The sequence below is a fragment of the Nocardioides szechwanensis genome (genome assembly GCF_900103935.1).
Classification (GTDB): Bacteria; Actinomycetota; Actinomycetes; order Propionibacteriales; family Nocardioidaceae; genus Nocardioides; species Nocardioides szechwanensis.
Genome location: NZ_FNIC01000002.1, coordinates 1 through 55,562, shown reverse-complemented (window position 1 = coordinate 55,562; position 55,562 = coordinate 1). Strand labels below are relative to the sequence as shown.

General features: G+C 72.0%; 52 protein-coding genes and 3 tRNA genes (1 of these 55 running past the window's edge). 22 read left to right on the top strand and 33 right to left on the bottom strand.

What is annotated here, in order from left to right; genetic code table 11:
- A protein-coding gene (hemL, locus tag BLR90_RS05475; protein WP_091023380.1) for a glutamate-1-semialdehyde 2,1-aminomutase crosses the window boundary here: on the bottom strand, positions 1-1,244 show its 5' portion. 88 nt of this gene lie to the left of the window's left edge; 1,244 of the gene's 1,332 nt are visible here — the first part of the coding sequence; the start codon lies at positions 1,242-1,244; the stop codon falls past the left edge of the window.
- A 259-nt stretch (positions 1,245-1,503) separates the two neighbouring features.
- Here hemL and BLR90_RS05470 point away from each other — a divergent pair, with 259 nt between their 5' ends.
- Positions 1,504-2,679 (top strand): lytic transglycosylase domain-containing protein, encoded by a 1,176-nt coding sequence (locus BLR90_RS05470; RefSeq protein WP_091023379.1) that lies wholly within the window; start codon positions 1,504-1,506, stop codon positions 2,677-2,679.
- A gap of 68 nt (positions 2,680-2,747) precedes the next feature.
- On the opposite strand, the gene BLR90_RS05465 is transcribed toward BLR90_RS05470, so the two are convergent.
- Positions 2,748-4,034, bottom strand: coding sequence for an acyl-CoA dehydrogenase family protein (locus BLR90_RS05465; protein WP_245715172.1), 1,287 nt, complete (start codon positions 4,032-4,034; stop codon positions 2,748-2,750).
- 102 nt (positions 4,035-4,136) lie between these two features.
- Between BLR90_RS05465 and BLR90_RS20910 the strand changes: the two genes are divergently transcribed.
- Positions 4,137-6,086: a hypothetical protein gene (locus BLR90_RS20910; RefSeq protein WP_091023375.1), complete on the top strand. Its 1,950-nt coding sequence runs from the start codon at positions 4,137-4,139 to the stop codon at positions 6,084-6,086.
- 69 nt (positions 6,087-6,155) lie between these two features.
- On the opposite strand, the gene BLR90_RS05455 is transcribed toward BLR90_RS20910, so the two are convergent.
- Both BLR90_RS05455 and BLR90_RS05450 read right to left on the bottom strand, forming a co-directional pair.
- Positions 6,156-7,382, bottom strand: a complete 1,227-nt coding sequence (locus BLR90_RS05455) for an HNH endonuclease signature motif containing protein (protein WP_091023374.1) — start codon at positions 7,380-7,382, stop codon at positions 6,156-6,158.
- A gap of 278 nt (positions 7,383-7,660) precedes the next feature.
- Positions 7,661-8,206, bottom strand: a complete 546-nt coding sequence (locus BLR90_RS05450; protein ID WP_218029370.1) for a GNAT family N-acetyltransferase — start codon at positions 8,204-8,206, stop codon at positions 7,661-7,663.
- A gap of 51 nt (positions 8,207-8,257) precedes the next feature.
- On the opposite strand from BLR90_RS05450, the gene BLR90_RS05445 reads away from it, so the two are divergent.
- On the top strand, positions 8,258-8,929 hold the full coding sequence (locus BLR90_RS05445) for a PaaI family thioesterase (RefSeq protein WP_091024459.1): 672 nt from the start codon (positions 8,258-8,260) through the stop codon (positions 8,927-8,929).
- 4 nt (positions 8,930-8,933) lie between these two features.
- On the opposite strand, the gene BLR90_RS05440 is transcribed toward BLR90_RS05445, so the two are convergent.
- Positions 8,934-10,406 (bottom strand): NAD(P)/FAD-dependent oxidoreductase, encoded by a 1,473-nt coding sequence (locus BLR90_RS05440; RefSeq protein WP_091023372.1) that lies wholly within the window; start codon positions 10,404-10,406, stop codon positions 8,934-8,936.
- A 244-nt stretch (positions 10,407-10,650) separates the two neighbouring features.
- Between BLR90_RS05440 and BLR90_RS05435 the strand changes: the two genes are divergently transcribed.
- Genes BLR90_RS05435 through BLR90_RS05425 form a run of 3 tightly spaced genes read left to right on the top strand, consistent with a single transcriptional unit; the run spans position 10,651 to position 12,277 of the window.
- Positions 10,651-11,544, top strand: coding sequence for an ATP-binding protein (locus BLR90_RS05435; protein ID WP_245715171.1), 894 nt, complete (start codon positions 10,651-10,653; stop codon positions 11,542-11,544).
- A complete protein-coding gene (locus BLR90_RS05430) occupies positions 11,541-11,954 on the top strand; it encodes a fluoride efflux transporter FluC (protein ID WP_091023368.1) in 414 nt (137 codons plus the stop codon). The genes BLR90_RS05435 and BLR90_RS05430 overlap by 4 nt, the downstream gene beginning before the upstream one ends.
- On the top strand, positions 11,951-12,277 hold the full coding sequence (locus BLR90_RS05425; RefSeq protein ID WP_091023366.1) for a fluoride efflux transporter FluC: 327 nt from the start codon (positions 11,951-11,953) through the stop codon (positions 12,275-12,277). Before BLR90_RS05430 ends, BLR90_RS05425 begins: the two co-directional genes overlap by 4 nt.
- Here BLR90_RS05425 and BLR90_RS05420 read toward each other — a convergent pair.
- Positions 12,274-12,624 carry a metallopeptidase family protein gene (locus tag BLR90_RS05420; protein ID WP_091023365.1) on the bottom strand — a complete coding sequence of 117 codons (351 nt, stop codon included), beginning with the start codon at positions 12,622-12,624 and terminating at the stop codon, positions 12,274-12,276. The genes BLR90_RS05425 and BLR90_RS05420 overlap by 4 nt on opposite strands.
- A gap of 67 nt (positions 12,625-12,691) precedes the next feature.
- Positions 12,692-12,765: transfer RNA gene (locus BLR90_RS05415), tRNA-Asp, on the bottom strand.
- Between the two features lie 169 nt (positions 12,766-12,934).
- Here BLR90_RS05415 and BLR90_RS05410 point away from each other — a divergent pair.
- A tRNA-Glu gene (locus BLR90_RS05410) sits at positions 12,935-13,007 on the top strand.
- On the opposite strand, the gene BLR90_RS05405 is transcribed toward BLR90_RS05410, so the two are convergent.
- Positions 13,008-14,483, bottom strand: coding sequence for an ABC transporter substrate-binding protein (locus BLR90_RS05405; RefSeq protein WP_091023363.1), 1,476 nt, complete (start codon positions 14,481-14,483; stop codon positions 13,008-13,010).
- Between the two features lie 60 nt (positions 14,484-14,543).
- On the opposite strand from BLR90_RS05405, the gene BLR90_RS05400 reads away from it, so the two are divergent.
- Positions 14,544-15,152 (top strand): TetR/AcrR family transcriptional regulator, encoded by a 609-nt coding sequence (locus tag BLR90_RS05400; protein WP_091023362.1) that lies wholly within the window; start codon positions 14,544-14,546, stop codon positions 15,150-15,152.
- Positions 15,153-15,172: 20 nt separating this feature from the next.
- On the opposite strand, the gene paaE is transcribed toward BLR90_RS05400, so the two are convergent.
- From paaE to paaA, 5 genes are read right to left on the bottom strand one after another with little or no spacing between them, the layout of a single operon-like run.
- The gene (gene paaE / locus BLR90_RS05395) at positions 15,173-16,276 is read right to left on the bottom strand and encodes a 1,2-phenylacetyl-CoA epoxidase subunit PaaE (RefSeq protein WP_091023360.1); all 1,104 of its coding nucleotides are present in this window, start codon (positions 16,274-16,276) and stop codon (positions 15,173-15,175) included.
- The gene (gene paaD, locus BLR90_RS05390; protein WP_091023359.1) at positions 16,276-16,773 is read right to left on the bottom strand and encodes a 1,2-phenylacetyl-CoA epoxidase subunit PaaD; all 498 of its coding nucleotides are present in this window, start codon (positions 16,771-16,773) and stop codon (positions 16,276-16,278) included. Before paaD ends, paaE begins: the two co-directional genes overlap by 1 nt.
- The gene (paaC, locus tag BLR90_RS05385; RefSeq protein ID WP_091023357.1) at positions 16,767-17,696 is read right to left on the bottom strand and encodes a 1,2-phenylacetyl-CoA epoxidase subunit PaaC; all 930 of its coding nucleotides are present in this window, start codon (positions 17,694-17,696) and stop codon (positions 16,767-16,769) included. The genes paaD and paaC overlap by 7 nt, the downstream gene beginning before the upstream one ends.
- A 7-nt stretch (positions 17,697-17,703) precedes the next feature.
- Positions 17,704-18,000 carry a 1,2-phenylacetyl-CoA epoxidase subunit PaaB gene (paaB, locus tag BLR90_RS05380; RefSeq protein WP_091023355.1) on the bottom strand — a complete coding sequence of 99 codons (297 nt, stop codon included), beginning with the start codon at positions 17,998-18,000 and terminating at the stop codon, positions 17,704-17,706.
- Positions 17,997-18,941 (bottom strand): 1,2-phenylacetyl-CoA epoxidase subunit PaaA, encoded by a 945-nt coding sequence (gene paaA, locus BLR90_RS05375; protein WP_245715170.1) that lies wholly within the window; start codon positions 18,939-18,941, stop codon positions 17,997-17,999. The genes paaB and paaA overlap by 4 nt, the downstream gene beginning before the upstream one ends.
- Before the next feature lie 85 nt (positions 18,942-19,026).
- Between paaA and paaZ the strand changes: the two genes are divergently transcribed.
- The 4 genes from paaZ to BLR90_RS05355 all read left to right on the top strand — a co-directional run bounded on the left by paaZ (position 19,027) and on the right by BLR90_RS05355 (position 22,529).
- Entirely contained in the window at positions 19,027-21,072 is a 2,046-nt protein-coding gene (gene paaZ / locus BLR90_RS05370; protein ID WP_091023352.1) for a phenylacetic acid degradation bifunctional protein PaaZ, read from the top strand.
- Positions 21,069-21,374 (top strand): EthD family reductase, encoded by a 306-nt coding sequence (locus BLR90_RS05365; RefSeq protein ID WP_091024457.1) that lies wholly within the window; start codon positions 21,069-21,071, stop codon positions 21,372-21,374. The genes paaZ and BLR90_RS05365 overlap by 4 nt, the downstream gene beginning before the upstream one ends.
- Positions 21,375-21,455: 81 nt before the next feature.
- Positions 21,456-21,532: transfer RNA gene (locus BLR90_RS05360), tRNA-Phe, on the top strand.
- Between the two features lie 127 nt (positions 21,533-21,659).
- Positions 21,660-22,529: an alpha/beta fold hydrolase gene (locus tag BLR90_RS05355; RefSeq protein WP_091024455.1), complete on the top strand. Its 870-nt coding sequence runs from the start codon at positions 21,660-21,662 to the stop codon at positions 22,527-22,529.
- Between the two features lie 14 nt (positions 22,530-22,543).
- On the opposite strand, the gene BLR90_RS05350 is transcribed toward BLR90_RS05355, so the two are convergent.
- Genes BLR90_RS05350 through BLR90_RS05340 form a run of 3 tightly spaced genes read right to left on the bottom strand, consistent with a single transcriptional unit; the run spans position 22,544 to position 25,661 of the window.
- Positions 22,544-23,647 carry a DNA glycosylase AlkZ-like family protein gene (locus BLR90_RS05350; protein WP_091023350.1) on the bottom strand — a complete coding sequence of 368 codons (1,104 nt, stop codon included), beginning with the start codon at positions 23,645-23,647 and terminating at the stop codon, positions 22,544-22,546.
- Between the two features lie 9 nt (positions 23,648-23,656).
- Entirely contained in the window at positions 23,657-24,871 is a 1,215-nt protein-coding gene (locus tag BLR90_RS05345; RefSeq protein ID WP_143016119.1) for a PP2C family protein-serine/threonine phosphatase, read from the bottom strand.
- A complete protein-coding gene (locus tag BLR90_RS05340; protein WP_091023346.1) occupies positions 24,855-25,661 on the bottom strand; it encodes an alpha/beta fold hydrolase in 807 nt (268 codons plus the stop codon). The genes BLR90_RS05345 and BLR90_RS05340 overlap by 17 nt, the downstream gene beginning before the upstream one ends.
- A 56-nt stretch (positions 25,662-25,717) precedes the next feature.
- Here BLR90_RS05340 and BLR90_RS05335 point away from each other — a divergent pair, with 56 nt between their 5' ends.
- From BLR90_RS05335 to BLR90_RS05325, 3 genes are read left to right on the top strand one after another with little or no spacing between them, the layout of a single operon-like run.
- The gene (locus BLR90_RS05335) at positions 25,718-28,018 is read left to right on the top strand and encodes an aminotransferase class III-fold pyridoxal phosphate-dependent enzyme (RefSeq protein ID WP_091023344.1); all 2,301 of its coding nucleotides are present in this window, start codon (positions 25,718-25,720) and stop codon (positions 28,016-28,018) included.
- 3 nt (positions 28,019-28,021) lie between these two features.
- A complete protein-coding gene (locus BLR90_RS05330; RefSeq protein WP_091023341.1) occupies positions 28,022-29,335 on the top strand; it encodes a hypothetical protein in 1,314 nt (437 codons plus the stop codon).
- A 55-nt stretch (positions 29,336-29,390) separates the two neighbouring features.
- Complete coding sequence (locus BLR90_RS05325) at positions 29,391-32,564, top strand: response regulator (RefSeq protein ID WP_170254264.1); 3,174 nt, start codon at positions 29,391-29,393, stop codon at positions 32,562-32,564.
- A 168-nt stretch (positions 32,565-32,732) separates the two neighbouring features.
- Here the strand turns inward: BLR90_RS05325 and BLR90_RS05320 are convergent, their stop codons facing one another.
- On the bottom strand, positions 32,733-33,392 hold the full coding sequence (locus tag BLR90_RS05320; protein WP_091023337.1) for a hypothetical protein: 660 nt from the start codon (positions 33,390-33,392) through the stop codon (positions 32,733-32,735).
- A gap of 94 nt (positions 33,393-33,486) precedes the next feature.
- Positions 33,487-34,044, bottom strand: a complete 558-nt coding sequence (locus BLR90_RS05315; RefSeq protein ID WP_218029369.1) for an RNA polymerase sigma factor — start codon at positions 34,042-34,044, stop codon at positions 33,487-33,489.
- 19 nt (positions 34,045-34,063) lie between these two features.
- Here BLR90_RS05315 and BLR90_RS05310 point away from each other — a divergent pair, with 19 nt between their 5' ends.
- Together BLR90_RS05310 and BLR90_RS05305 are read left to right on the top strand one after the other, a co-directional pair.
- Positions 34,064-35,050, top strand: coding sequence for a serine/threonine-protein kinase (locus BLR90_RS05310; protein ID WP_170254263.1), 987 nt, complete (start codon positions 34,064-34,066; stop codon positions 35,048-35,050).
- A 193-nt stretch (positions 35,051-35,243) separates the two neighbouring features.
- Positions 35,244-36,371 (top strand): Glu/Leu/Phe/Val family dehydrogenase, encoded by a 1,128-nt coding sequence (locus BLR90_RS05305; RefSeq protein ID WP_091023331.1) that lies wholly within the window; start codon positions 35,244-35,246, stop codon positions 36,369-36,371.
- A 39-nt stretch (positions 36,372-36,410) separates the two neighbouring features.
- Here BLR90_RS05305 and BLR90_RS05300 read toward each other — a convergent pair whose 3' ends face one another.
- The 3 genes from BLR90_RS05300 to purF all read right to left on the bottom strand — a co-directional run bounded on the left by BLR90_RS05300 (position 36,411) and on the right by purF (position 39,400).
- The gene (locus tag BLR90_RS05300) at positions 36,411-36,596 is read right to left on the bottom strand and encodes a DUF3073 domain-containing protein (protein ID WP_091023329.1); all 186 of its coding nucleotides are present in this window, start codon (positions 36,594-36,596) and stop codon (positions 36,411-36,413) included.
- 154 nt (positions 36,597-36,750) lie between these two features.
- A complete protein-coding gene (gene purM / locus BLR90_RS05295) occupies positions 36,751-37,833 on the bottom strand; it encodes a phosphoribosylformylglycinamidine cyclo-ligase (RefSeq protein WP_091023327.1) in 1,083 nt (360 codons plus the stop codon).
- Positions 37,834-37,849: 16 nt separating this feature from the next.
- On the bottom strand, positions 37,850-39,400 hold the full coding sequence (purF, locus tag BLR90_RS05290) for an amidophosphoribosyltransferase (RefSeq protein ID WP_091023326.1): 1,551 nt from the start codon (positions 39,398-39,400) through the stop codon (positions 37,850-37,852).
- 83 nt (positions 39,401-39,483) lie between these two features.
- Here purF and BLR90_RS05285 point away from each other — a divergent pair, with 83 nt between their 5' ends.
- Positions 39,484-41,265 (top strand): sensor histidine kinase, encoded by a 1,782-nt coding sequence (locus tag BLR90_RS05285; protein WP_091023324.1) that lies wholly within the window; start codon positions 39,484-39,486, stop codon positions 41,263-41,265.
- A gap of 5 nt (positions 41,266-41,270) precedes the next feature.
- Here BLR90_RS05285 and BLR90_RS05280 read toward each other — a convergent pair whose 3' ends face one another.
- The 4 genes from BLR90_RS05280 to BLR90_RS05265 all read right to left on the bottom strand — a co-directional run bounded on the left by BLR90_RS05280 (position 41,271) and on the right by BLR90_RS05265 (position 45,153).
- A complete protein-coding gene (locus BLR90_RS05280; protein ID WP_245715169.1) occupies positions 41,271-42,665 on the bottom strand; it encodes an FAD/NAD(P)-binding protein in 1,395 nt (464 codons plus the stop codon).
- 145 nt (positions 42,666-42,810) lie between these two features.
- Positions 42,811-44,169 carry a dipeptidase gene (locus BLR90_RS05275; RefSeq protein ID WP_091023322.1) on the bottom strand — a complete coding sequence of 453 codons (1,359 nt, stop codon included), beginning with the start codon at positions 44,167-44,169 and terminating at the stop codon, positions 42,811-42,813.
- A gap of 79 nt (positions 44,170-44,248) precedes the next feature.
- Entirely contained in the window at positions 44,249-44,584 is a 336-nt protein-coding gene (locus BLR90_RS05270; RefSeq protein WP_091023321.1) for a sterol carrier family protein, read from the bottom strand.
- A complete protein-coding gene (locus BLR90_RS05265) occupies positions 44,584-45,153 on the bottom strand; it encodes a winged helix-turn-helix domain-containing protein (RefSeq protein ID WP_091023319.1) in 570 nt (189 codons plus the stop codon). The genes BLR90_RS05270 and BLR90_RS05265 overlap by 1 nt, the downstream gene beginning before the upstream one ends.
- Before the next feature lie 67 nt (positions 45,154-45,220).
- On the opposite strand from BLR90_RS05265, the gene BLR90_RS05260 reads away from it, so the two are divergent.
- Both BLR90_RS05260 and BLR90_RS05255 read left to right on the top strand, forming a co-directional pair.
- Entirely contained in the window at positions 45,221-46,522 is a 1,302-nt protein-coding gene (locus BLR90_RS05260; protein WP_091023317.1) for an MFS transporter, read from the top strand.
- A gap of 391 nt (positions 46,523-46,913) precedes the next feature.
- Positions 46,914-47,630 (top strand): hypothetical protein, encoded by a 717-nt coding sequence (locus BLR90_RS05255; protein WP_245715168.1) that lies wholly within the window; start codon positions 46,914-46,916, stop codon positions 47,628-47,630.
- 13 nt (positions 47,631-47,643) lie between these two features.
- On the opposite strand, the gene BLR90_RS05250 is transcribed toward BLR90_RS05255, so the two are convergent.
- Entirely contained in the window at positions 47,644-48,468 is an 825-nt protein-coding gene (locus tag BLR90_RS05250; RefSeq protein WP_091023315.1) for an alpha/beta hydrolase, read from the bottom strand.
- Positions 48,469-48,504: 36 nt separating this feature from the next.
- Here BLR90_RS05250 and BLR90_RS05245 point away from each other — a divergent pair, with 36 nt between their 5' ends.
- The gene (locus BLR90_RS05245) at positions 48,505-48,843 is read left to right on the top strand and encodes a nuclear transport factor 2 family protein (protein ID WP_091023313.1); all 339 of its coding nucleotides are present in this window, start codon (positions 48,505-48,507) and stop codon (positions 48,841-48,843) included.
- 15 nt (positions 48,844-48,858) lie between these two features.
- On the opposite strand, the gene BLR90_RS05240 is transcribed toward BLR90_RS05245, so the two are convergent.
- The 4 genes from BLR90_RS05240 to BLR90_RS05225 are packed head-to-tail and all read right to left on the bottom strand — an operon-like array spanning position 48,859 to position 52,645.
- A complete protein-coding gene (locus BLR90_RS05240) occupies positions 48,859-49,356 on the bottom strand; it encodes a GNAT family N-acetyltransferase (protein ID WP_143016118.1) in 498 nt (165 codons plus the stop codon).
- Positions 49,357-49,387: 31 nt separating this feature from the next.
- Positions 49,388-49,813: an alternative ribosome rescue aminoacyl-tRNA hydrolase ArfB gene (gene arfB / locus BLR90_RS05235; RefSeq protein WP_091023309.1), complete on the bottom strand. Its 426-nt coding sequence runs from the start codon at positions 49,811-49,813 to the stop codon at positions 49,388-49,390.
- Positions 49,806-52,046 (bottom strand): phosphoribosylformylglycinamidine synthase subunit PurL, encoded by a 2,241-nt coding sequence (gene purL / locus BLR90_RS05230; protein ID WP_091024451.1) that lies wholly within the window; start codon positions 52,044-52,046, stop codon positions 49,806-49,808. The genes arfB and purL overlap by 8 nt, the downstream gene beginning before the upstream one ends.
- A 50-nt stretch (positions 52,047-52,096) precedes the next feature.
- Positions 52,097-52,645, bottom strand: a complete 549-nt coding sequence (locus tag BLR90_RS05225) for a TetR/AcrR family transcriptional regulator (RefSeq protein WP_091023307.1) — start codon at positions 52,643-52,645, stop codon at positions 52,097-52,099.
- A 121-nt stretch (positions 52,646-52,766) separates the two neighbouring features.
- Between BLR90_RS05225 and BLR90_RS05220 the strand changes: the two genes are divergently transcribed.
- The gene (locus tag BLR90_RS05220) at positions 52,767-54,224 is read left to right on the top strand and encodes an MFS transporter (protein WP_091023305.1); all 1,458 of its coding nucleotides are present in this window, start codon (positions 52,767-52,769) and stop codon (positions 54,222-54,224) included.
- On the opposite strand, the gene BLR90_RS20905 is transcribed toward BLR90_RS05220, so the two are convergent.
- The 3 genes from BLR90_RS20905 to BLR90_RS05210 all read right to left on the bottom strand — a co-directional run.
- Positions 54,195-54,356, bottom strand: a complete 162-nt coding sequence (locus BLR90_RS20905) for a hypothetical protein (RefSeq protein WP_170254261.1) — start codon at positions 54,354-54,356, stop codon at positions 54,195-54,197. The two genes, BLR90_RS05220 and BLR90_RS20905, sit on opposite strands and share 30 nt — an antisense overlap.
- Positions 54,357-54,494: 138 nt before the next feature.
- Positions 54,495-54,689 (bottom strand): DUF726 domain-containing protein, encoded by a 195-nt coding sequence (locus tag BLR90_RS05215; protein ID WP_091023303.1) that lies wholly within the window; start codon positions 54,687-54,689, stop codon positions 54,495-54,497.
- Between the two features lie 164 nt (positions 54,690-54,853).
- On the bottom strand, positions 54,854-55,562 hold a 709-nt coding region (locus BLR90_RS05210), incomplete at its 5' end, for an HNH endonuclease signature motif containing protein (RefSeq protein WP_143016117.1).

The window sequence follows — 55,562 nt, the reverse complement described above, 5'->3', positions numbered from 1 at the left end:
GAGGACAGGAACCACGCCTCGTAGGCGGACGGCGGCAGGTAGACCTGACGCTCGAGCAGGGCGTGGAAGAAGGCGGCGTACGCCGCGGTGTCGGTGCGCGATGCGTCGGCGAAGTCGCGCACGGGCCCGTCGGCGGGGTCGGTGAAGAAGACCGAGAACATCGTGCCGGCGCTCTGGACGACGTGGGGCACGCCGGCCGCGGTGAGGGCGTCGCTCGCGGCCGCCTTGATCGTGTCGCCGGCGGCGGTGATGTGGGCGTAGACGTCGTCGGTGGCCAGGCGCAGGGTGGCCAGCCCGGCGGTGGTGGCGATCGGGTTACCCGAGAGGGTGCCGGCCTGGTAGACGGGTCCTTCCGGCGAGAGTCGCGACATCACGTCGGCGCGGCCGCCGAACGCCGCGGCCGGGAACCCGCCGCCCATCACCTTGCCGAACGTCATCAGGTCGGGACGCCACCCCTCGACCGCGCCGTCGAGGCCCCACTGGCCCAGGCGGGACGCGCGGAAGCCGGTCATCACCTCGTCGCTGACGAACAGGGCACCGTGGCTCGCGCAGGTCTCGGCGAGGAACCGGTTGAAGCCGGGCTCGGGCGGGACCACGCCCATGTTGCCCGGCGCCGCCTCGGTCACCAGGCAGGCGATCCGCGGGCCGTGCTCCGCGAAGGCGGCCTCGACGGCGGCACGGTCGTTGTAGGGCAGCACCAGCGTCAGTGCGGTCGACGACTCGGGGACGCCGGGGGTGCCCGGGGTCGCGAAGGTGGCGAGGCCGGAACCCGCGGCGGCGAGTAGCGAGTCGACGTGGCCGTGGTAGCAGCCGGCGAACTTCACGATCACGTCGCGGCCGGTGAACCCGCGGGCCAGCCGGATCGCGGACATGGTGGCCTCGGTGCCGGACGAGACGAAGCGGACCCGCTCGACGGGGGTGCGGTCGACGATCTCCTCGGCCAGCAGCACCTCCGCCTCGGTGGGGGCGCCGTACGACGTGCCGCGCGCGAGGGCGGCGCTCACCGCCGCGTGGACCTCGGGGTGGGCGTGCCCGAGCAGCATCGGGCCCCACGAGCAGATCAGGTCGACGTACTCGTTGCCGTCGACGTCGGTCAGCCACGCGCCGGAGGCCGAGCGGATGAACCGCGGGGTGCCGCCGACGGCGTTGAACGCGCGGACCGGGGAGTTGACGCCACCGGGCGTCACCGCTCGGGCCCGCGCGAAGAGCGCGTCTGACTCGGGGGCGGTGGGGGCCGGGATCACCGGGTCATTGTCGCCGAGGGGCCCAACCAGCCCGAATCCGCCCTCCCCGACCCGGGAGCCCCGTGCGGGGCCCTGTGACGTGCGCCACTATTTGGGTACCGGTGACCGCGTCATGGACTTGACGCATACTCGTTACAACCACGCGCCCACCAGTGCGTTCCAGTCCGTCTCGGGGCGACCGTAACTTGTTTGTGACACGGTTCGTTGGGTTGGAACAGCCATCTGGTGGGAAGTGTGGCTGCAACCAAGGGGAGATGACATGTCCGCCAAGCGATTCGGTCGCGTGCAGAGAGCGTCGGCGATTGTGCCGCTCGCCCTGCTCTCGGCCGCCTGGACCGCGAGCCTCGCCGGCATCGGTCCGACCACCACCGTCTCCGCGTCGACGCAGGTCGGGACCCTGCCCGACGGGACCAGCGTGCCGACCGAGGCGATCGAGGCCCCCGCGTCGGTCACCGGCGGCACCGGCCTCGGTGGCGCGGTCTCGGGCAACACCGCCCAGATCATCGCCACCTCGTCGACCAACGGCATCCCGTCGGCTGCTCTCGCGGCCTACCAGCGTGCCGAGACCGTGATCAACTCCGCCGACGAGACGTGCAACCTCTCCTGGCAGCTGGTCGCCGCGATCGGTCGCGTGGAGTCCAACCACGGACGCTTCGGCGGCAACACCCTCGACGACAACGGCCTCGCCGTGCCCGGCATCTACGGCATCGCGCTCGACGGCAGCAACAACACCGCGGTCATCCGCGACACCGACGCCGGCCTCTTCGACAACGACCAGGCCTTCGACCGCGCGGTCGGCCCGATGCAGTTCATCCCCTCGACCTGGTCGGTCGTCGGGGTCGACGCCGACGGCGACGCACAGCGCAACCCCCAGGACATCGACGACGCGGCCCTGGCCTCCGCCGTCTACCTCTGCTCGGGCGCCGACGACCTCGGCACCCTGACCGGTCAGCGCGCCGCGGTCTACCGCTACAACCACTCCACGGCGTACGTCGACCTGGTGCTCTCGATCATGGACGCCTACCTCGACGGCGAGTACATGGCCGTGCCCAACTCCACGACCTCGGCCGGCTACTTCGTGCCCAACCCCAGCTACAACCCGGGCAACGGCAACAGCAACCAGCCGAGCGGCAACGAGACCATCGGCAACCCCGGTGGCAACCCGACGCAGCCCACCGAGCCCGGCACCACCGAGCCCGAGCCCACGCAGGAGCCGACCGACGAGGGCCCCGGCCCCGGCGGCCTGCCGAGCCCGACACTCCCGCTGCCCTCGGTCTCGCTCCCGCCGCTGCCCTCGACGTCGGTCGACCCGGTCGACCAGGTGCTGACCCTGGCTCAGGCGATCGTCCAGTGCACGCTCGACGGCTTCGTCGACAACCCGCTGAGCAGCACCGACCCGTTCGACAAGTGCGTGAAGGAATACACCACCAAATAGGTCACCCAGCCTCACCCGTTGACCCGCCCGAAACTTTCGGGCGGGTCAACGTGATTTCGGGGCTGGTCTCAGTCGAACTGGCTGAAGATCGACTCTGGCAGGTCGAAGAGCGGTGTGCGGTTGAGCTCGGCGCGGCCCAGGGTGGTCAGGTGCACCTCGTCGGGCCCGTCGAAGAGCCGCATCGCGCGGTGCCAGCCGTAGAGCATCGACAGCGGGGTCGCGTCGGAGACGCCGGCGCCGCCGTGGACCTGGATGGAACGGTCGATCACCGAGAGCACCGCCCGGGGTACGGCGACCTTGGCGGCCGCGATCAGGTGTCGGGCCTCCTTGTTGCCGCGCGCGTCCACGACGTACGCCGCGTGGTGGCACAGGGCGCGGGCCTGGTCGAGCTCGATCCGCGACTCCGCGATCCGCTCGCGCACGGCGGACTGGTCGGCGAGCGGCTTGCCGAAGGCGACGCGCTCCTGGACCCGGGCGACCATCATGGCCAGCGCCCGCTCCCCCGCGCCGAGGGCCCGCATCACGTGGTGGATCCGGCCGGGGCCGAGCCGGGCCTGGGCGGCCGCGAAGCCGCCGCCCTCCTCGCCGAGGATGTTGGTCACAGGCACGCGCACGTCGGTCAGCTCGACGACGCAGTGGCCGTGCTGGTCCTGCCGCCCGAACACGGGCAGCGAGCGCTGGATGTCGACGCCGGCGGTGTCAGTGGGGACGATCACCATCGACTGCTGGCGGTGGGTGGCGGCCTCGGGGTCGGTCTTGCCCATGACGATCAGGACCTTGCAGCGCGGGTCGGCCGCGCCGGAGATCCACCACTTGCGACCGTTGATGACGTACTCGTCGCCGTCGCGCACGATCCGGGTCTCGATGTTAGTGGCGTCGCTGCTGGCGACGCGGGGCTCGGTCATCGCGAACGCCGAGCGGATCTCGCCGTCCAGGAGCGGGCGCAGCCAGGTGGCCTGCTGCTCGTCGGTGCCGATGAGGTGGAGGAGCTCCATGTTGCCGGTGTCGGGGGCCTGGCAGTTGAGCGCCTCGGGCGCGAGCTCGAGGCTCCACCCGGACAGCTCGGCGATCGGGGCGTACTCCAGCTGGGTCAGCCCCGACTCCGACGGCAGGAAGAGGTTCCACAGGCCACGTTCGCGCGCCTTGACCTTGAGCTCCTCGACCACCGGCGGGACGGTGTGGTCGCCGGGCGCCGCCTCGTGACGGAACGTCTCGTACGCCGCTTCGGCCGGGAACACCTCCTCCCGCATGAACGACACCATGGCGTCGTAGTGGGCGAGGGCCTCGGCCGTCGGGGCGGGGTAAGCGGGGTACATCGCCGAGAGCGAACCGGCCGAAGAGGATGCGGGGGGCATGGCTGCATCATCGCAACCGCGGGTCGCCGACGGCACCCGGGTGTGATCGGACCAGTGGCGCCTGTCACGTAACGCATGACGCTGGGCGTAGTTTTACTGGTCATGGAAGAGCCGACGCCGTCACCGAGCGAGCCTGGCTCCGACCTGTTCGACCGCTGGCTGGCCCACCGCGACCTCCAGGCCGCACCGCCCCAGCCGCGCACGCCCGCCGACGACGTGCCCGAGCCGGAACCTGCGCCGGAGCCCGAGCCAGAACCCGAGCCCGAACCGACCCCGGAGCCGGTCGCGGAGCCGGTCGCGGAGCCGGTCGCAGCCGCTGCTCCCGAGCCCGAACCGGCCCCCGTGGAGCCCGTCGAGTCCTACTCCCGCACCGACTCCTATGACGCCGGCCGCGCCGTGCTCGACGCCCTGCGCGCCGAGGCTGCTGCCGAGGCAGCCGCCGCACCGCCCCCGGTCCTGGCCCCGGTCGAGGCCTCCGCGGCCGACGAGACGCCGACGGCTCCCGGGCGACGACGGGGACGACGGACCAGCCGCTTCGGGCGTCGCCGCGTCGAGGCCGAGCCCGTGACGACCGGCCCCCAGATCGACGTACGTGAGTTCGAGGTGATGGTGCAGGCCGAGAGTGGGCCGGTGGCGCTCCCCGTGGGCGTGCCCATCCCCGAGCTCGACCTGCCACCCCTGCCCCCGCCGCCCGGCGCCACCGAAGCCAGGTCACGTCGTGACCGGCGCCGTGAGCAGCCCGACCCCGAGCAGGCCGAGACCCCGTTCGCGGACCTCGACGTACGCGAGTTCGAGGAGATGGTCCTCGCCGAGTCGCAGGCCCGCCTCTCCCCGCCGCCGACGCCCGACCCCGCCCTCGACGAGGCTCGGCTCCAGGCCGAACGCGACGCCGAAGAAGCCCGCCTCGCCGAAGAGGCCCGCCTCCAAGCCGAACGCGACGCCGAGGCTGCCCGCCTCGCCGAAGAGGCCCGCCTCGCCGAAGAAGTCCGACTCCAGGCCGAGCGCGACGCCGAGGCCGCCCGCATCGCCGAGGAAGCCCGCCTGGCGGAGGAGGCTCGCCTCCAGGCCGAGCGGGACGCCGAAGCCACGCGCCTGGCCGAGCGTCTCGCCGAGGAGGCCCGGGCCGGTGCCGTGGGCTCCGGGCACGGGGTGCTGGCGGCGTTCGCCGCGGCCAGCGCCACGACCTCGTCGACGGCCGAGGACGACGAGGAGGTCGTCGCGGCCGCCGAGCCGGCGCTTCCGGTCGAGGAGGCCCCGGAGCGTTTGAGCTGGTCGACCGGGTCCCCGCTGTCGCGGCTGAGCCGGCGCCGCAAGCCGGTCGAGCCCGTCGAGCCCGTCGAGCCCGTCGAGCCCGTCGAGGAGCCGCCGGCCCCGCTGGACGCCGCGCACGAGGTGCTCGCCGCGTTCGCCGCAGCCAAGCCGACGCCCACCTTGCAGAAGGCGCCCGCACCCGAGCCGCCGGCACCACCGGCACCCCCGGCAGCCACCGAGCCCGCCCCGCGGATCACCTTGGTCAACCGCGACCCGGCGCCCGCTCCGACGCCTGCGCCCGAGCCTGCGCCCGAGCCGGCTGCCGCACCTGTGCCGACCGCGAAGGCGACCCGCGCCCCCCGGCAGCCGTCCCGGTCGCGCGACGTGGTCTTCAAGCCCAAGCGCGGCGCGCGACGGCTGGTCGGAGTGCTGCTGCTCGCGGTCGTCGCCGCGACGGCGTACGCCGGCTACCTGGCCTACGAGGCGCAGACCACCGAGTCGATCGCGGTCGCCGCCGGTCTCGGCGTGTTCATGCTCCTGCTGTGGGCGATCTACGCCGGGTCGTCGGTCTCGCGGCTGTCGGTCACCAACGGCCAGCTCGAGATCCTCAACAGCTCCGGCCGTTTCGTGTTCGACCTGGCGAGCCCCTACATGCCGATCGAGGTGGTCGGCACTCCCGGGAAGCGCAAGTGGAAGGTGCTCTTCGTCCGCCGCAGCATGGCGCCGTTCACGATCGACGCCTCGATGGTCGACCCGAAGGAGTTCATGGCAGTCCTGCGGGAGTACCGCCCGGAGCGTTGAGTGACGCGCCGCCTGCACTAGGCCTGCGGGCGTGCCGATGACCCCGCCAGCGGGCGGGGTGTGGGGCGGTCAGGGTCGTCGGCGGCCGGGAGGGTCGAGCGGTTCGGTGCCGGTGGGGTCACGGCGGAAGAGGTGTCCGTGGGGGGTGTGCCACAGGTAGGTCCCGCGGTCGAGGACCTCGTAGGTCCACCCGCCATGGGTTTTCAGCCGGTGGTGCCCTCGACAGAGTGGGGCTGTGTTGCAGGAGCAGGTCGGTCCGCCCTCGCCGTAGGGCACGGCGTGGTCGATGTCGCAGGACCGTGCGGGTCTGGTGCACCACGGGAACACGCAGTGGTGGTCTACGAGAGCGTCTTGCTCGGCCAGGCGGTCGGGGACCTCGTAGGCGGCCACATGGATGTGGTCAGCCAGATCCTTCACCGGCTTCACGATGATCGTGGGGTGTGGGTTGGAGCACCACTCCCGGATCGTCTCGGCCAACACGGGTGATCTGGTGTTGTCGCAGCGACCGACGTTGCTGTCGTCGTGGAGGTGTAGCACCAGGGGTCGGGTCTTGTCGTAGTCGAGGGTGCCTTGGCCTCTGGCGAGGTCCCCGACGGCCATGGCCCGGCGGACGTCGAGGGACTCTTCGCAGCCCAGCTCCCGTAGCTCGGCGGCGCGGGTGGAGAGGGCGTGGTCGAGGTCGAGTGCGTCGGGCAGGTCGAGGATGCCGTTGACCTCGACGGTGCCGGCCGCGGACACCGCGTCCTTGTGGATGTCGAACTTGCGGCGCTCGGAGTCCAGCCGACGCTGCTTCTCGGCGGCCTCGGGGTCGAACCGCAGCTGCGCGGCGTCGATCTGGCGTTGGGTCTCGGCGTAGCCGATCTTGTGGGCGACGAACGCGACCCGCTGGTCCACGAACGCCGCACCGGCCGCGGGTAGGCACATGGTGCGCTCCGCGATGAACCGGGCCTTCCAGAACGGCAGGTCCCCGGCGGCGACCCGTTCCCACACCCGGGGGAGGCGGTAGCGGACCTCGAGTGCGGCGCCGACGTACCGCTTCGCGGAGTCGGTCGAGACCCCGAGGGCGGTGCCGAGCTCCATGACCGCGAACTCGGAGACCCACGGTGCGCCGTCGCCGGCCAGCGGGATGCCGTGGTCACCGAACGCGGCCTCGCCTTCGTCGTCGGTCTGGTGCAGGACGCACCAGTCGAGGACGTCGTTGAGGATGGCGATCTCGGCTCGGTCGCGGACCGCGCGGTGTGCGCGCAGCGACGCCAACACCTGGGTGCTGTTGTCGGATCCGTCGGAGCTGGTCACGGGTCTACTCAAGCACTGGCCACCGACAGTCCGGGGCCCAGAATGCCCTTATCCACAAGGGATTCGGAAACTTTCTGAGAAAGTTTGGAGAGTCGTTTCGGGCCCGCGCTTTTGCGGGCGGCGCGGCGAAGGCGCCCGAAGGGGCGAAGCTCCTTGACGGCGAGGCCCGGGTTGCTAAGCGCGCGGGCCACAGTCCCCGAGGTGACAGCCACGTCACCGGGTCGCGACACGGACTCGCTGAAGCTCGCCCGGCTCGATCAGCGAAGGCAGGGAGGCGGTCAGGCCCCGGTGTCGATCCAGTAGCGACGCTTGCCCTTGCGGGAGTCCTCGTAGCGGCCGCCGTTGCTCTCGATGGTGCGGCGGGACGGCTCGTTGGTCTCGTCGCAGGTCACCAGGACGCGGTCGAGGCCGAGGTCGGCTGCACGTCGTACGGCGAGCGAGAGCGCGCGCGAGGCGTGCCCCTCCTGCCGCCGGGCCGGCCGGATCGAGTAGCCGATGTGGCCACCCTCCTCGAGCAGGAACGCGTTGAGCCGGTGCCGCAGGGCCAGGAAGCCGACCACGACAGCGGGCTCACCGGCGGGATCGCCGTCGGTGACCCAGTAGTAGTCACAGGGCACGCGGTCGTCGGGCAGCGGGCGGGTGGCGTCCGCGTGGGGCAGCAGGTCGTCCACGACCACCCGGCACCCGCGCTCGCTCAGGTCGTCGCGCCAGCCGGCCGGCAGGTGCCAGTCGCCGGAGCCGTCCATCGGCCCCTCGTCGAAGTCGCGCACGCAGGCGGCCCAGCTCTCGAGGAGGCGCGGGTCGGGTACGGCGAGGTCGGTCACGGGGCACATTGCACCAGACACCCGAACTGGAACGTGTTCTACACTCCGCGGGTGACCGGCTACGTCAAGGACGACCTCAGCCAGGAGGAGATCGAGCGCCAGCGCGACCTCTACGGCCCCCTCACCCAGGCGGTGCGTGAGCTGGTCGACGCGACCATCCGCACCACGGTCGACGACGACGAGATCCGCCAGGCCCAGGCCGACGTGGAGGAGATCGTCGCGCGGCTGCGCACGAGCCAGCTCGACGGGCCGTACGGCGTGCGTTTCGGCGGCGAGGGGCGTGGCCGGCCGTGGGGCAACACGGTCGTGGGCGTGCGCAACGCCGCCGCACCGCCCCTGGTGATCCACCACGACGACGAGGGCAACGCGTGGTCGGACTTCCACCTCGGGGCGGCCTACGAGGGCCCGCCCAACCTGGTGCACGGCGGGGTGTCGTCGATGATCCTCGACCAGATGCTCGGGGAGGCGGCCGGCGCCGGGGGCAAGCCCGGCATGACCGGGACGCTCACGCTGCGCTACCGCAAGGGCACTCCGCTCGGCGACCTGCGGGCCGAGTCGTGGATCGACCGCAGCGAGGGCATCAAGACCTGGGCGAAGGGCCACATCATCGGGCCCGACGGCGTGACCGTCGAGGCGGAGGGCGTGTTCATCCTGCCCAAGTGGGCCCGCGAGGCGATCGCCACGCAGGACCCTACGAGGCCGACCCCGAAGTACTTCGAGTAGCGGCTCAGCCGGACTGCTTCACCCCGCGCGCACCGGAGTCGGTGAGCCGCGCCTCCTCGAGGGCCTGCATCTCGAGCTCGTGGCGCCGGCTCTCCTCGACCAGCTCGCGCGCCGCGTCGTACGCCCCTGGCGCGGAGACCAGGTCGGTGGCGCCGTGCTTGAGCCGGGCGAGCGCGCTGCGCGCGAAGATCTGCTGCTCCGTGGTGGTGCGCTCGGAGCGACCGCGGCCGAGGAACGAGATGAACCAGTGCAGGACTGCGGTGACGCGGTTCTTGAAGCCGGTGATGTAGACGAGGTGCACGGCCAGCCACATGAGCCAGGCAATCACGCCGGTGAGGCGCAGCTTGCCGACCATCGCGACCGCCCGGAAGCGGCTGATGATCGCCATCGAGCCCTTGTCGTGGTACTTGAACGGCGCCTGGGCGGGCTTGCCCTTGAGGCGACCCTCGATCTCCTTGGCGGCGTACTTGGCGCCCTGGATCGCCACCTGGGCGACGCCCGGCAGGTTGTCGAGGGCGATCATGTCGCCCACCACGAACACCTCGGGGTGGCCCGGCAGCGTGAGGTCGGGGTTGACCCCGATCCGCCCGGCCCGGTCCAGCGGCGCCCCGCTCTGCTCGGCCAGCGTCTTGCCCAGCGGGCTGGCCTGCACGCCGGCGGCCCAGATCTTGGTGACGGTGTTGATGCGCTCGGTGTGGCCGTCCTTGTACTTGATCTCGAGCCCGCGCTCGTCGACGTCGGTGACCATCGCCCCGAGCTGGACCTCGACGCCGAGCTTCTCGAGCTCGCGGGAGGTCCAGGCGCCGAGCTTGGCGCCGAACGGCGGGAGCACCTGCGGCGCCGCGTCGAGCAGTACGACGCGAGCGGTGCGGGTGTTGATCGCGCGGAAGTCGCGCTTGAGCGTGCGGTGGGCGAGCTCGGCGATCTGGCCGGCCATCTCGACCCCCGTGGGGCCGGCGCCGACGACCACGAAGGTGAGCAGGTGGTCGACGTTGTCGCCGCGCTTGGCGCCGAGCTCGGCCATCTCGAAGGCGCCGAAGATCCGGCCGCGCAGCTCGAGGGCGTCGTCGATGCTCTTCATGCCCGGGGCGTACTCGGCGAAGTGGTCGTTGCCGAAGTAGGACTGCCCCGCGCCGGCCGCGACGATCAGGGAGTCGTAGGGCAGCGTCGTGTCGCGGCCGAGGACCGTCGAGGTGACGACCTGGCGCTCGAGGTCGATGCCGGTCACCTCGCCGAGGAGGACCTGGACGTTGTCCTGGCTGCTCAGCACCTCGCGGGTCGGGGGCGCGATCTCGCCCTGGGACAGGATCCCGGTCGCGACCTGGTAGAGCAGCGGCTGGAAGAGGTGGTGGGTGGTCTTGGCCACCATCGTCACGTCGACGTCGGCCCGGCGCAGGGCCTTGGTCCCGAAGAGCCCCCCGAAGCCGGAGCCCACCACGACGACGCGGTGGCGCTGCTGCGTGGTCTCGGTCTGCATGACAGCCCTCTCGATGGTTGGATCGTTCTCATCCAGTGTCTCGTCGGCACGCAAGGCGTGGCTAATCCGGGCCCCTGCCTAGACCACCCGTTACCCAGAGTCATGATTTTTCAACGACACAGGTTTCGTGCCGTCCAGACGGGGGTAAACGAGCCGACAATGGCCTGATCCTGCCTGATCCCCGTCGGAGACCCACTTGCCGCTGAACCGGCCTGCCCTGTCATTGGGCTCTGGACCCCGTGGCGTGCAAGACGCACGCCGCTGGGTGGTGGCGACGTGCCATGACATCGGTCGTGACGACATCGTCGAGTGCGTCGAGCTCGGCGTCTCCGAGCTGGTGACCAACGCCCTCCTGCACGGCGCCGCACCCATCCAGGTGCGCGTGCGCGGCACCGTCGAGCACCCCCGGGTCGAGGTCCGCGACGGCTCGACCACGCCGCCACTCCTGCCGTCGGCCGGCGAGCCGACCGACGAGGAGGACCTGCTGCTCACCTTCGGACGCGGCCTGAGCATCGTCGCCCGCAGCTCCGACGCCTGGGGCGTCGAGATCGAGGAGGACGGCAAGGTGGTGTGGTTCAACCCCGCCTCCGTCTTCTCCGAGGGCGACGGCGTGACCGGGGTCATCAGCGGCATCCTGAGCGAGCCGCGCCGCCTCACCGACTCCCCCGGGATGATCGAGTTCGAGATCCGCGACGTCCCGCTCAAGGCCTACGTCGGGTTCCACCGCCACTACCGCGAGCTGCGTCGCGAGGTCCGGCTCCTCGCCCTCGCGCACGAGGCCGACTACCCGCTCGCCAAGAGCCTCTCCGACCTCTTCGGCGCGCTCGAGCAGCCCCTGCACGACGGGATGGGCATCGACCAGATCGAGGCCGCCCTCGAGGCCGGCAACAACCGGACCGACGTACGCGTGGTCATGGACACGGAGTCCGCCGACGTGATCGGCCGCTTCATCGAGCTGCTCGACCTCGCCGACGCGTTCTGCCGCGAGGAGCGGTTGCTGTCGCTGGCGCGCACCCCGGAGCAGCAGCAGTTCCAGGAATGGTTCCTCGGGGAGTTCGTGCGGCAGGCGGCGGGCAAGGACCCGCTGCCGTGGACCGGCGCAGCCGACTCGGCGGTCCGGCAGACTAGCTCCTCGTGACCCCACCGCTGCCGCGCCTCGTCGGCGCGGTGGCCGTCGGCGGCGCCGTCGGAGCACTGCTGCGCTTCACGCTCGGCGAGGTGGCCGGCGACGGCGCCGGCTTCCCGTGGACGACGTTCACGATCAACGTCACCGGCGCGTTCCTGCTCGCCCTGCTCCCCGCCTTCTCGGCCGTACGTCGGTCACGGTTGCTCGCCGTCGCGCTGGGGCCGGGCGTCCTCGGCGGCTACACGACCCTCTCGGCCACCTCCGAGCAGGGACGCAGCCTGCTCGACCAGGGTCGCCCCGCCCTCGCGGCGGCGTACCTGCTCGGGACGCTCGCCGCCTGCCTGGTCGCAGTCGCCCTGGCCTCGCGGTGGTCCACCCCGTCGGCGCAGGCCGAGTTCGCACTCGAGGAGGGCGACCTGTGACCGGGCTACTGGTGGCGGTGGGCGGCGCCGCGGGCGCCGTCCTGCGGTTCCTGGCCGGCCATCTGTGGGACCGCGACCTTCCCGCCGGCACGCTGCTGGTCAACGTCGTGGGGTCGTTCCTGCTCGGGGTCTTCTCGGCCCTCTCCCTCGACGCCGACGCGCTGGCACTGCTCGGGACCGGCTTCTGCGGCGGTCTCACGACCTACAGCGCCTTCGCCGTGCAGACGCATGCCCTGGGCACTCGGCGCGGAGCCGGGTACGCGGCCGTGACCATCGGCCTCGCGCTCGCGGCCTGCGCGCTGGGCTTCTGGGTCGCCGCCTAGGCGTAGCCGAGATCGTGCAGGCGGTCGTCGTCGATGCCGAAGTGGTGGGCGACCTCGTGCACGACGGTGATCCGGACCTCCTCGACCAGCTCGGCCTCGTCGGCGCACAGGTCGAGCAGCGGGCCACGGAAGATGAAGATCCGGTCGGGCAGCTCCACGCCGAGGGTGCCGTCGCGGTCGGTCAGCGCCACCCCGTCGTACAGCCCGAGCAGGTCGTCGGGCTCGTCCTCCGGCGGCTCGTCCTCGACCAGCACCACCACGTTGCGCACCAGCGAGGCCAGCTCGTCGGGGATGCCGTCGAGGGCCCGGTCGACCAAGGCGTCGAAGCGCTCAGGCTCCATCTCCATCGGCACGCGGTCATTGTGCCCGAAATGCCGGAAGCCCCCACCTACTGGTGAGGGCTTCAGGCGTCTGCGACCCCGACGGGACTCGAACCCGCGGCCTCCGCCGTGACAGGGCGGCGCGCTAACCAACTGCGCTACGGGGCCAGGTGATGCCTACTGCTGATGGTGCTGCGTGCTGATTTGTCCGGCAGGGCCGGAGCGCTGGAACTCTAACCCATCGACGCTGGCACCTCCCAATCCGGGCTCCGGTGACGGGCGGGGCTGCCGCTTTGGAGGCCCCTCGCACCCGGCCCTATGCTTGCCGGGCAGTCCGGCCCCCATCGTCTAGCGGCCTAGGACGTCGCCCTTTCACGGCGGTAGCACGGGTTCGAATCCCGTTGGGGGTGCTACTCCGGGACGGTGGTCGTGCCGTTGCAGGCGTACTTGCGGGAGCCGACCGCCGTCCATCGGCTGTTGTCGACCTTGATGAAGCGCCAGCACTCCCCGGTGCGCTTGGCGCCGACGTTCTGCGGCCCGTGGGCGCCGTTGGCGGTCCAGTCCTTGACCTTGCTCAGCGCGGCCACGAGCGAGGCGCGGGAGAGCTTGCCGCCGAGAGCAGTGGCCTGCTCGACGAACAGCCGCGTCGCCGACCAGGCGAACAGCCCGTAGCTGGTCGGCTTGGCGCCGGGGTTCACCTGCTGGAGCCAGGCCAGGTAGAGCGCGATCTCGGCGTTGCTGGACGCCTCCTCGAACGGCACGTGGGTGATGAAGACGTGGGCGTCCTCGGCGGCCTCGCCGGCCTGCTCGATGAAGGCCTGCTCGTACATCGGCTGCGACATCATGAAGAGGTCGGGCTTGTAGCCCTGCTGCTGCATCGCCTGCACCATGCGGACGGCGTGGGCGGCGGAGCCGAGGAACTGGAGGTACTCCACGCCGGCGTCCTTGAGCTCCTGGACGTAGGGCGCGTAGTTGAACTCGGAGGTGTCGATGCCCGTGCGGACCACGAACTTCAGCCCGCGCTTCTCCATCGCGTCGGCCTGGTAGTTGGCGTTGGCGGGGACGGCGCCGGCGTTGATCCAGACGTAGCCGGCCTTGGTGGCCGCGTCGGGGTAGTTGGCCTTGATCCAGTCGGGTACGGCGTTCTCGAACTCGTTGGCCTTGAGCGACATCGCCCCGAAGCAGGTCGTGCACCGCGACCGCTCCAGTGAGGCCGACGCCGCGCGCAGGTCGGGCAGCCCGCACTTCTGCGCCGCGGCCGCGCCGCCGGAGTCGAAGGCCGACATGGAGCCGACGGCGGCGAACGCCTCGTCGCAGGCCCGCGTGTAGGACACCTGGTCGGCGGCGGCGTCGGTGCGGCTGTCGAGCAGCAGGACCTCGAGCTTGCGGCCGCAGATGTCGGAGGTGGCGTTGAAGTAGGCGGCGTAGGCGCGGGTGGCGTCCTGTCCGGCCTGCATCAGCCCGGGCACCGGGCCGGAGATGTCGGAGGAGTTGGCGATCACGATCTTGTCGTCGGTGATGCCGGTCTGGTTCTTGAACCCGTCGCAGGCGCCGGCCTCGCCACCACCGCCGGCGGCGTTCTCCTCGGCCTGGGGCGCCGCGGGGCCGCCCGTCGTACCACCGCCGGTCGTGGCGCCCGGCGCAGTGCCGCCGTCGTCGACGACTCCGGGGTCGTCGACGGTGCCGACGTCGGAGCCGCTGCCTTCGGCCACGACCCCGCCCTCGAGCGCCCCCTCGGCGCCCGGGGTGACCACCCCGGTCGACGTGCCGTTGGCACCGGCGACCGATTCGGGGTGCACGCGCGAGCCACAGCCCGCCAGGGTCAGCGCGACGACGCACGCGAGCGTGACGAGGAGGGCCCCGCGGACGGAGGTGAGCAGTCGCATGTCCTCATCAACGGCGCTGGGCCCCTGAGGTGACGGTCGTCACTGTGGGATCGTGGGGCCATGTCGGAGCCCGCGAGCCAGCCGCCGCGGCGTGGCCGCCCCGGCTACGACCAGGAGACGGTGCTCCGGCGCGCGGTCGAGCTGTTCAACCGGCAGGGCTACGACGGCACCAGCATGGGCGACCTGGCCAAGGAGCTGGGGTTCACCAAGTCCGCGATCTACCACCACGTGGACAGCAAGTCACACCTGCTGGAGCAGGCCCTCGACGTGGCGCTGGACGAGCTGACCGCCGTGATCGAGGCGGCGCGGGACATGTCGGGCGGTACGGCGTACCTCCGGCTGCGGACGGCGGTCCGGCAGAGCGTCGAGGTGCTCGTCGCCCAGCAGCCGGCCGTGACGCTGCTGCTGCGGGTGCGCGGCAACAGCCCGGTCGAGCTCGAGGCGCTGCGGCGCCGGCGCTGGATCGACGCCCAGCTCGCCGAGCTGGTGCAGGCGGCCGTGGACGAGGGGGCCCTGCGCGCCGACGTGGCGCCCGACCTGGTGAGTCGGCTGCTGTTCGGCATGGTCAACTCGCTGGTCGAGTGGTACCGGCCCGACGGCGTGGTCGACGCGACCGTGCTCTCCGACGCGATCACGACGATCGCGTTCGACGGGCTCAACGCCCCCTGAGCCGGGCCGGCGTCAGGCGTTCAGGCGTCGAAGTCGACGGTGACGCAGTCGCTCACGGGGTGGGACTGGCAGGTGAGCACGAAGCCGGCCTCGACCTCGGCGGCCTCGAGCGCGTAGTTGCGGCGCATCACGACCTCGCCGTCGCGGACCAGCGCGCGGCAGGTGCCGCAGACCCCGCCCTTGCAGGCGAAGGGCAGGTCGGAGCGGCTGGCCTGGGCGCCGTCGAGGATGGTCGCGGCGCGCGACATCGGGACCACCGCCGAGAGACCGTCCATCACCACGGTCACGTCGCTGGTCTCGCCCTCGACGACCGGCGTCAGCCGGTGCAGCTCGGGCGGTGGCTCGTCGACGTAGAACAGCTCGGCGTGCACCCGGTCGGCCGGGACCCCGAGCTCGGCGCACACGGCGCGGGCATCCTCGATCATCGCGAGCGGGCCGCACAGCCACACGTGGTCGACACCGTCGAGCGGCACCAGCACCGAGAGCAGGCGGCGGAGCCGCTCGGCGTCCAGGCGGCCCGAGAACAGCTCGACGTCGCGCGGCTCCCGGCTCAGGACGTGGACGAGCTGGAGCCGCGGCCCGTAACGGTTCTTGAGGTCGCCGAGCTCCTCGGCGAACATCACGGACCCGCTGGTGCGGTTGCCGTAGAGCAGCGCGACCTCGGTGTCCGGGCGTCCGGCGAGGACGGTGGCGGCGATGGAGAGCATCGGCGTGATGCCGGAGCCGGCGGCGATGCACAGGTGCCGGCCGGCGGTCGTCGGGTCGGCGCGGAAGCTGCCCGTGGGCGTCTGCACCTCGACCAGGTCGCCGGGCCGGACGTCGTGCACCAGCCAGGACGAGAACAGGCCGCCCGGGATCTCGCGTACGCCGATGCGCGGCCGCTCCCCGGCCGGGGCGCAGATCGAGTAGGAGCGGCGGTGCTCCTGGCCGTCGACGTACCGACGCAGCGTGAGCGACTGCCCGGCGTGGAAGGCGAACGCCTCGACCAGGTCGTGCGGTACGTCGAAGGTGACGGCCGCGGCGTCGTCGCAGAGTCGCTCGACCGCGGCGACGGTCAGGGTGTGGAAGACCGGCACGGAGCGGCTGCTGACGCGGGCCCCCGACGACGAGGCGGTGACCGTCATCAGATCTCCTTCACGTGCTCGAACGGCTCGAGGCAGGCCGTGCACCGGTAGAGCGCCTTGCACGCGGTGGCGCCGAACTCCGAGGTCAGCTCCACCTCGGCCGAGCCGCACTGCGGGCAGCGCAGGTCGCGGCGCCGCGGGAGCAGGTTGAGCGGGACCGGTCCACTGGTGTCGGGCTGGGGCGCGGGGCCGGGCGCCGACAGTCCGTGCGCGGCCAGCGCCCGGCGTCCGCGCTCGGTGATCCAGTCGCTGGACCAGGCGGGGCTCAGCTCGACGCGCACCCGGACGTCGTCGTACCCCGCGTCGTGCAGGCGGTGCACCAGGTCGTCGCGCATCGTGGCCATCGCCGGGCAGCCGGAGTAGGTCGGCGTGATCGCGACGACCACGGCCCCGTCGGCCGCGACCTCCACGTCGCGCAGCACCCCGAGGTCCTCCAGGGTCAGCATCGGCATCTCCGGGTCGGTCACCGACGCGGCCACGGCGTAGGCGGTCACCATCGGCCCTCCGGGTGCGCGCGGGCGACGACCTGCATCTGGGCGAGCAGCAGGCTCATCGCCTCGGTGTGCAGCCCGTGGCGCCCGAGACGGCCGCGTACGCCGGCCAGCGGCTGCCGCTCGGGTCGCTCGACGCCGCTCATCGCGAAGACCTGCTCGAGCACGACGTCGACCTCGTCGGCGACGGTGGTCGGGTCGACGCCCACGCCCGCCTCGCCCAGGGACACCTCCACCGGGTGCGCGGCGAACATCTCGGCGTAGAGCGGCCAGACCAGGTCGAGCGCGGCGAGCAGGCGACGGCGGGACTCGTCGGTCCCCTGGGCCAGCGTCAGGAACCAGCGGCCGGCGTAGTCGCGGTGGTAGGTCAGCTCCTTGACCCCCTTGGCCGCCACGGCGGCGAGCACGTGGTCACGGCTCGCGGCCAGCCGCTCCATGATCGCCAGCCGCGCGGAGGAGGCCAGCAGGACCCGGACGACGACGTGGGCAAAATCGCCGTTGGGCAGCTCCATGATCCGCGCGTTGCGGAACTCCCCCGCCTCCCGGAAGAACGCGAGCGCGTCCTCCGGCGGCACCGGCGAGCCAGCCGGCAGCGAGGGCGCGATCCCCGGGTCGGCGGCCGCGGCGCGCGCGAGCAGCAGCCGCGCCTGGCCGAGCAGGTCGAGCGCGATGTTGGCCAGCGCAATGTCGTCCTCGAGGTCGGGCGCCCGGCTGCACCACTCCGAGATCCGGTGCGAGAGCACGAGCGCGTCGTCGCCGAGCATCAGGCAGTACGCCGCCAGCTCGGCGCCGTCGACACCCTCCGGCAGCGTCGAGTCCACGCCGGCCAGCGGATCCTCGCTGGGACTTGTCTCTCGGCCTTGCCCGAAGGCCCAGTGCGACGTGTCGCTGCCGAGCAGGCCGTCGTAGACGGAGTCGTGGTCGGTCATCTCACGCCTACATGTGGGGGACGTTGTCGGGGATGGCGTAGAACGTCGGGTGCCGGTAGACCTTGTCGCCGCTCGGCGCGAACAGCGGGTCCTTCTCGTCGGGGCTCGACGCGGTGATCGCGTCAGCGCGCACGACCCAGATGCTGACGCCCTCGTTGCGGCGCGTGTAGACGTCGCGTGCGTGGCGTACGGCCATCTCGTCGTCGGCGGCGTGGAGCGATCCGACGTGCACGTGGTTGAGGCCGCGCTTGCCGCGCACGAACACCTCGTAGAGCGGCCACTCGGCCTGGAGCTCCTCACTCATGCCCCCACCTCGGTGGTCGAGCGGGCCGCGAACGCGGTCGCGGCCTCGCGGACCCACGCGCCGTCCTCGTGGGCTCGGCGTCGGTGCGCGATGCGCTGGCGGTTGCAGGGCCCGTCGCCCTTGACCACCTGCATGAACTCGTCCCAGTCGGGCGTACCGAAGTCGTGGGCGCCGCGCTCGTCGTTCCAGCGCAGCTCCGGGTCGGGGAAGGTGACGCCGAGCGCCTCGGCCTGCGGGACACTCATGTCGACGAAACGCTGGCGCAGCTCGTCGTTGGTGTTGCGCTTGATCCCCCAGGCCATGGACTGCGCCGTGTTGGGCGACTCGTCGTCGGGCGGGCCGAACATCATCAGCGCCGGCCACCAGAAGCGGTCGACCGACTCCTGCACCATGGCGCGCTGCGCGTCGGTGCCGCGCATCATCGTCATCAGCAGCTCGAAGCCCTGCCGCTGGTGGAACGACTCCTCCTTGCAGATCCGGATCATGGCGCGGCCGTAGGGGCCGAACGACGTGCGGCACAGCGGCACCTGGTTGCAGATCGCGGCGCCGTCGACGAGCCAGCCGATCGTCCCGACGTCGGCGTACGAGAGCGTCGGGTAGTTGAAGATCGAGGAGTACTTCTGCCGGCCCGAGAGCAGCATCTCGGTGAGCTCGGCGCGCGAGACGCCGAGGGTCTCGCAGGCGGAGTAGAGGTAGAGCCCGTGACCGGCCTCGTCCTGCACCTTGGCCAGCAGGATCGCCTTGCGGCGCAGCGAGGGCGCGCGGGTGATCCAGCCGCCCTCGGGCTGCATCCCGATGATCTCGGAGTGCGCGTGCTGGGCGATCTGGCGCACGAGGGTCTTGCGGTAGCCCTCCGGCATCCAGTCGCGCGGCTCGATCCGGTCGTTGTGGGCGAGCGTCTGGTCGAAGCCGCCCTGCAGCTCGGACTCGGTTGCGGTCACGGCGCCTCCCTGCTGGATCGACCTCTGCTGACCGGCCTGGTGAACGATATTTACTGACCGATCGGTCTGCAATAGTCTGCCACACATGCCTGCTGCGACGTCACTGCTCGAGAGCTACGCCGCCGGACGGTGGCACCACGCGAGCGACGAGGGCACCCCCCTCCGCGACGCCGCCACGGGCGAGGAGGTGGCCCGGATCTCGAGCGCCGGGCTCGACCTCGGCGCGATGGTCGCCCACGCGCGCACGGTCGGCGGGCCGGCGCTGCGGGACCTGACCTTCCACGAGCGGGCGGGGCTGCTCAAGCAGCTCGCCAAGCACCTGATGGCCGGCAAGGACGAGCTGTACGACCTCTCGCTGCGCACCGGCGCCACCCGTCGCGACTCGGCCGTCGACATCGACGGCGGCTTCGGGACCGTCTTCAGCTATGCCAGCAAGGGCACCCGCGAGCTGCCCAACGACACCGTCCTGCTCGACGGCCCGCTCGAGCCGCTCGGCAAGGGGGGCACGTTCGTCGGGCAGCACCTCTACACCTCGCGGCCGGGCGTCGCAGTACAGATCAACGCGTTCAACTTCCCCGTCTGGGGGATGCTCGAGAAGCTCGCCCCCGCCCTCCTGGCCGGGCTGCCCACGATCGTGAAGCCCGCCAGCCAGACCGCCTACCTCACCGAGCTCGTCGTACGCCGGATCGTGGAGTCGCGCATCCTGCCGGAGGGCACGCTCCAGCTGTTGTGCGGCAGCGCGGGCGGGCTGCTCGACGAGCTCACGGTGCAGGACTCGGTGGCGTTCACCGGCTCCGCGCACACCGCAGGGCTGTTGCGCACCCACACCAACGTCCTGCACGGCGGTGTCCGGCTCGGCGTGGAGGCGGACTCGCTGAACTGCTCGATCCTCGGCCCCGACGTCTCGGCCGACGACCCGGAGCTCGACCTCTTCGTCAAGGGTGTCGTGGCGGAGATGACGGTGAAGGCCGGCCAGAAGTGCACCGCGATCCGGCGCACGATCGTGCCTGCGGCCATGGCCGACGTGGTCATCGAGGCGATCGCAGCCCGGCTGGCGAAGGTGGCCGTCGGCAACCCCGCGCACGACGACGTCCGGATGGGCGCACTGGCCTCGCTGGAGCAGCGAGACGAGGTGCGCAAGGCCGTGCAGGCACTGCGCGCCTCCGCCGACCTCGTCTACGGCGACCCCGACCGCGTCGACCTCGTGGACGCCGACGCCGAGCGCGGCGCGTTCCTCTCCCCCATGCTGCTGCGCGCCCGGCCGGGCGCCGTCGAGCCGCACGACGTCGAGCCGTTCGGCCCGGTCAGCACGGTGCTCACCTACGAGAGCCTCGACGAGGCGGTCGAGCTCGCCGCCCGCGGCAAGGGCTCGTTGGTCGGGTCGCTGGTGACCCACGACCCTGGGGTCGCACGGACCGTCGTACTCGGTCTGGCGCCGTGGCACGGCCGGATCCTGGTGCTCGACCGCGACGACGCCAGCGAGTCGACCGGCCACGGCTCCCCGCTGCCCGTCCTCGTCCACGGCGGACCCGGCCGCGCCGGCGGCGGCGAGGAGCTCGGCGGCGTCCGCGGCGTGCTCCACCACATGCAGCGCACCGCGGTCCAGGGCTCCCCGGACATGCTCACCGCGGTCACCGGCCGCTGGACCAAGGGCTCGGCCCGCGCCGAGGACACCGTCCACCCGTTCCGCAAGAGCCTCGCCGAGCTCCGGATCGGCGACTCCGTCGTGTCCCCGCCGCGCGAGGTGACCCGCGCCGACATCGACTCGTTCGCCGAGCTCACCGGCGACACGTTCTACGCCCACACCGACGAGACGGCAGCCGCCGCCAACCCGCTCTTCGGTGGCATCGTCGCCCACGGCTACCTCGTCGTGTCGCTCGCGGCCGGGCTGTTCGTCGACCCCGACCCCGGCCCGGTGCTGGCCAACTTCGGCGTCGACGGCCTGCGCTTCCTGACCCCGGTCAAGGCCGGCGACTCGATCGCGGTGACGCTGACGGTCAAGGAGATCACCCCGCGCACCAGCGCCGACTACGGCGAGGTCCGCTGGGACGCCGTGGTCACCAACGCCGAGGGCGCACCGGTCGCGACCTACGATGTCCTCACCCTCGTCGCGAAGGAGTGGAGCGCGTGAAGCACCGGCTCACCGTGCAGTACTTCCGGCCCACCGACGCCGGCGCCTTCGAGGCGGCCTACCGCGAGCGGCACGTCCCCCTCGCCCAGGCGGTGCCCGGTCTCGAACGGCTCACCGTGAGCACGCCCCACGGCGCCGACGACGCGCCGTACCTCGTCGCGGAGCTGTGGTTCGCCGACCGCGACGCCCTCAAGGCCGGGCTCGCCTCGCCGGAGATGGGGCTCGCCGCCGCCGACGCCGAGACGTACGACGTCGCGCACCGGGTCGCGTTCACCGGCGCCGTCGAGGACCTTCTCCCGTAGCCCGCCCGATACGTGCCACCCGGTCGGCCGCATGTATGCTTCCAGCCGTCCGGAGTGCTCCCGCGTCTTGGGTCCGGAGTTGGCCAGGTAGCTCAGTTGGTACGAGCGTCCGCCTGAAAAGTGGAAGGTCGGCGGTTCGACCCCGCCCCTGGCCACCAGCACACGAACCCGCAGGTCATAGCCACACGACCTGCGGGTTCTGCTGTTTCGGCGGCCGGCCGCAGGCAGCGATACGCTGAAGTCCCGGTCTGGGGACCACCACAGAGGATGACCACCATGGCGCACATGGCTCCACACAAGGTCGTGCTCCACGGGCACGAGCTCTCCTACGTCGACAGCGGCACCGGCACGGTCGTGCTCTTCATCCACGGGATCCTCGGGTCGCAGCGTCAGTGGACCCACCTGGTCGACAAGATGGACGACGACCACCGGGTGCTCCTGCCCGACCTCTTCGGGCACGGCGAGTCGGCGAAGCCGCTGGGCGACTACTCGCTCAGCGCGCACGCTGCGGCCATGCGCGACCTCCTCGACCACCTCGGGATCGAGCGGGTGACCCTGGTCGGGCACTCGCTCGGGGGTGGCATCGCGATGCAGTTCTTCTACCTCTTCCCGGAGCGGGTCGACCGCCTGGTCCTCGTCTCCAGCGGCGGCCTGGGACGTGAGGTCAACCTGGTCCTACGCTCGGCGACCCTGCCCGGCGCCGAGCAGGTGCTCAGCGTCATCGCCTCAGGCCCCGTCCTCTCCCGCGTCGAGGCGCTCGGTCGTGGTGCGTCGAAGGTCGGCTGGCGACCCGGCGCCGACATCGGCGCGATCTGGCACGGTTTCCGCTCGCTCGGAGACCGCGAGAGCCGGCGTGCCTTCCTTGCGACCACCCGCGCCGTCATCGACATCGGCGGCCAGAGCATCAGCGCGCACGACCACCTCGAAGGCGTGCTCCCGATCCCGACCCTCATCGTGTGGGGATCCAAGGACCGGATGATCCCGGCCTGGCACGCGATCAACGCGCAGCGCGCGATCCCTGGCTGCCGCGTCGAGCTGTTCGAGGGTGCGGGTCACTTCCCGCACCTCGAGGACCCGGACCGTTTCGCGCGGGTGCTTCGTGAGTTCATCGCCGATGACACGGCGCAGGAGCCGCCGACCGCAGCCGAGGGCTGACGCCCGGGACGGTCTCAGCCGCGCTCGACGGTCACGTCGAGCGGACGGTCCAGCAGCCGGGCCAACGCCGCGGCCTCCTCGTCGAGCGCCGTGCGTGGCACGCGGCCGGACTCGTCGAACCAGGTGACACCCAGGCGTTCACCGCGCAGCGTCCAGGTGCCGGCCACGACGCCGCGGGAGAGCACCAGGTTGGCCGAGCGGCTGACGACCTCGCGGCGCGCCGGCGGCACGATGCGGGTGTCGGTGGTGCCGGGGGCCATGACCCACGGGTCACGGCCCGGCAGCAGCCGGACTGAGCTGGAGGGGCGGGCCGCCGTCAGGTCGGCGAGGTCCTCGCGGAGCACCAGCGCCTGGTCCCCTTCGATGGTCACTGTCTCGAGCCGGTCGTCGAGCCGGGCCAGCCAGCGGTCGACGTCGCGGCGCTTCGCGCCGAGCCCCTTGCCGAACCAGTCGTGCACCCGGTCCGGGGCCGCCGGGCCGTGGACCGCGAAGTAGGCCGCGACGACGGTCGGCCCGGCCTCGTCGAGCTCGGGCACGCCGGACCAGCCGGGCACGTCGTCGAGGCTCAGGAACGTCGCCTCGCCGCCGCGGACAGGCCCGAGCCCCACGACGCCCTGCCAGGTCAGCGGCTTGAGCAGGGTGTCGTTGCCGCCCTCGAGGATGGGGCGCAGGTGTCGGTAGCGGCTGCTCCGGCCGAGCGCGGCGACGAGCTCCGAGTGCGTCAGCGGACCCGCGTCGAGGGCACGCCGTACGTAGTCAAGGAACGCCGGCCAGTCGGACGGCGCCAACTCGTAGTAGCTCTGCCAGCTCGGCAGCTCCCACATCCGGCTCGACGCCCGCACCGCGAGGTAGGCACCCGCCTGCTCCGGGGTCACGAGATGGGTGGCGCCGCGGAACGCGAACACCTTGACCACCTCTCCCGCCGCCAGGGCGCGCGCCGCGTCGCCCAGCCGGCCATCGGTGCGCCGGGCGCCGATCGCCAGCTCCGCCGCCAGGTCAGGCCACGCGGGGACCGGCCCCAGCCGCCCGACCACGTCGGCGACCGACCCGGTCCCGACCGGGTCGAGCAGGTGCCGACCCAGCCGCCAGGACAGCGCTTGCGCCCAGGTCACAGCCATCGCCGCAGGCTATCCGGCAGGGGGGACAGCGATCGCGAGGACCGCGATGTCGTCGCGGGGGACGTCGTCCTGGAAGGCGACGACGTCGGCGACGAGGGCGTCGACGACCTGGGCTGGGTCACCGCCGGCGGAGACGACTGCCCGGAGGCGCGGGTCGCCGTAGAGCTCCTCACCGCGGCGCCCCTCGGTCACGCCGTCGGTGTAGAGCACCAGCAGGTCGCCGGGCAGCAGCCGCGACGCGGTCTCGGAGAACTTCGGCTCGTCGAAGACCCCCAGCAGCGCGCCCTGGGCCCCGAACGGCGCCGGCGCCTCCCCGGCACGGCGTAGCAGCGGCAGCGGGTGGCCGCCGGTGCTGAGCACCACGCTCCACCCCTCGGCGTCCCGGTGCAGCCGGACCAGCGCCACGGTGCAGAAGCGGTCGGACTCGTGCTGGAGCAGGACGACGTTGAGCCGCGTCAGCATCGCGCTCGGGGCGTCGTGGGTGACCGCGAGGGCGCGGAGGGTGTGCCGCACCAGGGCAGTGACGACCGCCGCCTCAACGCCCTTGCCGCACACGTCACCCACGACGACGACGTAGTCCTCCTCACCCACCGCGAAGACGTCGTAGAAGTCGCCGCCGACCTCCATGTCGGCGCCGGCCGGACGGTAGGCGGCCGCCAGGTCGAGCATCGGGATCGCCGGCGGGATCGGCGGGATCAGCGTCTCCTGCAGGATCCGGGCATAGGCACGGGCACGCTGCGCGGACTCCTCGGCCGCCTGCTTCGCGAGCAGCAGCTCCCGCTCGTACTGGCGGCGATCGGTCGCGTCGAAGACCGCGATCCGGATGACCCGCGGCTCGCCCTGGTCGTCGTGGTCGAGCCGGGCGCTCACCAACACCGGGAGCCGGCTGCCGTCGGGGCGCAGCAGGTCGAGGGCGATCTCGCGTACGGAGCCGTGCATCCGCAGCGTCGGCGCGAAGTGGGTCTCGTGGTAGATCCGCCCGCCGGGAGTCAGCAGGTCGACGAACGACATCGTGCCGACGAGCTCGCCGGCGTCGCGGCCGACCCAGGTGCGGAACGTCGCGTTGGCCTTGACGATGACGCCGTCGGGCGTGGTCGACAGGAACCCGCAGGGTGCCCGCTCGTAGAGCTGGACCGGGTCGTCGTAGACGAGGGCGTCGAAGAACGCCTCGCGTGCCTGGTTCTTGTGGGGCATCAGGCGGCCGGACTCATGCCGCGGCCTCACGCACGAAGGCGGACATCGCAGCGATCGTCTCGTCGGGCTCACTGAGGTGGGGGCAGTGGCCCGTCGCCTGCAGCACCGTCATCTGGCTGCCGGGGATCGCGTCGCGTACGAAGGTCCCGACCGCGACCGGGGCGATCAGGTCGTCACTGCACTGGAGCACCAACGTCGGCGTCGTCACCCGCGGGAGCACGTCACGCGTGTCGGAGAGGAAGGTGACCCGGGCGAACTGCCTGGCCACGGACGGGTCCATCCGGCAGAAGCTCTCCGTGAGCTCCTCACCCAGGACGGGACGCTCGGGGTTGCCGATGATCGCCGGGGCCATCGCCGCCGACCAGCCGAGGTAGTTGCTCTCCAGCGAGTCGAGCAGTTCCGCGATGTCCTCCGCGGCGAACCCACCGACGTAGGAGCCCTCGTTGAGGTAGCGCGGCGAGGGGCCCACCATCACGAGCTTGGCGAAGCGCTGCGGCTCGGCCACCTCCGCCAGGGCGCCGATCATCGCCGAGACGGAGTGGCCCACGAAGACCACGTCGTGCAGGTCGAGGGCGTGCACCAGGTCCAGCACGTCGGCGGCGTAGCCGTCCAGCGAGGAGTAGCGCTCGGGGTCGTAGGCCGACACGTCGGACCCGCCCGCCCCGACGAAGTCGAACAGGATCACGCGGAAGCGGTCCTCGAACGCGGGCGCGACCAGGCGCCACATGTGCTGGTCGCAGCCGAAGCCGTGGGCGAACACCATGGGCTGAGCGTCGGCGGGACCGGACACCTTGACGTTGAGCCTGGAGATCACGTCCACGATCCGACCCTAGTGCCCACCCGGCGCCCGCGGGCGAGGTCCGACAGGATGGCCGCATGACCGGCGACCTGATGCACGAGCCCGCCCCTGCGCTGTCCGCGGACGGCCTGTCTCGCCTGGTGTCGGAGACGTGGGGCGTGACGCCGGCGCAGGTCACCCCGCTGCCCAGCGAGCGCGACCTCAACGCGCTCGTGGACGGCGAGTACGTCGTGAAGGTGTCCAACCCCGCGGAGGCGCGGGCGATCGTCGAGATGGAGGTCGCCGCGCTCGCCCACGTGGCCACCGTCGATCCCGGGCTGGCGCTGCCTCGCACCGTGCCGACCCGGTCGGGGGCGAGCATCCACGAGGCCCCCGACGACACCGGCCGGCGCTGCCTGGTCCGCCTGGTGACCGTCGTACCGGGGGCCGTGCTCGAGGGCGCCGAGATCACCCTCGACCTGGCCGAGCAGGTGGGCGAGGTGACGGCGCGCACCGGCGTCGCCCTCCAGGGCTTCTTCCACCCCGCAGCGGCCGACCGCGAGCTCGACTGGGACGTACGCCGGCTGCCGCACGTCGTCGCCGAGGCGGTCAGGGCGGGGGTGCTCGACACCACCCGCGAGCCGGTGTTCGCCCAGCTCGCCGAGCGGGTGTCCGTGGCCGCCGAGGCCACGCGTCGACTGCCGTCCGGCATCCAGCACGCGGACGTCACGCTGACCAACGTGCTGGGGCTCGACGGCCGGGTCAGCGGCGTGATCGACGTCGGCGACATGCACCACACCGCCCACGTCTGCGACCTCGCGGTGGCGCTGACCGCGGTGCTGCGCAACGGCGGACCCGACGGTGGCGCCGGGCTCTGGGAGCTGGCCGCGGCCACGCTCCGGGGCTACCAACGGCGCCGGCTGCTGCAGCCGGCCGAGGTCGACGTGCTCGGCGAGCTGGTGCTGTCGCGGCTGGCGATCTCGTCGCTGGTCTCACGCATCCGCGCGCCCGAGCACCAGGACAACGTCGCCTACATCACGCAGTACGACGAGCCCAACGCGCGGGTGCTCGGCGAGCTCGCCGCGCTCCCCGCCGCCGACCTGCGGGACCGGCTGCACCGGCTCGCCGGCACCGGGCGGGTGGCCGGCGACGACCTGCCCGGGCGCCGGGCCGCGGTGATGGGCGGCGCGCTGTCCCCGCTGTTCTACCGCCGCCCGCTGACCGTCGTACGCGGACAGGGGCCGTGGCTGTTCACCGGCGACGGCCGGCGGCTGCTCGACGCCTACAACAACGTCGCCGTCGTCGGGCACGCGCACCCGAGCGTGACCCAGGCCGTGCTGCGCCAGCTCGGGGAGCTCAACACCCACTCGCGCTACCTCCACCCCGGGGTGGTCCGCCTCGCCGAGCGGATCGTGGCGACCATGCCCGAGGGACTGGACACCTGCCTGTTCACGACGTCCGGCACCGAGGCCAACGAGCTCGCCTGGCGACTGGCCACCGAGCTCACCGGCGCCGACGGTGCGGTGATCGCCGCGCACGCCTACCACGGCAGCACCAAGTGGATGGCTGACCTCAGCCCCAACGAGTGGCCTGCCGGTCATCGTCCGGACAACGTCGGCACCTACGAGGCGCCGTACGGCCCGGCCGAGGCGCTCACCGCCGAGGATGCGGCGGCCCGGGTGCGCGGAGCGGCCGACCAGCTCGCCGAGCGCGGGCACCGGCCGGCGCTCGTGCTCGCCGACTCGGGGTTCACCAGCGAGGGCATCCGCGACGCGCCGCCGTCGTACTTCCAGGGCCTGCTCGCCGGCGCCCACGAGGTGGGCGCCCTCTTCCTGGCCGACGAGGTGCAGGCGGGCTACGGGCGCTCCGGGCCGCAGCTGTGGCGCTTCGCCCTTGCCGGGGTCACGCCCGACATCGTCACGCTCGGCAAGCCGATGGGCGCGGGCTACCCGATCGGCGCCGTGGTCACCCGGCGCGAGATCGCGGACGTGCTGGCGCGCCGCTACGAGTACTTCTCGACGTTCGCCGCGACCCCGGTCGCGGCCGCCGCCGGCAACGCCGTGCTGGACGTGCTCGAGGCCGAGCGGCTCCCGGAGCGCGCCGTCGAGGTCGGGCACCACCTGCGTGCCCGGCTGGCCGGGCTCGCGGCCACCCACGAGGTGCTCGGTGAGGTGCGCGGGACCGGGCTGATGGCGGGGATCGACCTGCGCTGCGGCCGCGACGCGGCTCAGGACGTGCGTGACGGGCTCGTCGAGCGCGGGGTCCTCGCCGGGCTGACCGGCCCGGGCGGCGACGTCCTCAAGGTGCGCCCCCCGCTCGCGTGGGAGGCCGCGCACGCCGACCTGTTCTGCGACACCCTCGACGAGGTGCTGCAGGCACTGGCGTCGAAGGCGCGCTGAGTCGTGCTGCCCCGTTTCGAGACCGTCGGCCGGGCGCGCCCGGTCGAGCTCGTGGCGCCGGGCACGGACCTCGCCGCACCTCTGGCGCCGTACCTCGCGATCGAGGCGGAGCTCGCCGGCCCCGGCGCCGTCGAGCTGACGCTGGCCGGGGGCGGTGTCTGCCTGACCGGACGGTACGACGACGGGCTGGCGCTCGCGGTCACGGCCGGCGGACGCACCACTCACCACCGGAGCCGCCACCTGGGCCGGCCCGACGGGCCGGTCGACGCGGTGGGGCTGGCCCTCACCGGCACGCACCTCGCCGTGCTGTCGAGGGCCGGTGAGACGTGGACCGTCCGCGGCCGGGTCGACCTGGCCGAGCGGATCGACACCCGTGACGAGGCGTGGCTGGCCACCCTCAGCACGGACGTGACCGGCCCGGTCGGCGAGGTGCGCGCGGGGCGCTTCGGCCAGCTGGGGCTGCGCGACCTGAGGCTGGTGACCCACGCCGACGGCCGCCCCTACCGCGACGAGGGCGGGCTCCTGCTCACCGCCACCAGCGCCGGCCCGGGGTTCTTCGACACCGCCCACACGTCGGTCTGGGGCCTCGACCCGGGCACGCTGGCGCTGCGTCACCGGGCCGACCTCTTCTTCCGCCGTCCCGACCGGCCCGGGGTCTTCGGCGACCACGCCAGCCACCTGCTGCGCGACGGCGACCACTGGCTGGTGGCGACGAGCACGTGGGGCGACTTCGACCGCCGTGTCCCGGGCGCGACCGTGTCGGTCACGCTCGCCGAGAGCGACGCCGACCTGCTGACCGGCGCCCACGTGCTCGACACCCGCGCCCTCGCGCTGCCCACCACCGGATTCCGCTCCGTCGGCACGTGGGACCCGCACCTCGTGCACACCGGCGACGGCTGGCTGGCCGGTTACGTGAGCGCGAGCCGCTTCTTCCGGTTCCATCCGGTGCTGGCGGGCGGTCCGACGCTCGACGACCTCACGATGCGGGCGGCCGCGACCGACCGCCGCGCCACCGAGGGACCGACCCTGCTGCGCCTGGGGGACGAGTGGCGGCTGCTGGCCAGCGACGGTCGCGAGGGGCGGGCCGGCCAGCGCGAGCGCTACCCCGTGTTCGACCTGTCGCTGGCCGAGGTCGGCGCCCTGGACGCGCCGTACCCCACCAACATCCCGTGGCCCACCCTCGCCGAGGACGGTGACGGCTGGCTGCTGGTGGGCTTCGACGGGACCCGGTACGGCGGCCCGCTGGTCGGCTACGGCAGCCACGGCGACGTAGTCTTCGCGCGCGGCCGGGCCTCGGGAAGCCCGCAATCTGGCTGAAGCCATTTACTCCGGGGTACAGACAGGCAAGATGGGGCGGGGGCGAAAGGTGGTCATGCAACCCAGCACGGAGTTGGCGCTCGCGCTCGTCGAGGACAGTCCCGACGGGCTGTGGGTCGTCGACGCCACCGGAGTCACGGTCTTCGCCAACCCACGCATGGCCGAGATCCTCGGCCGTTCGCCCGAGGAGATGGCGACGCTGCCCCTGGCCGCGGCGCTGGACGAGACCGGACCCGCGAGGCTGGGGCGCCACCTCGCCGAGATGGTGGCCGGCCATCTCGGGCGCGAGAACCTCGAGACGATGCTGCTGCGCCGCGACGGCACCCCGGTGTGGGCCCTCATCAGCTGGCGGCCCTTGACCAGCGCCGACGGCGCACCGCTGGGCTGGCTGCACCGCGTCAGCGAGCACACCGAGCACAAGCGCCTCCTCGACACGGTCCTCGACCGCGAGCAGCAGCTCTCCGCCGCCCAGTCCCTCGCCCACCTCGGGAGCTGGGAGTGGATCATCAGCACCGACGTCGTGTGGTGGTCCGACGAGCTCTATCGGATCTACGGTCTTGACTCCGCCGAGTTCGAGGCGACCTTCGACGGGTTCATCCGGCACATCCATCCCGGAGACCGGCCGAGGGTTGAGGCGTCGATCAACGAGGCGTTCGCGGGCGGTGACAGCTTCGGCTGGGAGGCGCGCGTCCTGCGCCCCAGTGGTGAAGAGCGCTGGGTCCGCGGGCTGGGCGTCGTCGAGCGTGACGGCGAGGGGGCGCCCCAGCGGATGAGCGGCACCGCCCAGGACATCACCGACCTGGTCCGCGCCGACCAACAGGCGGCCGAGGCCACCCGGCGACTTCACCTGCTCCAGCACATGGCCGAGGCGGCCAACCAGTCCGCGAGCCTGGCCGAGGCGCTCGAGCACGCCGCCAACGCCCTCGACGGCACCGACGGCTGGGAGCCGATGTGCGTGCTCGTCCGCGACGGGGACGGGCCGCTGGTCTCGCTGGCGCTGCCGCTCGACGCCGACACCTGGCTGCCCGAGCCCGACCTCGAGCTCGCCGAGCGCTGTTGGCGCTCCTGCCTCCCCGAGCACGCGCCTGCTCCCGACCACGAGACGACGCACACGATCGTCGCCATCCCGGTCAAGGCCGGCCAGGGGGTCGCCTGCGTCATCGAGCTGCTCGCCAACGAGGTGCCGCCCGACGAGACCTCCCAGGAGCTGATCCTCCAGGTCGCCGACCAGCTCAGCCGGGTGGCCGAGCGCGAGCGCAACGCGGCCGAGCTGTCGGCCGCCCGCGACGCCGCCATGGAGGCCTCCCGGCTCAAGGGTGAGTTTCTGGCGACCATGAGCCACGAGATCCGGACCCCGATGAACGGCGTCATCGGGCTGACCGACCTGTTGCTGCGCACCCAGCTCGACGAGCGGCAGCGGCGGCTCGCGGACGGGCTCCGCGGTGCGGGGCTCACCCTGCTGGGCCTCATCAACGACGTCCTCGACCTGTCCAAGATCGAGAGTGGCAAGCTCGAGCTCGAGTCCGAGGACATCGACATCCGCTCCGTATTCGAGCGCACCGCCGCAGTGCTCGCCGGCCCCGCGCACGAGAAGGGGCTCGAGCTCGTCGTGGCCTGCCACCCCGACGTACCCGTCCTCCTCAACGGCGACTCCCTGCGTCTGGGCCAGATCGTCACCAACCTCGGCTCCAACGCGGTGAAGTTCACCGACCACGGCGAGGTCGCCATCCGGGCCACCGTCGCCGAGCGCACCGCGGAGAGCCTGCTGCTCCGGGTCGAGGTCTCCGACACCGGCATCGGCATCTCCGAGGAGGAGCGCGTCGGCCTCTTCGACGCCTTCACCCAGGCCGACCGCTCGACCACGCGCCGCCACGGGGGAACGGGCCTCGGCCTGGCCATCTCCCAGCAGCTCGCCCACGCCCTCGGCGGGGAGATCGGCCTCGACAGCGAGCCGGGCCAGGGCAGCACCTTCTGGTTCACCGCTCGGCTGGGAGTCGCCGAGTCCGACCGGGCCGGGCGCCCGGCCGCGTCGGCGTACCCGCTGCGCGGTCGGCGGATCCTCGTCGTCGACGACAACGACACCTCACGCGCGGTGCTCGAGGAGCAGCTGACCGCGTGGCACACCGTGTCCGTGGCGGTCTCCGACGCCACCGCGGCGCTGAGCGAGATGCAGTCCGCGGTCGAGGCCAAGCTCCCGTTCGACGCGGTGGTGCTCGACCTCACCCTCGACGCGACCGACGGGCTCGCCCTGGCCGCGCGGATCCGGGCCGCGGTGCCCTTCGCGCCGCCGATGGTCCTGCTCACCCGCGACCAGGCGGTGTCGCCCTCGCAGACGCGCGCCGCCGGCATCAGCGCCACCCTGACCAAGCCCGTGCGCTACTCCGAGCTGTACGACACCCTGTTGCTCTCGGTGGTCGGTGAGTCGAAGGACCGCCGTACTCGCCACACCCGCCCCGCGCCGCCGCTCGGCGTACGCGTGCTCGTCGTCGAGGACAACGCGGTCAACCAGCTCGTGGCGACCGGCCTGCTCGAGAGCCTCGGCTGCCGGGTGGACGTCGTCGGCAACGGCATGGACGCGGTCGAGCGGCTCCGCGGCGACCACGGCTTCGACGTGGTGCTGATGGACTGCCGGATGCCGATCCTCGACGGCTACGACGCCACCCGCGCCGTGCGCGCCGCCGAGGTGGAGTCCCGCGTGCCGATCATCGCGATGACCGCCTCCGCGCTCGAGGGCGAGCGCGAGCGCTGCCTCGAGGCCGGCATGGACGACTTCCTGACCAAGCCGGTCGACCCCTCCCAGCTCGCGCGGGCCCTGTTCCGCTGGGTGCCGGCGGCCCGGCCGTCCGACGCCCAGACCGGCAACGGCGGTGACGTGATCCTCGACCCTGAGCGGGTGGCCCTGCTGGGGGAGCTGGTCAAGGACGGCGTCAGCTTCTTCGAGCGCACCCGGACCTCCTTCCTCTCCGGGGTGGACCTGACCCTCGCCGAGATCCGCACCGCCGTCTCCGACGCCAACGCCGAGGCCACCTCGGCCGCCGCACACCAGCTCAAGGGGAGTGCCCTCAACCTCGGCCTGGTCCAGGTCGGCGCCGCCGCCGCGGCCGTCGAGACCTACGCCGGCACCGGGTCCACCGACGGCATCGAGCCGTTGATCTCCGCGCTCGCCTCCGCGGTCGCCGTCGGCGTCGAGGCGCTCAAGGCGGCAAGCCCGGCGGTGCCGGGTTCTTAGCTGTCCGCGACGTGACGTGTGCGGTGCGGCCCGGTGGCTCTTAGGGGAGCCGACCGGTCGCCGGCGCAGTGGCCGCTCCGGCCATCGTCGCCCCTCCGGTGACACGCGAGGCCCCGGGGATCGCCCGGGGCCTCGCGTCAGTCTGCTCGACACATGCTGGTCAATGCGTCACCTGACAGCGAGCACACCACAGAGCACCGGGTCGGTGGCCTCGGCCGGAAGGGACGGGTCGAGCTCGCTCCTACCCGCGCTGCGGAAGTCGTACTTGCCGTTGTTGTTGTAGTCGACGCCGTGGACCACGACGACCGCGTTGCCACGGGAGATGGCGCCGGCCAGCTTGGTGCCGACCTTGATGCGGCGGTCATAGTGGACCTGACCGTTCTCGGCGAGGGGGAAACGGTTGATCGCCAGAGTGCTGTCCGGGGAGGTGTCACCGCGCTTGGTGAGCGAGACCTTCACCGGACCGTAGCCCGGCTGGCCCTCCGCCGTGGTGAGGCGGAAGTCGACGTTCGTGTCGTCGCGGACCGACGGGCACTCGTGCCTGGCCGTGGCGCCGAAGTGGATGTGCTGGGCGTGGGGCATGCCCCGCAGCAGACGGTAGGCGTCGAGGGAGACGTTGAGCGTGCGACCGTCAACCGTCACGGTGGCGCGCCCGCCGCCATCACCGTTGTTGAGCGGCTCCAGGTCTGCCCTGGTCTGGGTGGGCCCCGCCAGGGCGGACCCCACTGACTGCTGTGCGTTGGCGGTCATGCCGACTGCAGCGATCAGACCGACCGACGACAGCAGGACTGCGCCTGCGGCGATCTTCTTACCTTTGGTGACTCGCATTGTGCGCGCTCCGTTCCACCCGCAAGCGCGGGTGTTGTTGGGGGATGCTTGCACTAGGGGTTCGTAACCACCGTCACATCGGATGGGACGGTGGCTAGTCCTTTATCGTCAGCAGCGGACGTACGGCGTGGCGCGCGGAGTGGATGCGGGACTTGACCGTGCCGAGCGGGATGCCGAGAACGGTGGCGATCTCCTGGTAGTCGAGCTGCTGCACGTCGCGCAGCACCAGGGGCTCGACCAGCTCGGGGTGGTCGACGCCGATCACGTCGAGCGCCTCCATGAGGTCGAGGCGGCTGCCGGCGATGACGCTCGTCGTGCGCGGGTCGGGTGTGTGGGGGAGCTCGTCGGTGGGTCGCTCCGCAGCCCGGCGCTTGAGGCTGCGGTAGGTCGAGCGGGCGCTGTTGGAGGCCACCACGTGCAGCCAGGTCGTGAACTTGCTGCGTCCGCCGAAGCTGCCGATCTTGGTCGCGACCAGCATCAGGGCGTCCTGCGTCGCCTCCTCGGCGTCCTCGGGGTAGATCAGCATCCGCCCGCAGATCCGTCGGACGTGCGGCTGGATCTCGGCGAGCAGCTGCTCGAGGGCCTCGCGGTCGCCGGCGGCGGCGCTGACCGCTAGCTCCTCGAGCGTGGGGTCGCCGGGCTCCGAGGTCACCTGCGGCAGACTACCCAGCGTGTCCCTTCCGGAACGGCTCGGTCGTCTCCAGCGAGTCGAGCGCCTCGGGGTGGGTGGGTTCGCGACCGTCTGGCTCTACCACGATGCCGAGCTGCGCTCCGACGTGGCGGTCAAGGCGCTGGCCGAGAACTGGGCCCAGCGCATCGACGTGCGCGAGCGCTTCCTGGAGGAGGCGCGGATCCTGCGCCAGGCAGACTCCGACCACATCGTCCGCGTCTACGACATCGGCGAGGTCGACGGGACGCCGTACTTCGTGATGACGTACGCCGACCTCGGGTCCCTCGCCGACGTCCTGGAGCGCGAGCGGCGGCTGCCGGTGCCGACGGTGCTCGACCTGGTGCGCCAGGCCGGGGCGGGGCTGTCGGTGCTCCACGAGCAGGGCGTCGTCCACCGCGACATCAAGCCGCAGAACCTGTTGCTCCGCAGCGGTGGCAGCGCCGGACCCCGGCTGCTGGTGGCCGACCTCGGTGTCGCCAAGGCGATGCTGCACGCGTCCGGGCTGACCCAGGTGGTCGGGACACCCGCCTACATGGCGCCCGAGCAGGCCACCGGGATCGGCATCGACATCCGGGCCGACGTGCACGCCCTCGGAGCCGTGACCTACCAGATGCTCACCGGTGCACTGGCCCGCGACGGCAGCATCGGCGAGCTCCTGCACGCCACGCTCCCGCCACCGCCGTCCAGCCTGGCCGACCTGCCGAGCGCGGTCGACGACGTGCTGCTGCGCGCCCTCGAGCCCGACCCCGAGGACCGCTGGCCCGACGTGGCGTCGTACGTCGCAGCCCTGCGCGCGGCCCTGCCCAGCCAGACCCCCGGCGTCCAGGACCAGCTCACGCTCTGGCACGTCCCCGACCGCACCGCCGCCGACGGCACCGCCCTGGCTCCCCCGTCCCCGGGACCGCTCTGGCCGACCGTGCTGATCAGCCTGCTGACCTTCGTCGCCGCCTTCGCCCTCGCCTACGTCCTGTTCACCACCCTTCGCTGACTCTCACCGTGGCCGGGGCCCGGCATCGTTCGCCGGCACCGACACGGACGTGATTTGTCGTACGCCGGCACCGAGTCGCAGTGCGTGCGGCGGTGGGAGGCTAGGGTTGCGATGTGAGCCACGCCACCCCTGTGGCTCGCGAGAACCGGAGAGCCACCCACCCGTGTGGCTCGCGACAAGAGAGACACCACCCATGTCTGGATTCCCTTCAGCCGACGTATTCGAGCTCGGCGCGGAGCACGAGCAGGTCGTGTTCGCCAACGACCCCGGCACCGGCCTCAAGGCGATCATCGCCATCCACTCGACGGCCCTCGGTCCCGCCCTCGGCGGCACCCGCTTCTACCCCTACCCCACCACCGCCGACGCGGTCCGAGACGTCCTCGACCTCTCCCGCGGGATGAGCTACAAGGCCGCGCTGGCCGGGCTCGACCTCGGCGGCGGCAAGGCCGTGATCATCGGTGACCCCGCGGCCCTCAAGACCGAGGGCCTGCTGCGTGCCTACGGCCGCTTCGTCCAGTCGCTCAACGGGCGCTACTACACCGCCTGCGACGTGGGCACCTACTCCACCGACATGGACGACATCGCGCGCGAGTGCTCCTACGTCACGGGCCGCACCACCGCCCACGGCGGCGCCGGCGACAGCTCCGTGCTGACGGCGTACGGCGTGTTCCAGGGCATGCGGGCAGCCGCCACCGTCGCGTGGGGCACCGACTCCCTGGCCGGGCGCACCGTCGGCGTCGCCGGAGTCGGCAAGGTCGGCCACCACCTGGTCCGCCACCTCGTCGAGGACGGGGCGCACGTCGTCGTGACCGACCTCTACGAGCCCTCGCTGGAGCGCATCCGTATGGCGTTCCCCGACGTCCGGGTCGCGGCGTCGACCGACGAGATGGTCGCCGGGCCGCTCGACGTCTACGCGCCCTGCGCCATGGGCGGCGCGCTGACCGACGAGGTCGTCGACGTGCTGTCCGCGCGGATCGTCTGCGGTGCCGCCAACAACCAGCTCGCCCACCCGGGGATCGAGAAGTCGCTGGAGGTGCGCGGGATCCTCTACGCGCCCGACTACTGCGTCAACGCCGGCGGCCTGATCCAGGTCGCCGACGAGCTCGAGGGCCGGTCCCTGAGGAGCGAGCGAAGCGAGCGTCTCGAAGGGTTCTCGTTCGAGCGCGCGCAGCAGCGCGCGTCGGGCATCTTCGAGACCACCAAGAGCGTGTTCGCGCTCGCCGAGGCCGACGGCGTGCCGCCGGCGATCGCAGCCGACCGGCTGGCCGAGCGGCGCATGCGCGACGTCGGCCGACTGCGCGGGATCTGGCTCCGCGGCTGATGGGCGACTGAAGGGCGACCGGGAGGTCGCTAGGGGAGGTCAGTCCCGGGAGGGCTCGATGACGTCGGACCACTTCTCGAGCACCTCGGGATCGACCTGCTCTTCCCTGGTGCCACCGTCACCGTGCAGCTCACTGGCGAGCGCCCCGAAGTCCGTCTCGTGCGTCCGGTACTTGAGGTCGCGTGCGACCTTCGTCTGCTTGGCTTTAGCTCGGCCGCGCCCCATAGGGTCAGCCCCCTCGCAAGTCGGCCGGGGCAACCATGGCTCCCGGGCTGTCTCAAAGTTTTCTCGTGACTGCAACGCTACCCGGTGCCTGGGTGTTCCCGCACGTGCGGGGCCGATCCTGGACCGTTTTTCGCGGCAAGCCGTCAGGAAACGGTCACCAGCCGGGGTGCTGGCCCTCCAGGACCACCCGTCCGGACTGCTCGGGGTCGACCGCGACCTCGCCCATGACCCAGGCGCGGATCCCGAAACCGGCGAGCACCTCGATCGCCCGGTCCATCGCCGCGGGCGCGGTGATGGCGACCATCCCCACGCCGCAGTTGAGCGTGGCCTCGAGGTCGGGCTGCGGCACCGCACCGACCCGGCGTACGACGTCGAAGATCGGCTGGGGCGTCCAGGTGCCGCGCTCGAGGGTGGCCATCAGCTCGGCGGGCATGACCCGGGCCAGGTTGGCGGCGAGGCCGCCACCGGTCACGTGCGACATCGCGTGGACCTCGACCTGGTCGGCGAGCGCCAGGCAGGCCTTGGCGTAGATCCGGGTCGGGGTGAGCAGCTCCTCGCCCAGGTTGCCGCCCAGCTCGGGTACGTCGCGGTCGAGCTTCCAACCGGCGGTGTTCAGCAGGACGTGCCGCACCAGGGAGTAGCCGTTGGAGTGCAGCCCGCTGGCCTCCATCGCGATCACGGCGTCGCTCGGGCGCACCCGGCCGGGGCCGAGCAGCCGGTCGGCCTCGACGACGCCCGTGGTGGCGCCGGCGACGTCGTACTCGTCGGGACCGAGGAGCCCCGGGTGCTCGGCGGTCTCGCCGCCCACGAGGGCACAGCCGGCCTCGACGCAGGCCTCGGCGATGCCCTTGACGATCGCGGCGATGCGCTCGGGCACGACCCGGCCGCAGGCGATGTAGTCGGTCATGAACAACGGCTCGGCGCCGCACACCACGAGGTCGTCGACGACCATGCCGACCAGGTCGAAGCCGATCGTGTCGTGGATGTCCATGGCCTGCGCGATCGCGACCTTGGTGCCCACACCGTCGGTGGAGGTCGCCAGCAGCGGCCGCTCGTAGCCCTTGAGCGCGGAGGCGTCGAAGAGCCCGGCGAAGCCGCCCAGGCCTCCGATCATCTCGGGGCGGCGGGCCTTCTCGACCCACCCCTTCATCAACTCGATCGCCTTGTCGGCGGCCTCGATGTTGACGCCGGCCTCGGCGTAGGCGTTGGGGGCCCCAACAGTGGAGTTGTCACTCACGGCGTGGTTGTTCCGATCAGGGGTTGTTGAGGACGGGGAGCGCCTTGCCCAACGTCGGGGAGCTGAGGGTAGCCTCGAGCAGGTGCTTGCCGAGCAGGCTCGCGTCGGGCAGCTCGATGGGGTACTCACCGGTGAAGCAGGCCGTGCAGAGCCGGGTCTTCTCCTGCTTGGTCGAGTCGATCATCCCGTCGAGCGAGATGTAGCCGAGGCTGTCGGCGCCCACGCTGGCGGCGATCTCCTCGGGCGTGAGCCCGTTGGCGATCAGCTCGGCCCGGGTCGCGAAGTCGATGCCGTAGAAGCACGGCCACTTCACCGGCGGGCTGGAGATCCGCACGTGGACCTCCTTGGCGCCGGCCTCGCGCAGCATCCGGACCTGGGCCCGCTGGGTGTTGCCGCGCACGATCGAGTCGTCGACGACCACGATCCGCTTGCCGCGGATCATGTGCTCGAGGGCGTTGAGCTTGAGCCGGATGCCGAGCTGGCGCAGGGTCTGGCTGGGCTGGATGAACGTGCGCCCGACGTAGGCGTTCTTGACGAAGCCCTGGCCGAACGGGATGCCGCTCTCCTCGGCGTAGCCGGCGGCGGCCGGCGTGCCCGACTCGGGCACCGGGATCACCAGGTCGGCGTCGACGGGGAACTGGCGGGCCAGCTCGCGGCCCATCTCGACGCGCGACTCGTGCACGCTGCGACCGGCGATGGTGGCGTCGGGGCGGGCGAGGTAGACGTACTCGAACACGCAGCCCTTGGGCTCCGCGGCCGCGAACGTGCGGGAGCGCAGGCCCTGGTCGTCGATGACGAGCATCTCGCCGGGCTCGACCTCGCGCACGACGCTCGCGCCGATGGTCGCGAGGGCGGCGTCCTCGGAGGCGACCACCCAGCCGCGGTCGAGGCGGCCGAGGACCAGCGGCCGGATGCCCTGCGGGTCGCGGGCTGCGTACAGGGTGTTCTCGTTCATCCAGACGAAGGAGAAGGCGCCCTTCAGGAGCGGGAGTACGTCGAGTGCTCGCTGCTCGAGGGACGTGTCGGGGTGGTGGGCCAGCAGCGCCGTCACCAGGCCGGTGTCGTTGGTCGACGACTCGAGGTTGCGCGCGTGGAGGTCGAGCTCACCGGGGTCGGTGGGCAGGTCGGCGACGAGCTGGGCCAGGTCGTGGGTGTTGATCAGGTTGCCGTTGTGACCCAGCGCGATCGAGCCGTCGGCGGTGGGGCGAAAGGTCGGCTGGGCGTTCTCCCAGTTGCTGGCACCGGTGGTGGAGTAGCGCGCGTGCCCGATCGCGAGGTGTCCGTTGAGGGAGTTGAGAGTGGTCTCGTCGAAGACCTGCGAGACGAGACCCATGTCCTTGTAGACCAGGATCTGGCGGCCGTTGCTGACGGCGATGCCGGCCGACTCCTGGCCGCGGTGCTGGAGCGCGTATAGGCCGAAGTAGGTGAGCTTGGCGACGTCTTCGCCCGGCGCCCAGACGCCGAAGACGCCGCAGGCGTCCTGGGGGCCTTGATCGTGCGGATCGAGCGCCGCGGTCAGCCGGCCGTCTCCGCCTGGGCGCTGGCCACGACTGCTGAGGTAGGGCACGCCATGATTCTAGGAGATGCTCTGCCGAAACGTGGTGTCGGTCGTAGCATGGCGGCCGAAGGTAAAGAGAGTTGCGAGGTGAGATGGCCCCCGAGGCTGACCCGATCGACGGCCGGCCATCCACCGGCCCCGAAAGCTGGTCCGACCCCCTCTCCCGCGAGACCGTCCAGCTCATCGCCGAGGGCGTCACCGAGATGGTCGGCTTCCAGGTCGCCATCATCAGCGTGGTGCGGGGCGAGGCCCTGCGCGCCGTGGCCGTCGCCGGCAGCGACGAGGCCCGCAAGCAGCTGATGGGCTCCGCCACCCCCATGCAGGTCATCCACGACGAGGTGGCCCGCGCCGACGACTGGGGGCGGTTCAAGTTCGTGCCCCACGACCGCGCGGGCGGCAGCGGCGACGACTACGGCTGGGTGCCCGACTTCGTCCCCGAGGAGGGTCCCGATGCCTGGCACCCCCTCGACCTGCTGATCGCGCCGCTCGAGGACGACGCCGGCGCCGTCGTGGGCCTGCTGTCGATCGACCTCCCGGTCAGCGGCCGGCGTCCCGACGTGGGCCAGCGGTCCATGCTGGAGAAGTACGCCGCCCAGGCCGAGCGCGCGGTTCTCGTGGCGCTGGAGCGGCACGCGCTGTCAGAGCAGATCCGGCTGGCCACCACGGCCCGCGAGATCGTGCGCAACGCGAGCGTGCAGCTGCGCATCGACGACCTGCTCATGCAGTGCGGCGCCGCCCTGACGCAGGGCTTCCGTGCCGGCGGCAGCTGGATCCAGACCTTCGACGACGACGTGCTGGGCACCGGTGCGCTGCACAGTGCCCAGGGCGCCGACATCGTCCTTCCCGACGTACTCATCAAGGTCGCGGAGAACGCCGCCCACGACCTGTGGGCGCTTCAGCAGTGGGTGCTCATCGAGCTCGGCCGACCCGTCGAGGTGCTGACCCTCGAACAGTCGGCGCAGATCCACGCGTTCATGGAGCGGATCGGCACCGCCGCGCTCCTGTTCGTGCCGGTCGGGGCCGGGTCGACCTGTGTCGGCAACCTGGTGCTCACCCGGGTCGAGGGCCAGCCGACGTGGTCGACCACCGAGGCCGCCGCGGCGCTCGACATCGGGCACGACCTGGGCCGCGCGATCCTCAACGCGCGCACGTTCGACCGCGAGCACCGCCTGGTCAAGGAGCTGACCGCTCTCGACGTCTACAAGGGCCAGCTGATCGCGACCGTGTCCCACGAGCTCAAGAACCCCCTGACCGCGATCGTCGGCCACCTCGAGATCCTCGAGTCCGCCCCCGAGCTCAGCGACCGCACCCGCCGCTCGCTGTCCGCGATCGACCGCGGCGCCCAACGGCTCCAGCGGGTCATCGACGACCTGCTGCTGCTCTCCAAGATCGGCGACCCGGACAACCCCGTGATCCCGGCGCCGGTCGAGCTCCAACCGATCCTCGAGGACCTCCGCGACCTCACCGCGGTCGCCGCTCAGCGCGCGAAAGTGACGGTCACGCTCGACGTACCCGAGGAGCCGGTGACCGCCCAGGGCGACGGTGAGGAGATCGACCGCGCACTGTCCAACCTGCTCGGCAACGCCGTGAAGTACAGCCGGCCCGACACCACCGTGTCGGTCTCCCTCGAGCGCGACGGTGACGAGGTCGTCGTGGTGTGCCGCGACCAGGGCATCGGCGTCTCGGAGGAGGACCAGCAGCACCTCTTCACGGAGTTCTTCCGCTCCGCCGACCCCGCAGCGCGAGCCCAGTCCGGCACCGGGCTCGGCCTGGCGATCGTCGCCCGGATCGTCGAGCGGCATGGTGGGTCCATCGCCGTCGAGTCCGAGCTCGGCGTCGGCAGCACGTTCACGCTGCGGCTACCGGCGGCCTGAGCGGACTAGCGCCGGCCGGCCGTCACGTGGGCCCGGGCGACCTCGGCCGCCTGGGTGCGGATCTCGGGGATCGCGGTCGACTCCCACAGCACGCCCTTGCGCGGCGGGCCCACGGCGTACAGGCCGGCCACCGGCAGGCCCTGCGGGTCGACCAGCTGGCCGTCGGTGGTGGTGGCGAGGCCGAGGTGGAGCGGGTCGGGCGTGGCCAGGCCGCGCTCGCGCAGCGCGAGCAGGAGCGGGTCGCCGCTGCGCGTGATGTCGGTGGAGGGGCCGGTGCAGTTGACCAGGGCGTCGGCCGGGACGGGCGCACCCAGGCCACCGAGGTGGACCTCGCACCGCGAGCCGCGGTCGACCACCCTGGTGACACCGCCGGACAGGACGCTGAGGCGACCCTCGGCCTGGTAGCCCTCGAGCCGCGCCGCGACCTCGGGCGCCATCCGGTGCCGGCGTACCTCCCAGTGGCGGGCGTGGACGGCCAGGAACCGGCGCCGCTCGTCGAGGTCGAGGCCCTGCCAGAGCGCCTGGGTCTGCCGGCGCAGCCCGTCGACGACGGCCCGCCAGTCGACGCCCTGGGCGTCGGCGGCCGCGACCTGCCGGCGGTAGTGCTCGGCGAGCCCGTCCGCGGTGAGCGGACCCGCAGGTGCGGGCGTCACCCAGGCGGTGGACTGCTGGCCGACGTGAGCGTGCGGGAGCATCCCGTGCCGGCTCGTCATCACCACGCGCCGGCCCGGGTGTTCCTCGAGGAACGTGATGGCCGTGTCGATCGCGGTCAGGCCGGTGCCGACGATCACGGCCGTCGAGTCACCGGGGAGAAGGTGGAGCGCTGAGAGCTCCCACGGGTTGGCGAGGTGCCACGGCGCCGGCGGGAGCGTGTCGCCGTCGACCAGGAGGGCGCGGGGTTCCTGGTTGCCGTAGGCCAGGATCACCGAGTCAGCCGTGGAGCGGGTGTCGACGGTGTGGATCTCGTAGCCACCGCCGGGCAGCGGCACCACGTCGTCGACGCGTCCGGCGCGCACGGTCAGCCGATGGTCAGCCACCGACGCGAGGGTGTCCTGGAGGTAGGCGGCGTAGTCGGCGCGGGGCAGGAAGCCCTGCGGGTCGGCGTCGCGCCCGGTGCGGGCGGCCCACTCCAGCAGGTCGGACGGTACGTCGGGCCAGGCGCTCATGTGCCGCGCGCGGACGTTGAGGAGGTGCCGCGGGTCGGAGGTGCCGTAGGCGATGCCCCGGCCCACGATGCCCGAGGCCTCGTGGATGGTGACCGCGAGACCGGCACCCCCCGGCGCGGTAAGCAGGTTGACCGCGGTCAGGACGCCGCTGGCACCCCCACCGATGATCGCGACCCGGGTCGCGGGCGCGGAGGTCGGAAGGGCAGGAGGACTCGACGGATACAGGATGGCCACGGCCAAAGTCTAGTGGCTCAATCGAGTTGATGCGAAAGCGACACTGTGGAACGGTGCCCCGCCGAGTCGGCGCCAATGCATGCCTGTACGACGCCGAGTCGGCGCCAAGTGCGTGCACAAGCGCCGACTCGGCGGGTTCTGACAGTCAGCCGGCGGCGAGGTTGCGCAGGAGCAGGGCCTCGGCGAGCACGACCCGCTCGAACTCGGCCAGGTGCAGGCCCTCGTTGGCGCCGTGGGCGCGGGTGTCGGGGTCCTCGACGCCGGTCACCAGCACGCTGGCCTCGGGGAACGCGTCGAGGAACTCCGCGATGAAGGGGATCGACCCGCCGACGCCCATGTCGACGGGGGCGACGCCGTTCCAGGCCTCCTCGAACGCGGCGCGGGCGGCGTCGTACGCCGGTCCGGTGGCGTCGATCCGGGTGGCCTCGCCGGTGTCGACGAGCGTCACGGTCAGCTCGGCACCCCACGGGACGTGCGCCTCGAGGTGGGCCTGGAGGCACTTGAGCGCGTTGGCGCAGGTGTCGCCGGGAGCCACGCGCAGGCTGATCTTGGCGCGGGCGGAGGCGACCAGGGTGTTGCTGGCGCCGTCGACCTTGGGCGCGTCGAGGCCGGTGATGGAGAGCGCGGGCTTGGTCCAGAGACGCTCGACGACCGAGCCGGTGCCGATCCACTCGATGCCCGGCACAGCCCCGGACTCTGCCCGGAGGCGCTCCTCGGGGTAGGTCACGTCGGCGGCGGGGGTGGAGACCAGGCCGTCGATGGCGACGTCGCCGGCGTCGTCGTGGAGGCTCGCGATCAGGCGGCTGAGCGCGATCAGCGAGTCGGGGACCAGCCCGCCCCACATGCCGGAGTGGACCGCGTGGGTGAGCGTGCGCACCTCGACGTCGACGCGGACCAGGCCGCGCAGGCTGGTGGTGAGGGCGGGCTCGCCGATGTCCCAGTTGCCGGAGTCGGCGATCACGATCACGTCGGCCCGCAGCTTGTCGTGGTGCTCCTTGAGCAGGGCGGGCAGGGTGTCGGAGCCGACCTCCTCCTCACCCTCGATGAACATCGTGACGCTAACCGGGAGGTCGTCGCCGAAGACCCGCAGGGCGCCGAGGTGGGCGGCGATGCCGGCCTTGTCATCGGCGGCCCCGCGTCCGTAGAGCCTGGCCCCCGCCGGCGTCATGCGCTCCGTCGGCTCCCACGGCGGCGAGTCCCACTCGCCGTGGTCGTTCTCGGGCTGGACGTCGTGGTGGGCGTAGAGCAGGACGGTCGGCGCACCCTCGGGCCCGCTCTTGTGCGCGATCACCGCCGGGGCGGTGCCGTCCGCGGCCGCGCTCACGATCTCGACGGTGTCGAAGTTCTCCGCACGGAACAGCTCGGCGACCGCCTCTGCACTGCGCTGCACCTCGGACGCACGGGCCGGGTCGGCACTGACCGACTGGATCCGGACCAGGTCCTCGAGGTCCTTGCGGATCTGCGGGAGCAGCTCGGTCACCTTCGCGCGGATGTCGTCACTCATGCCAGCCAACCTACTCAGCCGGAAAGTACGGAACGCAATCGACCTCGATCGGGGGTCTGGAGGTCGATTTCGTTCCGTACTACCCCAGTGGGAGGTAGAGCGAGAGGTCGGCGCGCTCACCGCTGGCCCGGACCCGGCCGGCGGCATCGGCGTCGGACCAGGTGAGCGCACCGGAGGCGAGGGCCACCCAGGTGGCGGCGTCCATCTCGATGACGGCGGGCGGGGTGCCGCGCGTGTGGCGCACGCCGGGGATCACCTGGACCGCGGCGTACGGCGGGACGCGCACCTCGACCGAGTGGCCGGGCGCCCGCTGCTCGAGCACCGCCAGGTAGTGCTTGGTCAGCGCGCGCCAGTCGTCGGACTCGACGGCGGCGGCGAGGGCGTCCGGCGGGAGGACCTTGAGCCGCGGCGCCATCAGGGCTCCGTCACGTCGGGGTAGGGCTGGAGCACCGAGTAGAGGAGATAGGTACGTCGGTCCGGCGCGGCGTCGGCGCGGGTGCGCTCGTACCACTCCTCCACCAGGCCCTGGAGCGCGACGCTGAGCTCGCGCGCCTCGTCCTTGGTCAGCTTGAGCGCGTTCTCACTGGTGGAGCGATAGGCCTCCGGTGACTTCTCGGCGGACAGCGCCGTGTCGACGATGTGGTGGCCCCAGCTCTGCGCCGAGCGCCGGAACACGCCCGCGGCAGCCTTGCCCCCGGGCGCGTCCTCGATCGCGCCGAGGTTGACGTCGAGGTCGGCACCGGCCGAGACCCTCCACACCCGGTCACGCCTGTCGCGCGCGGCCGCTGCGTCCTCCTCGATCAGGCCGTACTTCGCCAGCTGCCGCAGGTGGAAGCTCGCGCGGTTGGCGGGGATGCCCAGCTCCCGGGCGATGTCGGCCGCGCGCATCGGACCGCCCGCTCCCAGCTCGCCGAGGATCCGGTTGCGGGTCGGGTGGGCGATCGCGCGCAGCACGGTCGGGTCGTGCACCTGCCTGTCGGACATGCCGCCACCCTAGCAAGTTCCGCACGTTCTATTGCGCAACATATGTTGCGCATGTAAGGCTGCGGATATGACCAGCTACCGCGCGCTCGCCCGCAACCGCGACTTCACTCACCTCTGGATCGGTCAGACCGTGAGCGAGCTGGGCAGCCAGATCAGCATGTTCGTCTTCCCCCTGGTCGCCTACGCGATCAGTGGCTCGGCCCTCCACGCGGCCGCCGCCGAGGCCCTCTACCTGGGCGGCTTCGCCGCGACCCTGCTGCCCGCGGGCGTGCTCGCCGACCGCGTCGACCGGCGCCGCCTGATGCGCGGCGCCAGCGCCGCCGGCGTGCTGCTCTACGTCTCGCTCACCGTCGCCGGCGCGCTCGGCACGATCGCGCTCCCCCACCTGCTCGCAGTCGCGCTGCTCACCGGCGCGGCCGCGGGCCTGTTCGCGCCGTCGGAGATGGCGGCGGTGCGGGCCCTCGTACCGACCGACGACCTGCCCACCGCCCTGTCCCAGAACCAGGCCCGCCAGCACGTCGCCGGCCTGGTCGGCGCCCCGATCGGCGGCCTGCTCTTCGCGGTGACGCGGTGGCTGCCGTTCGCGGTCGACGCCGTCACCTTCGCGGTGTCGTGGGTGCTGCTCGGCCGGATCAAGGCCGACCTCAGCCCCCCGGCGTACGACGGTCCGCGGCGACGCGTCGGCCAGGACCTGAAAGAGGGGATCGGGTTCATCGTGCGACACCCGTTCTTCCGGGTGCTGACGGTGTGGGGCGCGCTGTCCAACCTCGCGGTCAACGCACTGTTCTTCGTGGCGATCCTGCGGCTGATCCAGGGCGGTTTCGAGCCGGTGGCGATCGCCCTGGTCTCCACCGCGGCCGGCGCCTGCGGCATCCTCGGCGCCCTTGCCGCGCCGTGGCTGATCGAGCGGACGCCGACCGGTCGGCTCACGGTGGTGATCGCCTGGAGCTTCGTGCCGCTCAGCGTCCCGATGATCTTCTGGAACCACCCGGCCGTCGTCGCGGCCGCGCTGTCCGCGGGCGTCTTCCTCAACCCCGCCGGCAACGCGGGCATCCAGTCCTACCGGCTCTCGATCACCCCGCCGGACCTGCTCGGCCGCGTGCAGTCGGCCTCGCAGTTCGTGGGCATGTCGGCGATGCCGCTGGCACCCGTAGTCGCCGGGCTCACGCTGTCGCTGTGGGGCGGCCAGGTGGCGGTCGCGGCGATCACCGGGCTGTGCGCGCTCGTGGCGCTCGTGCCGACGTCGAGCCGCGCGGTGCGGTCGGTGCCCCGACCGTCGGAGTGGCCGTCGGAGTGGGCCGGGTCAGCCGACAGCGCGCCCGAAGCACTCACTGACGCGCGCGACCTCGACCCTGAGCTCGTCGGGTGACAGCACCTCGAAGTCGACGCCGACCTGCGCGAGCACCATCACCGGCCACTGCGGGTCGTCGACGCTCATCGCGAGCAGGCAGCCACCGGCGTACTGCTGCCCCTCGACGGCGCGCCCCGCTGGCTCCAGGTCGCCGCCGACCTCAACCCGCTGGCCTACGTCGTCGACGCCGAGCGCGCCCTCTACGCCGGCATGTTCTCCGCCGACACGATCGGCTATGGGTTCCTCGGTGCCGCCGTCGTCGCCGCCACCGGGATCTCCGTCGGCCTCAAGGCGATGCGCTCCTCCAGCTGACCCACCCGAAGTCACCGTTGACCCGCCCGAAACTTTCGGGCGGGTCAACGTGTTCTGCGGTCAGTTTGCGACGGGTCAGCGTTCTAGGCTGCCGAGCGTGACCAGGGATCTGCACGAACCGCTCGAGGCGGGGCCGGTGCGCACGACGGTGACGCTGCTGCAGGACCGGATCGCGGCACGGTTCCCGGAGCGGGGGCTGCGCAAGGTGGCCGGGGACCTGCTGATCCTCATCGACGAGGTCGAGTCCGGAGCGGGCGCGACCCAGGGCCGGATCCGCGCGGCCCGGGTCGCATCGCGCGTCGTGATGGCGGTGATCCTGACCGGCACCGTGGTCGCGCTCGTCCTCGCGGTGGACGACACTCTGCGCGCCGACGGGCGGATCAACAGCTCGCTCGACGTACTGCCCCTGATCGAGACGCTGATCAACGACCTGGTGTTCGCGGGCATCGCGGTCTACTTCCTCTGGAGCTTCCCCGAGCGGCTCCAGCGCGGCCGCACCCTGGCCCTGCTGCACCAGCTCCGCTCGACGGCGCACATCATCGACATGCACCAGCTCACCAAGGACCCCGAGCAGCTGCGGCCGTCGTTCACGCCGACGTCGGTGAGCCAGCCGCTCGAGCTGACCCGCGACGAGATGGAGCGCTACCTCGACTACTGCTCCGAGCTGCTGAGCCTCGTCGGCAAGACCGCGGCGCTCTGCGCCGAGGAGTCGCGCGACGCGGTCGTGCTCGACACGGTCAACTCCATCGAGGAGCTCACCACCGGGATGTCGCGCAAGATCTGGCAGAAGATCTCGACCCTGCCGCCCTCCTGAGCCTGGATGAGCCTCACGCGACCGTGTCGAGGATCCCGAGGATCCGCGTCCACGCGGCCGAGGTCGGGTCGATCACCACGAAGTGGTCGCCCTCGACCTCGACCAGCTCGGCGCGGTCCCCCGCCGCGAGCGCCTGCTCGACGTACGACGCTGACTGGCTCGGCGGCACGATCGCGTCGTCGACGCCGTGCACGCACCACAGCGGTACGCCGGCGGGCAGCTGCCGGACCGGGTCGTAGCGGTCGTCGGCGTCGGTCGGCTCGTGCCCGAGCAGCGCCTGCACCGCACCCCCGCCCAGGCTGTCGTCCGCGGCAGACCGCAGGTCGAGCACGCCCGCCTGCGACACGACGGCGGTGACCGGCACCCGCTCCGGCCACGCCTGGTCGCGGCCCCGGGTCGCGGCCCACGCGGCAAGGTGGCCGCCCGCGGAGTGGCCCAGCGTGACGACGGTCGAGGTGTCCAGGTCGAGGTCGGCGAGAAGGTCGATGCCGGCCGCCACGTCGTCAAAGGTCTCGGGCGCACCGCCGCCGTTGCCCACGCGCCGGTACTCCAGGTTCCACGCGGCCCAGCCCTCCGCCGCCAGGCTGGTGGCCAGCGGCCGCCCCAGCGACGCGTCGTATGCCGACTTCCAGAAACCGCCGTGGATCACCACGACCACGCCTCGTGGGGTGCCCTCGGGCAGGTACAGCTCGCCGTACTGGCTCGGGTCGTCGCCATAGTCGATGCGTCCCTCGCCGGGACCGTCGGGCTTCCTCACGGGGGCATCCTTCCCGCACGCGGCCAGCAGCGCACCCACCGCGCCGAGCGCGGGCAGGGCGAGCAAGGTGCGGCGGTGCATCGACGCATCCCTTCTCGCGTTCTATCGTCGGCAGGCATGAGCTCGGACTCCGAGGCCGAACGCCGCGCCCATCGCCACATCCTGCACTTCAACGCCGCGGTCACCAACGGTGACTGGGAGGCGTTCAGCGAGTGGTTCGCTCCCGACGCCGCGATGGATTTCGTCGGTGTCCCCGTCCCGCCGCTGCGCGGGCGGTTGGCGATCCTCGATGCGTACGTCGCCGACCCACCCGCCGACACCATGCTGCTGCTCGACGCCACCGAGCGCGACGGCACCGACGTGGTGCGTTTCGAGTGGCACCGGGGCGGCACCGGCGTGATGCAACTGACCTGGGACGGCGACCTGGTCGAGCACCTCACGATCGAGCTCGACTGAGCTGGGTGCGAAGCGTCAACGCTCAGGACGGATGAGGACCTCGAAGCTGAGCGCGTCACTCGCGGCGTCGAACCGACCGATGCGATGGAAGCCCAAGTCCTCCACGGTGCGCAGGGCACGCGCATTGAAGGTCGCCACGGTCACGCGAAACGCCTGGGGCGCGAAGTGTGCTCGACCGAAGGCCAACCCCGCTGAGATGGCCTGCCTCCCGTGCCCCTGTCCCACCAGCTGAGGGTGCAGCCCTCCCCCGGTATCCAGTGCCTGGTCGTCGTAGTCCCAGCCCGGCACCTGCCCGTCGGGGCCGAACGAGCGGAAGCCGATCAGTCGTTCACCCGCGAGCAGGGCATGGAAGCCCGACTCCGGTTGCAGCAACCACTCCGGGTCCGCCTCGTTCATGTCGTAGCAGGCGTAGGGCGGGGCGTAGCGCCACGTGCAGACGTCGACCGCGTGCTCTCGCCTCAGCGGGGCGACCTGCATGGCTGGGAGGGACCCAAGACCCGGGCTCAGGCTCATGTCCTCAACCTAGAACCTCCGTTCAGGTGACTCAGTCGAAGCGGCCCTGCCGGCCCTTCTTGATCTCGCCGCGGCGCTTCTTCGCGCCGAGGCGCCGCTCCTTGGAGCCCCGCGTCGGTCGTGTCGCCCGCCGCATTGGTGATGGCGGCAGCGCGGCGTCGCGCAGCAGCGACGCGAGCCGCTCGCGGGCGGCGCGGCGGTTGGCGAGCTGCGTGCGGTGCTCGCTCGCGGTCACCGTCACGACGCCGTCGACCAGCCGGGAGGCGAGCCGCGACAGCATCCGCTCCTGGAGGTACGCCGGCAGCGACGGCGACGCGCCCAGGTCGAAGGACAGCTCGACGCGGGTGTCCGCGGTGTTGACGCCCTGACCGCCCGGCCCCGACGAGCGCGAGAAGCGCTCGGAGAGCTCGGCCGCCGGGATGACCAGCGACCGCGAGACGACCAGGTCGTCAGCCAAGGGCTGCCGGCAGGGTCGCCGACCAGGCGTCGCGGATCTCGCTCAACGACAGCGCGAACTGCCCCTCGACCACCAGCTCGGTGCCGCCGGTGCGACCCAGCTCCGTCAGCGGTACGCCGTGGCGCGCGGCGAGAGACGTAAGCCGGTCGGCGTCGCCGTCCGGCACGGTCACGAGGACCCGGGCCGCCGACTCGGAGAAGAGCCCCACGAACGCGTCGTCGGTCAGCGTGACGGTGACCCCGACGTCGTGCTGGAGCGAGGCCTCGACGAGCGCCTGCGCCAGGCCGCCGTCGGACAGGTCGTGCGCGCTGGTCACCAGGCCGACGGCCTCGTGCAAGAGCTCGGCCAGCGACTTCTCGCACGCGAGGTCGACCTTCGGCGGCAGCCCGCCGAGGTGGCGGTGCACAACGTGCGCCCACTCGGAGCCGGACAGCTCCTCGCGGGTCTCGCCGAGCAGGAAGACCCGCTCGTCGGCGGCCTCGAACGCCGACGGCGTACGGCGGGTGACGTCCTGGATCACGCCGAGCACTGCGACGACCGGCGTCGGCAGGATCGCCGTCTCGCCGGTCTGGTTGTAGAGGCTGACGTTGCCGCCGGTCACCGGGATGCCCAGCTCGAGGCAGCCGTCCTTGAGGCCACGGCAGGCCTCCGCGAACTGCCACATGACCGCGGGGTCCTCGGGCGAGCCGAAGTTGAGGCAGTCGGAGATCGCCAGCGGGACGGCGCCGCTGGTCGCAACGTTGCGGTAGGACTCCGCGAGCGCCAGCTGCGCGCCGGCGTACGGGTCCAGGCGCGCGAAGCGGCCGTTGCAGTCGGTCGAGACCGCGACCCCGAGGTTGGTCTCCTCGTCGATCCGGATCATCCCGCTGTCGCTGGGCTGGGCGAGGACGGTGTTGCCGCGCACGTAGCGGTCGTACTGGTCGGTGACCCACGACTTGTCGCACAGGTTGGGCGAGGCGACCAGCCGCAGCAGGGTCGCCGCGAGCTCGTCGCCCGTGGCCGGCCGCATCAGGGCCTCGGCGACGTCACCCTGGAGCAGGTCCTGGGAGTCGGGCCGCGCGAACGGCCGCTGGTAGGTGGGGCCGTCGTGGGCGACGGAGCGCGGGGGTACGTCGACGACCCGCTCGCCGTGCCAGTCGATCTGGAGCCGGCCGGTGTCGGTGACCTCGCCGACGACGGTGGCGTCGACCTCCCACTTGGCGCAGATCGCGAGGAACGCGGCGACGTCGTCGGGCTCGACGACGGCCATCATGCGCTCCTGCGACTCGCTCATCAGGATCTCTTCCGGCGCGAGCGTCGAGTCGCGCAGGGGGACCCGGTCGAGCTCGACGTACATGCCGCCGTCACCGGCCGAGGCCAGCTCGGAGGTGGCGCACGAGAGACCGGCGCCGCCGAGGTCCTGGATGCCGGCCACCAGGCCGGCCGCGAAGATCTCGAGAGTGCACTCGATGAGCAGCTTCTCCATGAAGGGGTCGCCGACCTGGACGCTGGGCCGCTTGGCGGGGCCGGTGTCCTCGAACGTCTCCGACGCGAGGATGCTCACGCCGCCGATGCCGTCGCCGCCGGTCTTGGCGCCGTAGAGGATCACCTGGTTGCCCGCGCCGGACGCCTTGGCGAGGTGGAGGTCCTCGTGGCGGAGCACGCCGACGCACAGGGCGTTGACCAGCGGGTTGCCGAGGTAGGTCTCGTCGAAGACGACCTCGCCGCCGATGTTGGGCAGGCCCAGGCAGTTGCCGTAGCCACCGACGCCGGCCACGACCCCGGGCAGCACGCGGTGGGTGTCATCGGCGTCGAGCGGGCCGAAGCGCAGCGGGTCCATCACGGCGACCGGCCGGGCGCCCATCGCGAGGATGTCGCGCACGATGCCGCCGACACCGGTCGCGGCGCCCTGGTAGGGCTCGACGTACGACGGGTGGTTGTGCGACTCGATCTTGAACGTGACGGCGTAACCCTGGCCGACGTCGATCACGCCGGCGTTCTCGCCGATGCCGGCCAGCATCTTGCCGATCGGCGTCTCTTGGGGGATCTCGGAGAACTGCTTGAGGTGCACCTTGGAGCTCTTGTAGGAGCAGTGCTCGCTCCACATGACGGAGTACATCGCCAGCTCGGCGCTCGTCGGCCGACGGCCCAGGATCTGGCGGATCTCGGCGTACTCGTCGGCCTTGAGCCCCAGGTCGCTCCAGGGCTGCTCGCGCCCGGGGTCGTCGGCGGCGACGGAGACGGTGTCGAGCAGAGGGAGGCGGGTCTCGGGCACGGCGTCAATCTACCGGCGTGCCCGTCTGCTCAGCGCAGCAGTCCGTCGGCGACGACCGCGAGCAACGGGCGTACGACGGTCGGGTCCAGGTCACCCTGGTCAGCCACGGTCGCCACACCGCCGACCAGGCGCACCATCTGCACCGAGTCGACGCCGTCGCGCAGGGCACCCTCCTGTCGGAGGCGCTCGACCACCTGGTCGTTGGCCCGCGTGAGGACCTGGCACTTGGTGGCGATCGGGGAGTCGGAGTTGCCCATCGCGGAGGTGATCTTGGCGGGTCCGCCCTTGTGCAGGCTGATCAGCGCGACGTAGGTCTCGAACCACGCCAGCAGCACCTCGCGCGGCGTTCCCTCGCGGACGAGCGCCTTGGCGGCGCCCTCCTCGACCCGGTCGACCCAGCTCTGCATGATCGCGTCGATGAGGTTCTCGCGCTGGGGGAAGTGTCGGTAGAGCGTGCCGGGACCGACGCCCGCGCGCTTGGCCACCAGGTCGAGCGAGGCGTCGTACCCCTGCTCGCGGAAGACCTCACGGGCGACCTCGACGATGCGGTCGTAGTTGCGCTTCGCATCGGCTCGCACGAGAAAGTTCCTTCCAGGTCTTGCGTAAGCGGAGAGTGTCTCCGTATGGTGGTGGAGCCAACCGGAGTCGATCTCCACATCTAGCGTACACCGCTTACTCAGCCAGAACAGGACTCACCCAATGTCCGTCGACACGTCCTCACCCACCGTCACTGGATCCACCACCGAGCTCCCCACCGAGCTCCCCACCGACCTCCCGCCCGACGCCACGAGGGCCGCGACCGGGATCGCGATCGTGCTCGTCGCCCAGCTGATGCTGGTGCTCGACGCCACCGTCGTGAACGTCGCGCTCCCGCGCATCGACGCCGACCTCGGCTTCGGCCCGGCGTCCCTCTCGTGGGTGCTCAACGCCTACACGCTCGCGTTCGGCGGGCTCCTTCTGCTGGGCGGCCGTCTCGGCGACGTCCGCGGCCGGCTGCGGCTCTTCGAGGTCGGGCTCACGCTCTTCACCGTGGCCTCCCTGCTCGGCGGGCTGGCCCAGACGCCGGGTCAGCTGGTCGCGGCGCGCGCGGCCCAGGGCGTCGGCGCGGCGCTCGCCGCCCCCAGCGTCCTGGCGCTCCTCACGACCAGCGCCCCCGACGAGGCGGCGCGCAACCGCGCCCTGGCCCTCTTCGCCGCGGTCTCGTCCGGCGGGGCCTCGCTCGGCCTGCTGCTCGGCGGACTGGTGACCGACATCGGGTCCTGGCGCTGGACCCTGTTCATCAACGTGCCGATCGGCCTGGTCGTGCTCGCGCTCGCCCGGCGCTTCGTCACCGAGACCCCGCGCCGCCCCGGACGGTTCGACATCGTCGGCGCCGTCACCGCCACCCTCGGTGCCGTCTCGCTGGTCTGGGCCCTGATCGGTACGCCGGACCACGGCTGGACCTCGGCGCGCACGCTCGGCGGGTTCGCGATCGGCGCCCTGCTGCTCGTCGTACTCGCCCTCACCGAGCGCCGGGTCGCCCACCCGATGATCCAGCCGCACCTGCTGCGCAACCGGCGCCGCGTCGCCGCCCTCTCGGTGATGGCGCTGATGGTGGGCGGGCAGCTGTCGATGTTCTTCCTGGTCGTCCAGTACATCCAGGGCGTCCTGGGCTTCGGCCCGCTCGCCTCCGGCTTCGCCTTCCTCCCGCTGAGCCTCGGCATCTTCGCGGTGTCGCGGTTCACCCCCCGGCTGATGGCGCGCTTCGGCGCCCGGGCGCTGGTCATGACCGGCACGTTCGGCCTCACGACCAGCTTCGTGCTGCTCAGCCAGGTCGCGGCCGACAGCTCCTACGCCGGCGCCGTACTCCTGCCGATGCTGCTCAACGGGCTCTCGGCCGGCCTGGTGTTCATGCCGGTGACCGCGATCGCCCTGGCGGACGTCGAGCCCGAGCACGCCGGTGCCGCCTCCGGGCTGCTCCAGACCACGCAGCAGCTCGGCAGTGCGGTGGGCGTCGCGGTGATCGTGTCGGTCTACGCGGCCGGCGCCGTACCCGGCGAGTTCCTGCCGGGAGCCCGCGAGGCCTTCCTGACGTCGGCGAGCTTCGCGGCGCTCGCGTTCGTCATCGCCGCCGGGGTGCTGCCCCGGCTACGCGGCGCTCGGGCCCGAGAGGTCTAGCGCGACCCAGTGGTCGCGCTGCCAGCGCCAGTGGCCGTCCGGCGTCACCAGCGGTGGACCTCCCAGACTCGGGTCCAGGTGGAACAGCGGCGTCATGCCGAGCACCGGCGGGTCGTTCCAGATGGTGTTCATGTCTCTCCCCCCGGGTCCGGCCCCCCGCCGTCCCCTGATCCGAGAGTCCTCCCCGAAGGGGCGTGACGGAAGTGGTTTGTGGGAAATCGGCCCGTTCGGTCTAGCCCGGGGTAGTCCGAACGGGCCAGACCGAGCGGGCTACCTGAGCGAGACCGCCTTGCAGTAGGCGGAGTGATCGGGGACCTGGCGCGTGACGTTCACGTTCTTGATCTTCTTCTGCTTCGTCACCATGCCGGTGCCTCCTGCGGCCTTCTTGCCCGCCTGGGCCAGGGAGTAGAAGAACCGAAGCACCTTGTCCTCATGGGAGTGGTAGTTGTAGGCGAACTGCCCCACCGCCCCGCCCCGTTGAGGCGACTCCAGTCGCCGTCGGCGCCCACTGCCGCTCCCAAGAGGTGCACCTCCCGCACCGCGCCGGCCGACGGGGGAGAAGTCGATAACAGTCTTCGGCACGAGGTTAAGAATGCCGCTGTGCGCGGGATTGTCTGGAGCTCGGTCGCCTATTCGCGTCTGGTGAAGGTGATCTTGCCGCCGGGACGATGGGTGAGGTCGTAGTCCTGCTGGTGGGCGAGGGTGTGGTGTCTCGGGCAGAGGAGCACGCCGCCTTTCACGGACGTGCCGCCGCCCTTCGCCCACTGGACCAGGTGGTGGGCGTGGCAGGCTGCGGTGGGTCTCTCGCAGCCGTGAGCGGCGCAGCCTTTGTCGCGCACGGCCATGGCGATGCGTTGGGCCTTGGTGTGGAAGCGGCGCCTGCGGCCGGCGTCGAGGACTTCGCTCTTGCCGCTGAGGACGGCGGGGATGACGCCGGCGTCGCAGGCGATCTTGCGGGCGAGGCCGGGGCTGATCCTGGTGCCGGTGTCGAGCTGGGCCGCCTTGAGTCCGCCGAGGAGGGTTTCGAGGGTCATCGTGACGACCACGGTCGCGCTGACACCACCGGCTTCGGGGAGCTGCTCGGTGGGGTAGCGGCGGATGTACTCGCTGAACGCCAGCCCCATGCCGTGGGGGGAGAGCCCTTCGCCGCCGGCCCTGGGTGACGCCAGGGCCTGGAGGGCTTTGCGGAACATGTCGGCCTCGGCGGTGCCGAGGGTGAACCGGCCGTGGGTCTGGCCGTGGCCGTCGTCGTGCATGGTCAGCCGGGCGGCCTGCTCTGCCTTCTTCTCTTCGGCGGCGAGCTGTCTGGCTTCTTCGGCCTCGCCGATCTCGGGGGCG

Excerpts from the sequence above, each read along its gene's own strand:
- BLR90_RS05470 (WP_091023379.1), top strand. The coding sequence starts at position 1,504 with ATGTCCGCCAAGCGATTCGGTCGCGTGCAGAGAGCGTCGGCGATTGTG.
- BLR90_RS05465 (WP_245715172.1), bottom strand. The coding sequence starts at position 4,034 with ATGCCCCCCGCATCCTCTTCGGCCGGTTCGCTCTCGGCGATGTACCCC.
- BLR90_RS20910 (WP_091023375.1), top strand. The coding sequence starts at position 4,137 with ATGGAAGAGCCGACGCCGTCACCGAGCGAGCCTGGCTCCGACCTGTTC.
- BLR90_RS05440 (WP_091023372.1), bottom strand. The coding sequence starts at position 10,406 with ATGCAGACCGAGACCACGCAGCAGCGCCACCGCGTCGTCGTGGTGGGC.
- BLR90_RS05420 (WP_091023365.1), bottom strand. The coding sequence starts at position 12,624 with ATGGAGATGGAGCCTGAGCGCTTCGACGCCTTGGTCGACCGGGCCCTC.
- BLR90_RS05405 (WP_091023363.1), bottom strand. The coding sequence starts at position 14,483 with ATGCGACTGCTCACCTCCGTCCGCGGGGCCCTCCTCGTCACGCTCGCG.
- BLR90_RS05400 (WP_091023362.1), top strand. The coding sequence starts at position 14,544 with ATGTCGGAGCCCGCGAGCCAGCCGCCGCGGCGTGGCCGCCCCGGCTAC.
- paaE (WP_091023360.1), bottom strand. The coding sequence starts at position 16,276 with ATGACGGTCACCGCCTCGTCGTCGGGGGCCCGCGTCAGCAGCCGCTCC.
- paaD (WP_091023359.1), bottom strand. The coding sequence starts at position 16,773 with ATGGTGACCGCCTACGCCGTGGCCGCGTCGGTGACCGACCCGGAGATG.
- paaC (WP_091023357.1), bottom strand. The coding sequence starts at position 17,696 with ATGACCGACCACGACTCCGTCTACGACGGCCTGCTCGGCAGCGACACG.
- paaB (WP_091023355.1), bottom strand. The coding sequence starts at position 18,000 with ATGAGTGAGGAGCTCCAGGCCGAGTGGCCGCTCTACGAGGTGTTCGTG.
- paaZ (WP_091023352.1), top strand. The coding sequence starts at position 19,027 with ATGCCTGCTGCGACGTCACTGCTCGAGAGCTACGCCGCCGGACGGTGG.
- BLR90_RS05355 (WP_091024455.1), top strand. The coding sequence starts at position 21,660 with ATGGCTCCACACAAGGTCGTGCTCCACGGGCACGAGCTCTCCTACGTC.
- BLR90_RS05350 (WP_091023350.1), bottom strand. The coding sequence starts at position 23,647 with ATGGCTGTGACCTGGGCGCAAGCGCTGTCCTGGCGGCTGGGTCGGCAC.
- BLR90_RS05335 (WP_091023344.1), top strand. The coding sequence starts at position 25,718 with ATGACCGGCGACCTGATGCACGAGCCCGCCCCTGCGCTGTCCGCGGAC.
- BLR90_RS05325 (WP_170254264.1), top strand. The coding sequence starts at position 29,391 with ATGCAACCCAGCACGGAGTTGGCGCTCGCGCTCGTCGAGGACAGTCCC.
- BLR90_RS05320 (WP_091023337.1), bottom strand. The coding sequence starts at position 33,392 with ATGCGAGTCACCAAAGGTAAGAAGATCGCCGCAGGCGCAGTCCTGCTG.
- BLR90_RS05305 (WP_091023331.1), top strand. The coding sequence starts at position 35,244 with ATGTCTGGATTCCCTTCAGCCGACGTATTCGAGCTCGGCGCGGAGCAC.
- BLR90_RS05300 (WP_091023329.1), bottom strand. The coding sequence starts at position 36,596 with ATGGGGCGCGGCCGAGCTAAAGCCAAGCAGACGAAGGTCGCACGCGAC.
- BLR90_RS05285 (WP_091023324.1), top strand. The coding sequence starts at position 39,484 with ATGGCCCCCGAGGCTGACCCGATCGACGGCCGGCCATCCACCGGCCCC.
- BLR90_RS05275 (WP_091023322.1), bottom strand. The coding sequence starts at position 44,169 with ATGAGTGACGACATCCGCGCGAAGGTGACCGAGCTGCTCCCGCAGATC.
- BLR90_RS05270 (WP_091023321.1), bottom strand. The coding sequence starts at position 44,584 with ATGGCGCCGCGGCTCAAGGTCCTCCCGCCGGACGCCCTCGCCGCCGCC.
- BLR90_RS05265 (WP_091023319.1), bottom strand. The coding sequence starts at position 45,153 with ATGTCCGACAGGCAGGTGCACGACCCGACCGTGCTGCGCGCGATCGCC.
- BLR90_RS05260 (WP_091023317.1), top strand. The coding sequence starts at position 45,221 with ATGACCAGCTACCGCGCGCTCGCCCGCAACCGCGACTTCACTCACCTC.
- BLR90_RS05250 (WP_091023315.1), bottom strand. The coding sequence starts at position 48,468 with ATGCACCGCCGCACCTTGCTCGCCCTGCCCGCGCTCGGCGCGGTGGGT.
- BLR90_RS05245 (WP_091023313.1), top strand. The coding sequence starts at position 48,505 with ATGAGCTCGGACTCCGAGGCCGAACGCCGCGCCCATCGCCACATCCTG.
- BLR90_RS05240 (WP_143016118.1), bottom strand. The coding sequence starts at position 49,356 with ATGAGCCTGAGCCCGGGTCTTGGGTCCCTCCCAGCCATGCAGGTCGCC.
- BLR90_RS05220 (WP_091023305.1), top strand. The coding sequence starts at position 52,767 with ATGTCCGTCGACACGTCCTCACCCACCGTCACTGGATCCACCACCGAG.
- BLR90_RS20905 (WP_170254261.1), bottom strand. The coding sequence starts at position 54,356 with ATGAACACCATCTGGAACGACCCGCCGGTGCTCGGCATGACGCCGCTG.